At 64.1% G+C, this 57671-nt stretch carries 53 protein-coding genes and 2 pseudogenes (1 of these 55 only partly in view); 31 read left to right on the forward strand and 24 right to left on the reverse strand.

Going from position 1 to position 57671, the window contains the following annotated elements; genetic code table 11:
- Positions 1-684: the beginning of an ABC1 kinase family protein gene (locus tag ACOGXC_RS09665; RefSeq protein WP_419917989.1), read on the reverse strand. Its footprint begins 711 nt before the window's first position; 684 of the gene's 1395 nt are visible here — the first part of the coding sequence; it begins with the start codon at positions 682-684; its stop codon lies off the left edge, out of view.
- A 77-nt stretch (positions 685-761) separates the two neighbouring features.
- Between ACOGXC_RS09665 and ACOGXC_RS09670 the strand changes: the two genes are divergently transcribed.
- Both ACOGXC_RS09670 and ACOGXC_RS09675 read left to right on the forward strand, forming a co-directional pair.
- Complete coding sequence (locus ACOGXC_RS09670; protein ID WP_419920054.1) at positions 762-1979, forward strand: NAD(P)-dependent oxidoreductase; 1218 nt, start codon at positions 762-764, stop codon at positions 1977-1979.
- On the forward strand, positions 1976-3292 hold the full coding sequence (locus tag ACOGXC_RS09675; protein WP_419917990.1) for a DUF1015 family protein: 1317 nt from the start codon (positions 1976-1978) through the stop codon (positions 3290-3292). Before ACOGXC_RS09670 ends, ACOGXC_RS09675 begins: the two co-directional genes overlap by 4 nt.
- A gap of 231 nt (positions 3293-3523) precedes the next feature.
- Here the strand turns inward: ACOGXC_RS09675 and ACOGXC_RS09680 are convergent, their stop codons facing one another.
- The 3 genes from ACOGXC_RS09680 to ACOGXC_RS09690 are packed head-to-tail and all read right to left on the reverse strand — an operon-like array spanning position 3524 to position 6508.
- Positions 3524-4003 (reverse strand): globin, encoded by a 480-nt coding sequence (locus ACOGXC_RS09680; protein ID WP_419917991.1) that lies wholly within the window; start codon positions 4001-4003, stop codon positions 3524-3526.
- The gene (locus ACOGXC_RS09685) at positions 3961-4434 is read right to left on the reverse strand and encodes a DoxX family protein (RefSeq protein ID WP_419917992.1); all 474 of its coding nucleotides are present in this window, start codon (positions 4432-4434) and stop codon (positions 3961-3963) included. Before ACOGXC_RS09685 ends, ACOGXC_RS09680 begins: the two co-directional genes overlap by 43 nt.
- A gap of 58 nt (positions 4435-4492) precedes the next feature.
- Positions 4493-6508, reverse strand: coding sequence for a DUF6851 domain-containing protein (locus ACOGXC_RS09690; protein ID WP_419917993.1), 2016 nt, complete (start codon positions 6506-6508; stop codon positions 4493-4495).
- A 222-nt stretch (positions 6509-6730) separates the two neighbouring features.
- On the opposite strand from ACOGXC_RS09690, the gene ACOGXC_RS09695 reads away from it, so the two are divergent.
- Positions 6731-7279, forward strand: coding sequence for a SixA phosphatase family protein (locus tag ACOGXC_RS09695; RefSeq protein ID WP_419917994.1), 549 nt, complete (start codon positions 6731-6733; stop codon positions 7277-7279).
- A gap of 11 nt (positions 7280-7290) precedes the next feature.
- Here the strand turns inward: ACOGXC_RS09695 and rmuC are convergent, their stop codons facing one another.
- The gene (gene rmuC, locus ACOGXC_RS09700) at positions 7291-8694 is read right to left on the reverse strand and encodes a DNA recombination protein RmuC (protein ID WP_419917995.1); all 1404 of its coding nucleotides are present in this window, start codon (positions 8692-8694) and stop codon (positions 7291-7293) included.
- A gap of 274 nt (positions 8695-8968) precedes the next feature.
- Between rmuC and ACOGXC_RS09705 the strand changes: the two genes are divergently transcribed.
- Entirely contained in the window at positions 8969-9790 is an 822-nt protein-coding gene (locus tag ACOGXC_RS09705; protein WP_419917996.1) for a hypothetical protein, read from the forward strand.
- Positions 9791-9799: 9 nt separating this feature from the next.
- Here the strand turns inward: ACOGXC_RS09705 and ACOGXC_RS09710 are convergent, their stop codons facing one another.
- The 3 genes and pseudogenes from ACOGXC_RS09710 to ACOGXC_RS09720 form a co-directional block, all read right to left on the reverse strand.
- A complete protein-coding gene (locus ACOGXC_RS09710) occupies positions 9800-10924 on the reverse strand; it encodes a DNA methyltransferase (protein ID WP_419917997.1) in 1125 nt (374 codons plus the stop codon).
- A 101-nt stretch (positions 10925-11025) separates the two neighbouring features.
- Positions 11026-11718, reverse strand: coding sequence for an IS1595 family transposase (locus ACOGXC_RS09715; RefSeq protein WP_419920055.1), 693 nt, complete (start codon positions 11716-11718; stop codon positions 11026-11028).
- 42 nt (positions 11719-11760) lie between these two features.
- Positions 11761-11928, reverse strand: a pseudogene (locus tag ACOGXC_RS09720) (transposase); the annotation flags it as partial.
- Positions 11929-12135: 207 nt separating this feature from the next.
- Here ACOGXC_RS09720 and ACOGXC_RS09725 point away from each other — a divergent pair.
- The 5 genes from ACOGXC_RS09725 to ACOGXC_RS09745 all read left to right on the forward strand — a co-directional run bounded on the left by ACOGXC_RS09725 (position 12136) and on the right by ACOGXC_RS09745 (position 15265).
- Positions 12136-12288 (forward strand): hypothetical protein, encoded by a 153-nt coding sequence (locus ACOGXC_RS09725; protein ID WP_419917998.1) that lies wholly within the window; start codon positions 12136-12138, stop codon positions 12286-12288.
- 14 nt (positions 12289-12302) lie between these two features.
- Positions 12303-12509 (forward strand): hypothetical protein, encoded by a 207-nt coding sequence (locus ACOGXC_RS09730; protein WP_419917999.1) that lies wholly within the window; start codon positions 12303-12305, stop codon positions 12507-12509.
- An 18-nt stretch (positions 12510-12527) separates the two neighbouring features.
- The gene (locus tag ACOGXC_RS09735; protein ID WP_419918000.1) at positions 12528-13433 is read left to right on the forward strand and encodes an alpha/beta fold hydrolase; all 906 of its coding nucleotides are present in this window, start codon (positions 12528-12530) and stop codon (positions 13431-13433) included.
- Complete coding sequence (locus tag ACOGXC_RS09740) at positions 13433-14725, forward strand: LLM class flavin-dependent oxidoreductase (protein ID WP_419918001.1); 1293 nt, start codon at positions 13433-13435, stop codon at positions 14723-14725. Before ACOGXC_RS09735 ends, ACOGXC_RS09740 begins: the two co-directional genes overlap by 1 nt.
- A 72-nt stretch (positions 14726-14797) precedes the next feature.
- Positions 14798-15265, forward strand: coding sequence for a cupin domain-containing protein (locus ACOGXC_RS09745; RefSeq protein WP_419918002.1), 468 nt, complete (start codon positions 14798-14800; stop codon positions 15263-15265).
- A gap of 22 nt (positions 15266-15287) precedes the next feature.
- Here the strand turns inward: ACOGXC_RS09745 and ACOGXC_RS09750 are convergent, their stop codons facing one another.
- On the reverse strand, positions 15288-16445 hold the full coding sequence (locus ACOGXC_RS09750; RefSeq protein WP_419918003.1) for an amidohydrolase family protein: 1158 nt from the start codon (positions 16443-16445) through the stop codon (positions 15288-15290).
- A 67-nt stretch (positions 16446-16512) separates the two neighbouring features.
- On the opposite strand from ACOGXC_RS09750, the gene ACOGXC_RS09755 reads away from it, so the two are divergent.
- Positions 16513-16989, forward strand: coding sequence for a flavodoxin family protein (locus tag ACOGXC_RS09755; protein ID WP_419918004.1), 477 nt, complete (start codon positions 16513-16515; stop codon positions 16987-16989).
- Between the two features lie 118 nt (positions 16990-17107).
- Complete coding sequence (locus ACOGXC_RS09760) at positions 17108-18316, forward strand: amidohydrolase family protein (RefSeq protein ID WP_419920056.1); 1209 nt, start codon at positions 17108-17110, stop codon at positions 18314-18316.
- Here the strand turns inward: ACOGXC_RS09760 and ACOGXC_RS09765 are convergent.
- Positions 18313-20571, reverse strand: coding sequence for a xanthine dehydrogenase family protein molybdopterin-binding subunit (locus ACOGXC_RS09765; RefSeq protein ID WP_419918005.1), 2259 nt, complete (start codon positions 20569-20571; stop codon positions 18313-18315). The genes ACOGXC_RS09760 and ACOGXC_RS09765 overlap by 4 nt on opposite strands.
- Positions 20572-20732: 161 nt before the next feature.
- Here ACOGXC_RS09765 and ACOGXC_RS09770 point away from each other — a divergent pair, with 161 nt between their 5' ends.
- The 3 genes from ACOGXC_RS09770 to ACOGXC_RS09780 all read left to right on the forward strand — a co-directional run bounded on the left by ACOGXC_RS09770 (position 20733) and on the right by ACOGXC_RS09780 (position 26589).
- Entirely contained in the window at positions 20733-21887 is a 1155-nt protein-coding gene (locus ACOGXC_RS09770; RefSeq protein ID WP_419918006.1) for a UDP-galactopyranose mutase, read from the forward strand.
- 4 nt (positions 21888-21891) lie between these two features.
- Positions 21892-25608 carry a hydantoinase B/oxoprolinase family protein gene (locus ACOGXC_RS09775; RefSeq protein WP_419918007.1) on the forward strand — a complete coding sequence of 1239 codons (3717 nt, stop codon included), beginning with the start codon at positions 21892-21894 and terminating at the stop codon, positions 25606-25608.
- Positions 25609-25731: 123 nt separating this feature from the next.
- Positions 25732-26589 (forward strand): PAC2 family protein, encoded by an 858-nt coding sequence (locus ACOGXC_RS09780; protein WP_419918008.1) that lies wholly within the window; start codon positions 25732-25734, stop codon positions 26587-26589.
- Between the two features lie 71 nt (positions 26590-26660).
- Here ACOGXC_RS09780 and ACOGXC_RS09785 read toward each other — a convergent pair whose 3' ends face one another.
- Positions 26661-27194, reverse strand: a complete 534-nt coding sequence (locus ACOGXC_RS09785; RefSeq protein ID WP_419918009.1) for a UGSC family (seleno)protein — start codon at positions 27192-27194, stop codon at positions 26661-26663.
- Between the two features lie 57 nt (positions 27195-27251).
- Positions 27252-28307, reverse strand: coding sequence for a hypothetical protein (locus ACOGXC_RS09790; protein WP_419918010.1), 1056 nt, complete (start codon positions 28305-28307; stop codon positions 27252-27254).
- 69 nt (positions 28308-28376) lie between these two features.
- Between ACOGXC_RS09790 and ACOGXC_RS09795 the strand changes: the two genes are divergently transcribed.
- Positions 28377-29171: an SDR family NAD(P)-dependent oxidoreductase gene (locus tag ACOGXC_RS09795; RefSeq protein WP_419918011.1), complete on the forward strand. Its 795-nt coding sequence runs from the start codon at positions 28377-28379 to the stop codon at positions 29169-29171.
- A gap of 1 nt (position 29172) precedes the next feature.
- Here ACOGXC_RS09795 and ACOGXC_RS09800 read toward each other — a convergent pair whose 3' ends face one another.
- Positions 29173-29736, reverse strand: coding sequence for a nuclear transport factor 2 family protein (locus ACOGXC_RS09800; protein ID WP_419918012.1), 564 nt, complete (start codon positions 29734-29736; stop codon positions 29173-29175).
- 267 nt (positions 29737-30003) lie between these two features.
- On the opposite strand from ACOGXC_RS09800, the gene ACOGXC_RS09805 reads away from it, so the two are divergent.
- From ACOGXC_RS09805 to ACOGXC_RS09835, 7 genes are all read left to right on the forward strand, one after another.
- On the forward strand, positions 30004-30873 hold the full coding sequence (locus ACOGXC_RS09805; protein WP_419918013.1) for a branched-chain amino acid ABC transporter permease: 870 nt from the start codon (positions 30004-30006) through the stop codon (positions 30871-30873).
- On the forward strand, positions 30870-32246 hold the full coding sequence (locus ACOGXC_RS09810) for a branched-chain amino acid ABC transporter permease (RefSeq protein WP_419918014.1): 1377 nt from the start codon (positions 30870-30872) through the stop codon (positions 32244-32246). The genes ACOGXC_RS09805 and ACOGXC_RS09810 overlap by 4 nt, the downstream gene beginning before the upstream one ends.
- Positions 32243-33187 carry an ABC transporter ATP-binding protein gene (locus ACOGXC_RS09815; protein ID WP_419918015.1) on the forward strand — a complete coding sequence of 315 codons (945 nt, stop codon included), beginning with the start codon at positions 32243-32245 and terminating at the stop codon, positions 33185-33187. Before ACOGXC_RS09810 ends, ACOGXC_RS09815 begins: the two co-directional genes overlap by 4 nt.
- A complete protein-coding gene (locus ACOGXC_RS09820) occupies positions 33184-33981 on the forward strand; it encodes an ABC transporter ATP-binding protein (RefSeq protein ID WP_419918016.1) in 798 nt (265 codons plus the stop codon). The genes ACOGXC_RS09815 and ACOGXC_RS09820 overlap by 4 nt, the downstream gene beginning before the upstream one ends.
- A gap of 126 nt (positions 33982-34107) precedes the next feature.
- On the forward strand, positions 34108-35472 hold the full coding sequence (locus tag ACOGXC_RS09825) for an ABC transporter substrate-binding protein (RefSeq protein ID WP_419918017.1): 1365 nt from the start codon (positions 34108-34110) through the stop codon (positions 35470-35472).
- Positions 35473-35652: 180 nt separating this feature from the next.
- A complete protein-coding gene (locus ACOGXC_RS09830) occupies positions 35653-36885 on the forward strand; it encodes a cytochrome P450 (protein ID WP_419918018.1) in 1233 nt (410 codons plus the stop codon).
- Positions 36886-37260: 375 nt separating this feature from the next.
- On the forward strand, positions 37261-39987 hold the full coding sequence (locus ACOGXC_RS09835) for an RCC1 domain-containing protein (RefSeq protein WP_419918019.1): 2727 nt from the start codon (positions 37261-37263) through the stop codon (positions 39985-39987).
- A 201-nt stretch (positions 39988-40188) separates the two neighbouring features.
- On the opposite strand, the gene ACOGXC_RS09840 is transcribed toward ACOGXC_RS09835, so the two are convergent.
- Both ACOGXC_RS09840 and ACOGXC_RS09845 read right to left on the reverse strand, forming a co-directional pair.
- Positions 40189-40563 carry an NYN domain-containing protein gene (locus tag ACOGXC_RS09840; RefSeq protein WP_419918020.1) on the reverse strand — a complete coding sequence of 125 codons (375 nt, stop codon included), beginning with the start codon at positions 40561-40563 and terminating at the stop codon, positions 40189-40191.
- Between the two features lie 88 nt (positions 40564-40651).
- Positions 40652-41572 carry a Dyp-type peroxidase gene (locus ACOGXC_RS09845; RefSeq protein WP_419918021.1) on the reverse strand — a complete coding sequence of 307 codons (921 nt, stop codon included), beginning with the start codon at positions 41570-41572 and terminating at the stop codon, positions 40652-40654.
- A gap of 118 nt (positions 41573-41690) precedes the next feature.
- On the opposite strand from ACOGXC_RS09845, the gene ACOGXC_RS09850 reads away from it, so the two are divergent.
- From ACOGXC_RS09850 to ACOGXC_RS09875, 6 genes and pseudogenes are all read left to right on the forward strand, one after another.
- Positions 41691-42485 carry an enoyl-CoA hydratase/isomerase family protein gene (locus ACOGXC_RS09850; RefSeq protein WP_419918022.1) on the forward strand — a complete coding sequence of 265 codons (795 nt, stop codon included), beginning with the start codon at positions 41691-41693 and terminating at the stop codon, positions 42483-42485.
- A 144-nt stretch (positions 42486-42629) separates the two neighbouring features.
- Positions 42630-42779 (forward strand): annotated as a pseudogene (locus tag ACOGXC_RS09855) (acyl-CoA dehydrogenase family protein); the annotation flags it as partial.
- Between the two features lie 35 nt (positions 42780-42814).
- A complete protein-coding gene (locus tag ACOGXC_RS09860; RefSeq protein ID WP_419918023.1) occupies positions 42815-43321 on the forward strand; it encodes an acyl-CoA dehydrogenase family protein in 507 nt (168 codons plus the stop codon).
- A 6-nt stretch (positions 43322-43327) separates the two neighbouring features.
- Complete coding sequence (locus tag ACOGXC_RS09865; RefSeq protein WP_419918024.1) at positions 43328-44743, forward strand: phosphotransferase family protein; 1416 nt, start codon at positions 43328-43330, stop codon at positions 44741-44743.
- A 110-nt stretch (positions 44744-44853) separates the two neighbouring features.
- A complete protein-coding gene (locus ACOGXC_RS09870) occupies positions 44854-45180 on the forward strand; it encodes a helix-turn-helix domain-containing protein (protein WP_419918025.1) in 327 nt (108 codons plus the stop codon).
- Between the two features lie 34 nt (positions 45181-45214).
- Positions 45215-45757 (forward strand): hypothetical protein, encoded by a 543-nt coding sequence (locus ACOGXC_RS09875; protein ID WP_419918026.1) that lies wholly within the window; start codon positions 45215-45217, stop codon positions 45755-45757.
- A gap of 34 nt (positions 45758-45791) precedes the next feature.
- On the opposite strand, the gene ACOGXC_RS09880 is transcribed toward ACOGXC_RS09875, so the two are convergent.
- Positions 45792-46229 carry a PIN domain-containing protein gene (locus tag ACOGXC_RS09880; RefSeq protein ID WP_419918027.1) on the reverse strand — a complete coding sequence of 146 codons (438 nt, stop codon included), beginning with the start codon at positions 46227-46229 and terminating at the stop codon, positions 45792-45794.
- 263 nt (positions 46230-46492) lie between these two features.
- The gene (locus tag ACOGXC_RS09885; RefSeq protein WP_419918028.1) at positions 46493-47380 is read right to left on the reverse strand and encodes an ROK family protein; all 888 of its coding nucleotides are present in this window, start codon (positions 47378-47380) and stop codon (positions 46493-46495) included.
- A gap of 180 nt (positions 47381-47560) precedes the next feature.
- Between ACOGXC_RS09885 and ACOGXC_RS09890 the strand changes: the two genes are divergently transcribed.
- Positions 47561-48124 carry a transglycosylase family protein gene (locus tag ACOGXC_RS09890; RefSeq protein WP_419918029.1) on the forward strand — a complete coding sequence of 188 codons (564 nt, stop codon included), beginning with the start codon at positions 47561-47563 and terminating at the stop codon, positions 48122-48124.
- A gap of 84 nt (positions 48125-48208) precedes the next feature.
- Here the strand turns inward: ACOGXC_RS09890 and ACOGXC_RS09895 are convergent, their stop codons facing one another.
- The 4 genes from ACOGXC_RS09895 to ACOGXC_RS09910 form a co-directional block, all read right to left on the reverse strand.
- The gene (locus ACOGXC_RS09895; protein ID WP_419918030.1) at positions 48209-49498 is read right to left on the reverse strand and encodes a cytochrome P450; all 1290 of its coding nucleotides are present in this window, start codon (positions 49496-49498) and stop codon (positions 48209-48211) included.
- A 135-nt stretch (positions 49499-49633) separates the two neighbouring features.
- A complete protein-coding gene (locus ACOGXC_RS09900) occupies positions 49634-50218 on the reverse strand; it encodes a superoxide dismutase (RefSeq protein WP_419918031.1) in 585 nt (194 codons plus the stop codon).
- Between the two features lie 109 nt (positions 50219-50327).
- Entirely contained in the window at positions 50328-51548 is a 1221-nt protein-coding gene (locus ACOGXC_RS09905; protein ID WP_419918032.1) for an amidohydrolase family protein, read from the reverse strand.
- A gap of 59 nt (positions 51549-51607) precedes the next feature.
- Complete coding sequence (locus ACOGXC_RS09910) at positions 51608-52000, reverse strand: DUF3499 family protein (protein WP_419918033.1); 393 nt, start codon at positions 51998-52000, stop codon at positions 51608-51610.
- Positions 52001-52085: 85 nt separating this feature from the next.
- Here ACOGXC_RS09910 and ACOGXC_RS09915 point away from each other — a divergent pair, with 85 nt between their 5' ends.
- Positions 52086-53090 carry a hypothetical protein gene (locus ACOGXC_RS09915; RefSeq protein ID WP_419918034.1) on the forward strand — a complete coding sequence of 335 codons (1005 nt, stop codon included), beginning with the start codon at positions 52086-52088 and terminating at the stop codon, positions 53088-53090.
- Positions 53091-53211: 121 nt separating this feature from the next.
- On the forward strand, positions 53212-54144 hold the full coding sequence (locus tag ACOGXC_RS09920) for an aldo/keto reductase (RefSeq protein WP_419918035.1): 933 nt from the start codon (positions 53212-53214) through the stop codon (positions 54142-54144).
- Between the two features lie 45 nt (positions 54145-54189).
- Here ACOGXC_RS09920 and ACOGXC_RS09925 read toward each other — a convergent pair whose 3' ends face one another.
- From ACOGXC_RS09925 to ACOGXC_RS09935, 3 genes are read right to left on the reverse strand one after another with little or no spacing between them, the layout of a single operon-like run.
- Entirely contained in the window at positions 54190-55830 is a 1641-nt protein-coding gene (locus tag ACOGXC_RS09925) for a phospho-sugar mutase (protein WP_419918036.1), read from the reverse strand.
- Positions 55827-56636, reverse strand: a complete 810-nt coding sequence (locus tag ACOGXC_RS09930) for a purine-nucleoside phosphorylase (RefSeq protein ID WP_419918037.1) — start codon at positions 56634-56636, stop codon at positions 55827-55829. Before ACOGXC_RS09930 ends, ACOGXC_RS09925 begins: the two co-directional genes overlap by 4 nt.
- 17 nt (positions 56637-56653) lie before the next feature.
- Positions 56654-57658, reverse strand: a complete 1005-nt coding sequence (locus ACOGXC_RS09935) for an adenosine kinase (RefSeq protein ID WP_419918038.1) — start codon at positions 57656-57658, stop codon at positions 56654-56656.
- Positions 57659-57671: the final 13 nt, after the last annotated feature.

Genomic DNA, 57671 nt, shown 5'->3' on the forward strand with positions numbered 1-57671 from the left:
CGAGATGTAGGGGTGGTTCCGGTAGTGGTCGGCGAACAGGTGCTGGTTGGCTGCCTCGTGCCCATAGTCCAGTTCTTCGGTGAGCCGCTCGCGCAACTCCTCCACCACCGGTACCGGATCCAGGCCGGGGAACAGCACGGACAGGGCGCGAAACACCACCCGGGCCGACCCCAGGTCGGCAGCGATGGCCTCAGCCACCCCGGGATACTGCACCTTGACCGCGCAGGCCCGACCGTCGGTGGTGATGGCCCGGTGGACCTGGCCGATGGATGCCGCCGCGATGGGTGACGGATCCCACCGCTCGAAAAGCTCATCGGGGGCTGCGCCCAGCTCCTCGGTGACAACCGAGGCGGCCAGGGCTGCACTCATCGGCGGGGCGTTGGTCCGGAGCTGGGCCAGGGAGGTCCGGGTGGCCTCGGGCAAACCCACATCCAGATAGCTGGCCATCTGACCCAGCTTCATCAGCGCGCCCTTCATATTCCCCAGCACTTCCACCACGTCGGCGGCAATGCGCAACTCCCGCTCGGCATCGAGGGCCTCAACCCGCCCCGCGCCGGCGAACACCCTTTTGGCCCTGCTCATCGTCCACCGTCCCCCGCTGCGGACCCCCAACCCGGCCATGGTGGCAGTACGGCCCAGACGTCCCTTCACCGGTACCGCTCCCCGATCCCTACCGCCTGCCACCCCGCCGAAGCTACCCTGCTAGGGGACGCAAAGGCTCGCCGAGGCGACCACTTGGAAACGGAGGCCCCGTCATACGAATCCTCTTTGCCGACAGTTTGGCCCCCAGCGCGATCCAGCGGCTGCGAACCGGGGGTGACGAATGCGTGGTGGAACCCTCGCTGACCGCCGAGAGCCTGCCCGGGCACATCGGCGGGTTCGACGTGTTGGTGGTGCGCAGCACCAGGGTCACCGCCACCACCCTGGAAGCGGGCAACCGGCTCGGACTCGTGGTGCGGGCCGGCGCGGGAACCAACACCATCGATACCCACCGGGCCGCCGAACTGGGCATATTCGTATGCAAGGTGCCCGGGCGCAACGCCATAGCGGTGGCCGAACTGACCCTGGGGTTGATGTTCGCCATCGACCGCCACATCGCCCCCGCCACTGCCGATCTCCGAGCCGGTCACTGGAACAAGCAGACCTACAGCAAGGCCCGAGGCCTGTACGGATCCACCCTGGGCATCATCGGTATGGGGGCCATAGGCCTCGAGGTGGCCCGGCGGGCTGGGGCCTGCGGTCTGAGGGTGGTCACCGAACCCCGCCCCGGCCGTTCCCCCCATACGCACCGCAAGCTGGCTGATATGGGGGTGGAGGAGGTGCCCGACCGGGCCACGTTGCTCGCCGTCAGCGACATCGTGTCCCTGCACGTTCCCGGCGACAGGACAACCTCGGGCATGGTGGACGCAGCATTCCTGGCCGCCATGAAGCCCGACGCGGTGCTCATCAACACCAGCCGGGGCGAAGTGGTCGACGAGGCCGCGCTGCTGGCTGCGCTGGATGCCACCGAGCTCCGGGCCGGCCTCGATGTTTTTGCCGATGAACCGCCCGAGGCGCTGGGGCGGATCAGTTCGGAGTTGGCCCGCCACCACAAGGTAACGGCCACCCATCACATAGGAGCCTCCACCCAGCAGTCCCAGGCGGCGGTGGCCGAGGGTACCGCCGAGGTGATCGAGGCCTACCGGACCGGCGTGGCCCGGGATTGCGTCAACCTGGAGCAAGTGCCGAACCGCACCGCCACCTTGAGCATCCGCCACTACGATCGGGTGGGAGTTCTGGCTTGCGTGCTCCAGGAGCTGAGCCGGCGGCATCTGAACGTGGCCAACATGCAGAACCGGATCTTCTCCGGCTCAAAGGCAGCCGTGGCCATCATCGAGGTGTCCGGCACCCTCGACGATGAGGTCTTGAAAGTGCTCGGCGGTATCGAGCACGTGATTTGTGCCACGGTGCTCGACACCATGCCGGCGGCGGCACCGTGACCAGTGGGCCCGCAGTGGCCGGCGGTGGGGGGGGTGACGAACCGCTGGTAGCCGGCGGTGGGGGGGGTGACGAACCGCTGGTGGCCCCCTTCTCCGGGTGGCTCGTGCGCCCCGACTGGGCCGGCAGAGTCATCAGCCGAGCCTATGACAACCTCTCGCCCCAACAGCGCCGAACGCTGATCGAGGCCAATCCGTACAGCTACATGAACGTCACCCGGAGCCAGGATGATCGGCCCGGAGGTGACCATCACTCCTACGAGGATCTCGTGGCCGAGGGGGCCGCCGCCCTCACCCGGCTCCTCGAAGCTCAGGCTTTCGCTCCCACCGGCCGACCGGCCCTGTACCTGTACCGGCTGGACCACGAGCAGGGCACGCAGACCGGCGTGGTGGGAACCGTGCCGGTGCGGGGGTTCGCCGACGGTCGCATCCGGATCCACGAGAACGTCCACGACGAGCGGGCCGACCTGCTCACCACCCACCTCTTGGGGGTCGGGGCCACCTCCAGCCCGGTGGCCATGACCGTGCGGTCATCAACCGAGTTGGAGGAGGTGCTTTTCGAGGTCACCTCGACCGTAGCCGCAGACTTGGAGTTCGGATCCGAAACGGTGCGCCATCAAGTCTGGACGGTGCCCGAAAGTCACACCCGCCCGGTTGTCGAGACCCTCGACGACCGGGTCCTGTACGTCACCGATGGCCATCACCGCTCGGCCGCCGCGGTGCGAGCGTTGACCGGCCATCCCGGTAATCCGGCTCTGGCCCGGACCCTGGCCGTGGTGTTCCCCGACGAGCAGCTCCACGTGCAGGCCTTCCACCGGCTGGCTCTCGACCAGCACCCCCGCAGTACCGCCGGCCGCCTCGATGCGCTGTCGAGAGCCGCCGAGGTGACCCCGGCCTGCTCCGCCGCGGATGCCTACCCCCGGGCCCGGGGAATCGTGGGGGTGTACATCGCAGGCTCATGGCACAAGTTGGGGTTGCCACCCCCTGCGGGTCACCGGGCAGTGGACCACCTGGACGTGGAGCGCTTGCGGCAATCCATACTCGGCCCCGTGCTGGGGCTCGACGAGCTCGCTCACCGGTCGGCGGTGGAGTACCTGCCCGAATCAGCCGGCGCGCAGGAGATGGCCGCCCGGTGCGATGCCGGGGGCAAAGTGGGGTTCGCACTGCACCCGATGACGGTGCGCGAGTTGATGGCAGTGGCCGACGAGGGTGGGCTGATGCCCCCCAAATCCAGCTTTTTCGCCCCCAAGCCTCGCTCCGGTGTGTTCTTGCGGGTGATCGGCCAGGGGGCCACTGCCCACCTGCCCCGCTCCTGACCACCCCAGGGGAAAGTTTTACCTGCCCCGCTCCTGACCACCCACGGGGAAAGTTTTACCTGCCCCGCTCCTGACCACCCACGGGGAAAGTGTTACCTGCCACGCTCCTGACCACCCACGGGGAAAGTGTTACCTGCCACGCTCCTGACCACCCCCGGGGAAAGTGTTACCTGCCACGCTCCTGACCACCCCCGGGGAAAGTGTGCATCGCCGGCGGTCCTTGCCAGTCGGCTACGAGGGTTGGCGAAGTGGAAGCTTTCGGGTATCGGAAGGTGGGGCCGGGGGCTGCTTGTTGATCAGGTGGGTGGCGGCCGACTCGAAGTAGTCCAGCATGGCGGAGCGGATGTCGCCGGGCAGATCAACCTCGTCCAGCGCTGACCGCATGTGATGCATCCAGGCATCTCGTTCCGCCACACCGATCTCGAAGGGCGCGTGGCGCATCCACAAGCGGGGGTGACCCCGCTCGGCGCTGTAGTGAGGTGGTCCACCCCAGTACTGGGCCAAGAAACCAGCCAGCCTACGACGGGACGGTCCCAGGTCCTTGGGGTACAGGGAACGCAACACCGGATCCTCAGCCACCCCTTCGTAGAAGCGATCCACCAAGTGGTCGAAGAACTCCTGGCGACCCACCGCGTCATAAACCGACTGCGCGGCATCCGGTTCCGGTGTTACAACAACTCCTTCTTGAAAATCAGGCGTTCCAAGCTCCATTTCCTGCCCCCCAGAACGAGGATGACACAAGCTATGAGGAAATGCAGCATTACCACCTCACCGCCATGGTGGAGAGTGGTGAACCCCTCCTCCGGATGGTAGTGGTGGGCCCACAACCCCCTCTCGAAGTGGACAACGAAGTAGGCAACGGGCAGCAGGATCACCATCGCTCCGGCCGCAAGCCTTACCAATAAACCGGCCGCAATCATGAGTGCACTGATTGCTTCGACCCACCCGGCTACATCCACCAGCGGTGATAGTTCCTGGTCGGCAGGAAAATCCCACATCAGGAAGGCCTTCTGCGCTCCGTGCATGCCGGTCAGCAGTGCGAACGACAGACGGAGCAGCAGATAGAACTCCTCCTTGTGCTGCATGAGGAAAGCTTCCGACAGGCCGTTGCCAGGCGGCAACAATGTATGAGGCTTGCTCATGGGCGTTATTTTGTGAACAGGTTAGACCTGCTGAGTAGGGCTTTCCTGCCTGCCGAGGCTACCGGCCAGTCCAGCTAGGCCCATCCAGCATGGGATCCGGGTCCAGCGGAACTGCGGCTTTCCTCGGAGGAGCTTCGCCGTCCATGAGGGACTTGAAGTACTCATAGGCGTGCTCACCTATGCCGGTACCTACCTCGAGCGAAGCATCCACCGCGGCCCGGAAATGCACGCCCCCCCACAGGCGGCTCTCGCCACACTTGTTGACGTAGTCGGTCCAGGAATCGAACTTCAAGGTGACAGGCGCTTTCGGTGTCCCGGGCTCAAGTCTCGAGAAGCCCGGAGGCAGCATGCCCACGAAGTCACCTTCCTTTATCTCATCGCTGCCGGTATAAAGCCGAGCGGCCTCACCATAAGCAGCACAGAAGATGGTCGTGGCCGAGGGGTACTCGGGATGATCGGAAGCAGGCGCGTAGCTCTTCCAATTCAGGTCCGGATAGAGGTAATTTATCGCCGTCACCGGGCGCACCGCGTCGTAACGCGTCTTCTCCTGCCAGGCGATGATGCCGGCATCCCAAGCCGCCATGTGCACCAAGAACTCGAGCTGAATGTGCTTGACCACGTTGTGCTCGTTCTTGACCCACGGCAGGAAAATGGCATCCCGGACCTTGTTGTCGAAGTACTCCACATACATCTTCTGCTCATCGGTCAGATTCCTGGAGATCTCCAACACCTCATCGGCCTGGGCCTTGTAGGCCTCCTCGTTCATGTGATTGCTGGCGGTGGGCGATGGCACACGCACCGAGCGAGGGTCTATACCACTATAAGGCTGCACATTGGCATACTGGGGTGTCACGTAATGCTGAATCCGGTAGTTGCCCACCCGCAGGCGCTCAATCAGCGGCTGCCACCGGGAGGGATCCTTCAGCTCATAGGCCGTGTTCACCGGCATGTAACCGGTGGTATCGGCAAAGGGCATCCCCGGGGTCTCCTGGCCCACTGCGTTGAACCCGTCGTTTTGCCTACCTTCCAAGAAGCATTTGGCCGCCAAGTTGCCGATTGCGGCGGGAGTGGTGGCGTTGTTGTCGAAGCAGTCCTGGTCCATCCCGATGTTGTTATCGGGGTTTAACCCATGCACCGCCAGCATGCCCCGCCACTGCTGGGCCCGGTGAGGCGCGTACTCCAGCATCACACGGTAAACCACATACAGCAATGCTTCGTTGGGCAGCAGGTTGCTCTGCCCTTCCTCTTCCGGGCGGCGCTCGAAGCGCGAATACATCCCAACTGCCGTTTCATGGTAAGGAGCCATGGCATCAAAGGCTGCGGCCATCAGGCTCGTCACATAGAAGTGAACCAGCGAGGCATCACCGCCGGGGGTTTGGGGATGGGAAAGATCCTGCAAGATAAACGGTGCCACATTGGGTACGACCACTTCCCACAACGCACTACCGGAAATGAAATTATCGAAACTCTGGCCTGGAACCTGGCCCGGTGGCGGCGGCAGCATGGGTCGGGGAAGTGTTTGAGTGCGGTTCAGTTCTTCGAAGTCCACCGGCCCCGGCAAGGCCATGGTGCTGAACATGCTTGTCCCCAACCCCAACGGGAACGGACCGCAATCCCCGAAGGACCACACCTCAACCCGATACTTGGTATCGGAGCTCAAACCACTTACATACCAACTGGTATCGGCCAGTTGAGGAGACGTGGCGACAACTTCGGACATGTCACCATAACTCAGAACCCTGACGGCATAACCGGTCGTCGGGCACCTTCCCTCACTCCCCGACTTCCAAGTGATGGTCGCTTCCGTAAACCTAGGGGCCGCCATCACATCAGTCGGCGCACCCGGCATGGCTTCCTCGGACTTGTCGCCCATGCCCTCCTTATCTCCGGCATCCTCGGACTTATCGCCCATACCCTCCTTATCTCCGGCATCCTCGGACTTGTCGCCCATGCCCTCCTTGCCGTCCGTGTCAGCCGTGAGCTGTACCTGTAGGAGTTCGGGTTCACCCTGCGACTCGGTGTCGCCGGCACCACTTCCACAAGCCGATGCCACCAGAACGAAGGCTGTGGCCACGGCAATAGCCTGAATGCCCCGGCGCTTACCACCGCCCATCGTGGACCTGCCTGCCAGCAGTTGATGTCGGGAACCTCTAAAAATTGCCTTCACAATTTTCTCCTTTGCTTGAGTCCATCGGGACAAGAATCGGCCTAGCCGTGGGCACACCTTATAAACCACCATTTTAAAAGTCAACTATCTCCATAAGGATTACAGCTAGGGTAAGCCCATGGGACGACGTTGGTCGATACCGTTCACGCCGATGGGGGTACCCGGGGGAACGGCACGACCATCAGCCGCCGAGCATCCAACCACTCCGCCCCCTGGCCCATGCCCGCCGTCGTCTTCTTGAGGCATGCCAAGTCCGACTGGGACACGGGCGAGACACCCGACCTCAATCGGCCGCTGGCAGATCGGGGCCGCCGAGCGGCCGCCGCCGCCGGCCGATTCCTGGCCGAGACCGGCAAATTGCCCGACCTTGCGCTGTGCTCTCCCGCGGTTAGAACCCATCAAACCCTCGAATTGGCCATGAGTGCCGGCAACTGGACCTGTCCAACAGAAACCGTTGACGAACTTTATTACGGGACGGTGGATGACATGGTCTCTTTGGCCGGCCGGCGCCGGGCTCCGGTCACCATGCTGGTCGGCCACGAGCCGACCATATCGGGCACCCTCAAGCAGATCACCGGGGCCGACGTGCGGATACCCACCGCAGCTTTGGCCTGGGTGAACCTCAACACCGGCACGCTGGAGTGGCTGATCCCCCCTCGGTTGCTGACCGACCGCTAACAATCCGACCCTCACCTTTCGTCACCCCCAGGATCGGGAACATCTAGCAGCTCCTCCATGGAAGATCCGGCCTCAGCCTCGACCATCTCGGCGGCCGATGCAGTACGAGGTAGCGCCTCCAGCGGTGCGAGCATGTCGATCGGCTTTGTCCCGATCTCCACCCCCAAGTCCTCAAATTTGCGGGCCCGGGGCAACACGCGGCCCTCCAGCGAGCCGATACTGTCGTTGTAGGCATTAACCGCACTGTTGAGTCCCCTCCCAACCTTGTCCACGTGACCGGCGTAAACCCTCAAGCTGTCGTACAACAACCCAGCCCCCTCGGCAATCCTCTGGGCATTCTCCTGAAGGTCCTGCTGCTGCCAGGCCACCGCCACGGTACGCAAGAAGGCCAGCAGCAATCCGGGGGTGGCAATGAGCACCCGGTGCTTGCGCCAGGCATCCTCCCATAGCGTTGGCTTCTGGTCCATGGCCGCATCCAGGATGGGATCGGCGGGCAGGAACATCACCACGAAGTCGGGCGAACCGGCCACCGCGGCCGCATAGTCGCGATCCCCCAAGGTCTGGGCATGGCCCATGAGCGTGGTGGCGTGACTCCTCAGCAGCTCGGCTTGGCGTTGCTCATCGTCGGCGTTGTGGGCATCCAGGTAGGAACTCAGTGGGGTCTTGGCATCAATGACCACCTTCAGCCCGCCGGGAATGTGTACGACCGCGTCGGGACGGCCCTTCCTCCCGGTTTCGGGCAGAGAAACGGTGTCCTGCTCGAAGAAGTCGATGCGCTCGCTCAACCCCGAAAGCTCCAGGATGTTGTGAAGCTGCTGCTCCCCCCATTGCCCTCGCATCTGCGGTGACCGCAAAGCCTCGCTGAGACTGGTGGTGACCCCCCGGAGCTGGCCGACTTGGGTCACCAAACTCTGATAGGCCCCAACACGGTTCTTCTCGATCTCCCCGACCTGCTTCTCGAACCTCTCCAGATTCTCCCTCACCGGTTTCACAAGCTCCTGAATGGCCTGCTGGCGTTTCTCCAGATCGGAGGCGCTGAGCTTGCGCTGGTTCTCGAATTGTTCCTTGGCCTGCATCAGAAATGCCTCGCTGTTGGCCTTGGTGACTTGGTCTGCGATCCCCTTGAACTGGATGTCGAGTTGCTCGCGGGCTTTGTCCAGCTCCTCCTGCCGAGCCCGGTGATCGGCTCTGACCCGTTCCAGCTCACGGAGGGCATCCTCCCTTTCGCCCCGCACTGACGCTAGTTCGGTGCGCGCGGCATCACGCTCAGAGATGGTCGCCTCGAGTTGCTCGCCGCGCACCTTCAATTCGACCTCGAGAGCGGCCGAACTCCCTCCACCCTGCCGACCCCGCAGCACAACCACGGCCAGGACAGCCGCCAGCACGACAACAAGAACAACCAGTGCGATTTCCATGGTTGCGCATCATAGAAACCCCCGGTGACAGTTTCCCGCCCGCCCCTCCCACCCCCTCCCCCCGCACGCACTGTCACCGGGCTGTGGTAGCCTCACGGACAACCTGATGAAAGGAGCCACCCGTGGGTACCACAATAGCCGTCAGCGTGCTCGGCGATCGAAGGCAGACTCAGCACCAGAGAACCAATCCCCACATGACCACCACAAACCAAATTCCACGATGGGCATCTATATTTACTGCCGTAAGAATAGATGCCCAGGAGGGGGTGTGGTTGTGAGGCGTTTGTTGTTGGTTGGTTGGGTGGTGGCCGGGGTGGTGTTCGGGTTGGCCCCGGTGGCGGCTGGTGGCGGTGGTGCGACTGTTGGTGATGTTCGGTTGCGGGATCGTTTGGTAGCTGATCAGGAAGCGTTGCTGAACACCTACCGGTGCATGTTCGACATCGACACCCACATCGTTGACGGCGGCTGCTCCGATGGCCACCCCACCCAGCCTCCCCCACCCCCGGTGCTTTTCACCGGTACCCCCACCCCCCAAGAGATCACAACCCGTGACCTGCTGATCCGGAACCAGGAAAACCTACTCAACGTCTACCGCTGCAAATACAACATCGACACCCACCTAACCCCCAACAACTGCAACCCCACAACCACTACTCAACCACCAATTCCCACAACAACTACAACCACTACAACCACTACAATTCCACCAACCACGACCACAACCATCATTCCAGTGACCACAACAACGACGACGACCACCATTCTCGCCCCGGCTGTTAATCCCAACCAAACCTTAGCCCAAAGGATAGCTACCATTGAAAAAACCAAACCTCAATACTTGGTTGAAATAGCCAACGCGATGGGTTTAACAGACCTTGGCAAGGAAGTCTTTTATGATGTCAAGGTGGTTATAAAAGGTAAAGTACCTTGTGTTTGTTATTATCCGAACTATGGGATTATATATGTGGCTAGTTTACCTGATTGGGCTTATGGAGAATATGAATATGGTGTAATAAGTGATTTAATGCATGAATTCTTACACGCGGTCTATTATAAAAAACTAGTTGGCTCCAAAGATTTGGGAATTATCGGGTAAACTTGACGGCTAGGCGGCTAGTTGTAGTTTCTCGCGGAGGTATGCCATGCCCCGGTCGCCTTTGACCCGATTACAATGGCCGCATAGGAGTTGGAGGTTGCTGATGTGGTCGGTGCCGCCTTTGTTGCGTGCGATGATGTGGTCCACTTCTAGGTGACGGGATTGGAAATGTTCGTCGCAGGCTGCGCAGTGACCGCCTTGTTGTCCGTAGAGTTGTGTGCGGTTTTCTGGGCTGTTGTAGCGGGGTAATGGGCCTAGATCAGTACGATCTGGTATATCTCTACGGTGTATGATATTGCGGAACAAACCTTGCCGCTCTTCTATTCTTTGTACGACCAATTCCGCGGCCTTGCCAGAGATGTCTATCCCTACCCAATTTCGGCCCAAGTCATCAGCAGCAACAAGTGCCGTGGCACACCCACAAAACGGGTCCAAGACTACGTCGCCGGGGTTGGAACTGGTCTTGACTATCCTTTGAAGCAAAGCTAATGGCTTCTGTGTCGGATACCCTGTTCGTTCTGAACTCCACCCAGTTACTGTCTTAATGTCTGTCCACCAATCAGTAATGGGTGTGCCCCGTTCCAAGTCAATATCATGTCCACCGCTATAGGTGCTATGCTTACCCACCTGTTGAGTATTCTCCTTGTAGGGTTTGCGCTCAACATTGTAAGTTATTGTTGCATCTTGCTTGGCATAGCGAAAAATAATGTCATGTTTACGCGGAAAATTATTTCTTGACATTCCACCGCCAGAATAACACCACACTATTTCGTTGCGGAACTGGCTGCGTCCGAATATCGCGTCTAACACCAATTTCAGATAGTGCGACATGGTTGGATCACAGTGCAGATACAATAATCCTGTTGGCTTCAGGATGCGATGCATTTCCATAAGCCGAATTGACATATAAGCCAGATAAGATTTGTCCGAATCGGTCATCGCCGCGAGCAGCACGCGCCACAACACTGAGTGTTGATGTTCCATGAGGTCGATCCACTCCGTATCTAGATCGCTTAGTGTCCACGTGTCTTTGAACGCTGCGCCTGCGGCGGCTGACCCGATGGGGGCGGCGTAGTTGGTTTTGGAGTTGAACGGCGGGTCAAGGTAGATCAGATCAACCGATTCGCTGTTCATGCCGCGCAACACATATAAGTTGTCGCTTGTCCAGATGGTCTTGTCAGCCCAGTTACGGTCACCCCCCCCCCCCCCGATGTGCTGGTCATTGCGTGTTTCCTTTACGCGACGAGGTCGGCGTATCGGAGTTGCCTGCCGATGAGCCTGTCGTAGGTGTGGGTGAGGCTGGTGGTTTTGTTGACCCGGTTCTCCACTTCGGCGCAGTATCTGTGTAGGTGTTTCTGCGACATCCAATGATAAGTGCCAACATAGGATCGTTTCAGCAACGCCCACACACCCTCAATACGGTTCGTCGAGGCCATGCCCCGCCGGTACTCGCCTTTGGAGTGCGCCACCCGTCCGTGGCGGTATCCGAAGCGGCGCAACCGTTGGTACACCCTGGCCTCGTCGGTGAACACAACCCCACCATAACACACCCGACCCGCTATGAAGCCAACCGCAGTGCTGCCGTCCACCTTGTCCACTGCTTGCAGCGACACCGAACCCGTGTGCCGGTCCGCGGCGCCCATCACCGGCGCTTTCCCCGTAGGGCCGCGCTGGCCGCCACGCTCACCCGAAGGCCGGTTGCGGTCTTTGCCGCCCACATAGGTTTCGTCCACCTCCACCGGCCCGACCATCAACGGGTCGTCACCGTCCACCCATGCTTGGCGTATCCGGTGGCCGAGGTGCCACGCGGTCGGCTGGGTGATGCCCAGATGCTTCGCCAACGACACACTGGACACCCCCTTAGGAGACGCGCTCAGCAGGTAGATGGCTATCAACCAGGTTCTTGCCCCCAGCTTCGAGGATTGCATCACCGTTCCTTTGCGCCACGAGAAATACGACCGACATGATCCGCACCACCAGTCCATCTGCTTATGCTTCGTTTCGGTTACTCTGTCTTTCGATCCACAATCCGGGCACTCTATACCGTCGGGCCATCGTCGCTCAATAAACCAACGCTCCGCAGCCGCATCATCGGGGTATTTCATGGTAAGCTCAACTAAGTTCATGCCCCACATCATAGCAGGTCACAGGCCATTTGTCAAGTTACCCCGATAATTCCCAAAGATTTTGCCAATATTACCGAGCAATTAAGACAACTATATGCTCAAAGTAGTTATTTACAAACCAGGATTGAAAATTATATGCGGGCTGGCAAAATACCCCGAGATCATGGACCCAATCATCGGGTATTTTTAAGTGAACTCTTTGCTAATACAGGAGCGAATATGTATGACGAAGATCGTGTTAATATATTAGAACCCCAGTTCCCAGATTTAGATCGTTATTATGCTCGGTATTTTAAGGATTGGAAAGATTTACAAGAAAAAGTTGCTACTGGCCAAAACCAAGACTTCCAACACCTCACCTTCCCGGAATAAACAAATAAAACACCATGCCCCAGATCGAAGACAAACACTTACAAAGATTTAAACAACTCTTAGAAAAAGCGCAAACAACTTTACTAGCCACCCAAGAGTTACTAACCAGTTTAATTGGGGATGAAACCATACCTGCCAATTTAAAAGATTTAAATAACCAAGAAACCATTATCTATGGCAGCTTTGACGGCCAAAACATGATTTCGGCTTTCCTCAAGTGATGGTATAGCGTCAAGACAATGCGAACCGATACCACGACTGTGGCCGGGCTGGCCATGCGATCATTGGTCGGCGGTGATGGCGATCCGCTGGTGATGCTGCACCACTCCTTCGGCAACCCGGGCTGGATGCCCGTACACGACACCCTGGCCACCAGCCGCACCGTTCACGCCCTGGATCTGCCCGGCTACGGGGGACCCGAGGGATCCGAGCGACCCGACTGGGCCCGCCATCCTCGCGACCTGGCCCTACTGGTGGGCCAGTGGCTGCGAATTCGGAACCTGGGCCCGGTGGAGCTGGTGGGCTGCGGGTTCGGCGGCTGGGTGGCGGCCGAACTGGCCACCATGGCCCCGGAACTGCTCAAGCAGCTCGTTCTGGTCGGCGCGGCCGGGCTGCTGCCCCCGCAGGGGCGCATCCTCGACCAGTTCTTGATATCGCACTCGGGTTATGTAAGGGCCGCATTTTCCCGACCGGAAGCATACGAGGCCATCTACCCAGCCACCGGCACCGATGACACAGCCCGCAGCGAAGCCACCGGCACCGATGACACAGCCCGCAGCGAAGCCACCGGCACCGATGACGGCGAACCCACTGTTGGCGACAGCACCCTGGTCGCCTGGGACATGAACCGGGAGATGACCACCCGGGTGGCGTGGAAGCCCTACATGTACAACCGCCGGTTGCACCCGCTGCTGAGCGGGGTGAACGTGCCCACCGTGCTGGTGTGGGGCGACAGGGATGAGGTTGTACCGCTGGAGTGCGCTCACGCCTACCTGGAAGCCTTGCCGGAGGCCTCCCTGGAGGTTGTGCCCAACTGTGGCCACGCCGTCGACCTGGAAAATCCCGAAGCACTCGCGGCCATAATCACGGCAACGACCGCCACCACCGCAAAAACCTCGCCCGCCCTCACCGGAGGAATCCGCTGATGTTCCTGTCCTACTTCACCGAGCAGCCAATGAGCGCCTACCCCGCCGAGGAGGGCTTGAAGGAGGGCTTCACCTCGGTGCTGTTCTCCAACAAGTACTACGACCCGGTGGAGGGAAGCCGCCTGTTCAACGAACGCATCGAGGAGTACAAGCTGGCCGATCAGGTGGGTTTCGACGGGATCATGGTGAATGAGCACCACAACGCCCCGTTCTGCATGCAGGCCCGCATAACGGTGATGTCCAGCATCCTGGCCGCCATCACCGAGCGGGCGAAGATCGTTCAGCTCGGCAACCCCCTGCCCACCTACGACAGCCCGCTGATGTTCGCCGAGGAGATCGCCATGATCGACATGATCTCGAAAGGCAGGCTCATCTCCGGCATCGTGCGCGGAGCGGGCCAGGAGTCGGTGTGCCTTAACGCCAACCCGGCCTACAACCGTGAGCGGTTCAACGAGGCCCACGATCTGCTGGTCAAGACCATGACCGACGATGGCCCCTTCTCATGGGAGGGCGAGCATTTCCAGTACCGGGTGGTGAACCCCTGGGCCCGGGTGCTGCAAAAACCCCACCCCCGCATCTGGGTACCGGGGGTGTTCAGCGCCGAAACCATCCGGTGGGCGGCCCAGCATCGCTATCCCTATATATCGCTCAACACTCCGCTGCATCTCACCGGTGAACTGTGGCAGATCTACGACCAGGCGGCCCGGGCCTCGGGCTACGAGCCGGGGCCGGAGAACCGGGGTTACCTGCTGCGAGTACACGTGCAGGACGACGGGGACAGGGCCAGGGACAACGCCAAGCAATTCATGTGGATGCAGGGCGAGTTCACCGGCATCGGGCACCCCTACTGGGTGAGCCCGTCGGGTTACGGATCGCCGGCCCGGCGGCTGGACTACGCTCGCATGGCCAACACCGAGGTTCGGGGTTCACGGGCCGCTCCCTTCGAGGATCAACTCGCCAAACGGGAGATCGTGGCCGGCACCCCCGACGAGGTGATCGCCGAGCTGCGGGTGGTGCTGGAAACGTGCCGGCCGTCGATCCTCATGCTGTGGGGCAACGACGGCGGCATGAGCCATGGTGACTCGCTGAGATGCATCGAGCTGATGGGCACCAAGGTGGTGCCGGCCCTGCGGGAGATCGGTGGAGAGCTGGGACTGGCCGACCCGTTCGAGCTGAACACCCCGGTGAGCCTGGCGCTCACCCCACCCGATGAGCTGAACCCGGTCACCGCCGAAGCCGGCGACCGCCCCGAGGACACCTCCGACAGCCTGGCGCTGAAGATGTTCCGGTGATCGGCCGGCGACACCCACCAGATACACCCCACCAGATATACAAGGAATACGAGATATCCAAGGAGCCTGACCATGACCGATCCACAACCCCGGGTTTCCTACATCCACGCCGAGGACATGGACTTCGCCGAGGTGAAGAGCCAGCAACACGCCGGTGGGAAGAGGGTCTCGGTGTGGTTGAAAATGTTGGAACTGACCCCGCAGCGGGCGGTGTACCACACTCGCTACGACCCCGGGCTGGTGCTGGAACGCCACGGCCACAACAGCGACCACTTCGTATTCGTCATCGACGGCGAGGTGACCTTCGACCAGGAGGTTTGCCGGGCCGGAACCCTAATCAAGCTCCCCCACAAGGCCACGTTCGGGCCCATCATCGCCGGCCGCGAGGGGGCAGAAATCCTGGAGATCTACTTCGGCGACTCCCGTCCCGCTCCCGCCGGCAAGGAGGAGTATGCCGCCCTCCTGAAGGAGCGGGGAATCAACGAATTACCCCATCCCCCGGTGGATCTCCCCGACTGGTTCGGACCCCGAACCGACTAGAAGAACCAGCTAGGAAAACGGGCTAGGACGGAACCGGGACACCGAACTCAAAGGCCGGCTGGGACGGAACCGGAATACCGAACAGCCGGGCCGGGTTGGCGGTGAGGATCCTCTGCTTGCGCTCGGCGCTGAGGTCGTCCCGGTCCACCAGCAGCTTCACCGAGTGGGGGAAATCGCAGTCCCAGTGGCAGTAGTCCGAGGAGTAGCACAGAATGTCGTCGCCCACCTGATCCATCACGTGGGGCAAGGCCGACTCGGTGGATTCCACCCCCACGAAGCACCGCCCCGACAGGAAGTACTCCGATGGTTTGCGATCCAGGATGGGGGCCTGGTCGGGCATCAACTCGTACTCCTCGTCCAGGCGCTCCAGCCAGAACGGCAGCCAGCCGCAACCGGCTTCCATGATGCCGACCCGCAGATCGGGGAACTTGTGGAGGATTCCCCCCACGGTGAAGTTCATCACGGCCAGCATGGCCCCGAAGGGGTGGGTGAAAGCATGCTTCTCCAACCGGGTGTCGTAACGGTCCACCACGATGGGCACCTGGTCGGGAGCCTGCCCGCCGCCGTGGACACACACCGCGACCCCGTAACGGTTCACCACATCCCACACCACATCGTGAGCCGGATGGTGCAGGTTGCGGTGCAAGATGTGCTGGGCGGTCACCATGCCCACGAACACGTCGGGGTACCGGGTCAGGCACCGCTCCAGCTCGACCGCGGCCCGCTCGGGGTGGATCATGGGCAGCTTGGCAACCAGCTTCAACCGGGTGGGATCGTGGGCCGCGTACGATGCCCGAGCATCGTTGAGCAGCCGGCACAGCTCGGCGGCAAAGCCGGGATCGCCCAGCGCCCACTCCTCGCCGGAGCCGGGCGGGAACATGACGGTCACATCGATGCCCTCGAGATCCATGTCGGTGATCCGGGGACCGGGGACGGCCATGCCCTCCCGCTGAAGCGGGGTCTCGAAGTCCAACTCCCCCGGGGCGTAGCCGCCATAGTTGCGGTCCTCCTCGGTGTGAACACTCGAACCGGCCCCCGGTAGGTCGCCGTAGATCGCCTTCATCCTGGCCACGTACTCCACCATCTGCGGCCGCCACTCGGCGCTGATTCCATGCCGCCAACGGGGTGGCTCTCCCCCATGGCCGTCGGCATCGATCACGTAGTACCCGTACTTGCCCATGCCCCCATCGTGCCACCAAACCGGGTGGCCCCGCCGGAACAAGGGGCCGTGGTATCCTTTTGACGCAATGCCACTTGACGCAATGCCACTTGACGCAATGAAGGCGGTGGTGATCTTCGAAAGCCGCACCGGCAACACCCAGAGGGCCGCCGAGATGATCGGCGGAGAGCTGAAACGGGCAGGGGGCCAGGTGTCGGTACGCCCGGTACACGGTTTGAAGCTCTCCGAGATAGCCGAGGCCGACCTTTTGGCCGTGGGCACCTGGGTGGACGGGCTGGTGTTGTTCGGTCACCGCCCCGGCGGAACCGCAAAGCTGATGACGCTACCGTCGCTGCACCACAAGCCGGTGGCCGCGTTCGCCACCTACAAGTGGTATCCGGGCAACTGCATAGACCAGATCGCCGACCTGCTGGCCTACAAGGGTGCCAACGTCATTCACCGCCGGGCGTTCAACAAGAACCACCTGGATGTGCTGGTACCACGGTTCGTGGACAATATCCTGGTCGCCCACCGGGCCACCGGGATACCGGAACCATCAAAATAACCATGACCAACGAAACCCCGGTGACCACCGGGATACCTCGCATAACATAATCAGCGTGGACGATCACACCGGGATACCTCGCATAATCAGCGTGGACGATCACACCGGGATACCTCGCATAATCAGCGTGGACGATCACACCGGGATACCTCGCATAATCAGCGTGGACGATCACGTGGTGGAACCCCCGAACCTGTGGACCAGCCGGCTCCCGGCCCGGTATCGCGATATTGGCCCCCGCATCGAGTACCTGCCCCAAGGAGAGGTGGTGCTCGACGGCGGCACCTACCGGGAGCGCCCCGGCACCGGGGGTCGCAAGGTGGCCTGGTGGCTCTACGAGGATCACACCTACTCGGTGAAGCGGCTCATCGCCGCGGCCGGCTATCCCTACGACGAGCTGTCCACCGAGGGAATCACCTACGACGAGATGCGCCCCGGCTGCTGGCAGCCCCAGGCCCGCATAGCCGACATGGAGATGAACCACACCGACGCCTCGCTGTGCTTCCCCAACTATCCCCGGTTCTGCGGCCAGCTATTCGCCGAGCGCCAGGACATGGATCTGTCCCTGCTGTGCGTCCGGGCCTACAACGACTGGATGGTCGAGGAGTGGTGCGGGGACTCGGAAGGGCGACTGATCCCCCTGTGCCTGGTCCCGCTGTGGGATGCCGAGCTGGCCGCGGCCGAGGTCCGCCGCAACGCCGACCGGGGGGTTCGGGCCGTGGCGTTCAGCGAGCTTCCCACCTGGCTGGGGCTGCCCAGCATTCACTCGGGATACTGGGATCCGTTCCTGGCCGCCTGCGCCGAGACCGCAACGGTGGTGTGCATGCACATCGGTTCGGGCACCCGCACGGTGTCCACCGCCGACGACGCTCCCGACGCGGTCACCGCCTCGCTGATCTTCTGCAACAGCGCAGCCTCGATGATCGACTTCCTGTTCTCGGGGGTGCTGCACCGCTACCCCGAGCTCAAGCTCATGTACGCCGAGGCCCAGATCGGGTGGATCCCCTACGCCCTGGAACGAGCGGACGACGTATGGGTCACCCACCAGGGGTGGAGCGAGGCCCGGCGCAACATCCCCGAACCGCCGTCCTTCTACTACTACCGCCAGGTGTACGGCTGCTTCTTCAAGGACAGCGTGGGAATCGACCTGCTCGACCGGGTCGGGGTGGACAACATCACCTTCGAGACCGACTACCCCCATGCCGACGGCACCTGGCCCAACACCCGCGAGGTGGCCACCCGCCTGTTCGGCCACCTCGACCCCGGCGCGGTCTACAAGATCGCCCGGGGAAATGCCATCAAGCTGCTGGGCCTGAACTTCACCTAGGTGCTGGTGGCAGCCAGGGCCCGCCAGATGCGTTCGGGAGTGGTGGGCATATCGATGTGAACCACCCCCAGATGGGAAACGGCATCGACCACCGCGTTGTGTATGGCCGGGGTCGAGCCGATGGTGCCCGACTCGCCGATGCCCTTGGCCCCCAGCGGGTTCAGCGGGCTGGCCGTCTCGGTGTTGCTCACCTCGAAACTGGGCAGCTCGGCGGCGGAGGGCATGAGGTAGTCGGTCAGGTTGGCGGTTCGGGGGTTGGCATCGTCGTCGTACTGCACCCACTCGAACAGGGCCTGGGCCGCGCCCTGAGCCACGCCTCCGTGCTGCTGGCCGGCCACCAATAGCGGGTTCAGCACGGTGCCGCAGTCGTCCACCGCCACGTGGCGCACAAGTTCGACCCCACCGGTCTCGGTGTCCACCTCGACCACCGCCACGTGCGCGCCGAACGGGAAGCTGGAGCCCCCCTGATCGAAGTCGAGCTCGTAAGAGATCTCGGCCCCGGCCGCCAGTTCGGCCCACGACACCGACTGGGTGGGCACACCGGCCACGTGCAGACCACCATCCCCAACCACGATGTCGTCGGCGCTGGCCTCCAGTTGCTGCGCGGCCAGCTCCTTGGCCTGGGCCAGCACCTCCTCGCTGGCCCGGTAAACCGCGCTGCCCGCGGTCTGTAGCGAGCGGGATCCCATGGTGCCCTGCCCCCGGGGGATCTCGTCGGTGTCCGACTGGATCAGCTTGACGTTCTCCATGGGCACACCCAAAAGCTCATGCACGATCATCGAGAAGGCGGTCTCATGGCCCTGGCCGTGGGCGCTGGTGCCCACCCGCACCTCAACGGTACCGTCACTCACGACATCCACCCGGCCGTACTCGCTGTGCAAACCCAAAGGCGCGGTGATCTCCACATAGGACGACAACCCAATGCCCAAGAGCTTGGTGCTGCCCGACTGCCGCCGGGCGGCCTGCTCGGCGCGCAGCTCGTCATAGCCCGATGCAGCCAGCGCGGCATCCAGCGCCTTGTTGTACTCGCCGGAGTCGTACTGCGCCCCGGTGATGGTGGCGTAGGGGAACTGGTCGGAAGCTATGAAGTTGCGTCGCCGTATCTCAGCAGGATCAATGCCCAGATCGTCGGCGGCCACATCCAGTACCCGCTCCAGGATCTGGGTGGCCTCGGGGCGACCCGCTCCCCGGTAGGCGGCGATCTGAGTGGTGTTGGTCACCACCGAGTCTCCCGTGAACTTGATCTTGGGAATCCGGTACACGCCTTGCGACATGGTTTGGGTGAGCACGGTCAAGAAGCTGCCGATGGCCGGGTAGGCCCCGGAGTCGGCCAGCACATGCAGGTTCAGCCCGGTAATGAGGCCATCACCATCGAACCCCATCCGGGCGGTGAGGGTGTGGCCCCGACCATGCACCAGCGACACCATGTCCTCCGAGCGCGACTCCGTCCACTTGACGGGCCGGCCCAGGTCGAGGGCCGCTTTGGCGGCAACCAGGTACTCGGGGTAGATGCCCGTCTTGGCTCCGAATCCACCGCCCACCGCGGGGGCGAGGATTCGTACCTTGTCGCCGTCCAGGCCGAGCAGGCCGGCGAACCCCTCCTTCAGCCCGATCGGGGACTGACTGGGCAGGGTCACGGTCATGCCCCCGCCGGGGAGGCCCGGCTCCACCAGAATGCCGTTGGGCTCCATGGGCACGGCAGCCAGCCGCTGGCTCTCCATCGTCACCTCGGCCACGTGGGCTGCTCCGGCGAGGCCATCGTCGTCGCCCAACTCGGTGTGGAAGGCCAGGTTGCCCCCCTCATTCTGGGGCCAGATCACCTCGGCCCCCTCGTCCAGAGCTTTCCTGGGGTCGGCCACGGCGGGCAGGGGGTCGTAGTCAACCAGCACCATCTCGGCCGCGTCCGTACCCTGCTCGCGGGTCTCGGTCACCACCGCGGCCACGATGTCGCCCACGAACCGCACCCGGTCATGGGCGATCTGAGGGCGCTCGAATACCGGCAGCATCGGGAACCCGGGGGTGGCCGGCAGGCCGATGCTCTCACCGGTGTGAACGGCCAGCACGCCCTCCATGGCTTGGGCCTCGCTCACATCCACGCTCTCAATAACCGCGTGGGCCACTGGTGAGCGCACGAACGTGATGTAGGCAGTGCCCTCGGGGGTCAGGTCGTCGTAATAGCGCTCCGCGCCGGTCAACAGTCCCGGATCCTCGCGGCGAACAACGGAATTGCCCAGGATCGAACCAGAATTAGCCACAGCATTCCCCCTTGCTGGTCGAGATTTTGCTGGTTGAGATTTAGGGGATGTTAGAACTGCTCCATGGATTTAGCCCAGCTTTACGATCCGGCTCTGGATGAGCACTCCCCGCAGGCCCTTGATTTTCTCACCAAATTCTCGTTCGATTCGCTGCCGGACCAGTGAGAAAACCCACCGGCAGGAGAAAACGCATCGCCATTGTCGGGGCCGGGTGGACCGGAGCGGTGGCCGGACGCCTGCTGACCGAGATGGGCCTTGCGGTGGAGGTGCTGGAGAAGGCCGGCGTGGTGGGCGGGCACTCGAGGGTCGAGCTGTTGAACGGGGTGGTCTACGAGCCCAACGGTGCTCACATCTTCCACACCTCCGACCCGGTGGTGAACCGGTTCGTCACCGCCCACGGCCTCAGCCGGCCCTACGACCACAAAGTGCTCACCGAGGTATACCTGTCACCCGACGACGCCGACGACGAGGGATGCCTGCTGTCGTGGCCCCCGCAGGTGTCGGAGCTGAAGGAGCTGCCGGTGTGGCCGGCGGTGGAGCGGGAATTGGCCGGTCTCCCGTCCCGGCCCACGGGGGACAACTTCGAGGACTACGTGGTGTCGATGATGGGCCGTACCCTCTATGACTTGTTCATCCGGGACTACACCGCCAAGCAGTGGGGCCGGCCCGCAACCGAACTGTCGGCCCGTTTCGCGCCCAAGCGGGTGGAGCTGCGCACCGACGATCACCGCGGGCTGTTCCGGGACCGGTGGCAGTACTTCCCGCCCAACGGCATCAACGAGGTGATCGAGTCGGTGCTGTCGGTGGTGGCGGTCACGCTCAACACCGAGGTAACCATCGACGATGCCGACGATCTGGGGCGCGCCTACGATGCGGTGGTCATCACCGCCGCCCTGGACGACTTCGCCGGTTGCCCCGGGGAGCTGGAGTGGCGAGGCATAGAGATGCGGTCCCACTACCATCCCACGAATGACCCTGGGGGGGTGATAACGCCGGCCTACGTAACCAACCGACCCTCGGCCCGGGTGCCCCACACCCGCACGGTGGAGACCAAGCACGCCACCGGCCAGCGGATCGGGGGTACGGTGGTGAGCGAGGAGATGCCCGGGGCCCCCCAGAACCACTATCCGGTGCTGACCGCCGACGGAGTCAACGAACGCCGCAACGCCGAGCTGGCCGGCTGGATCACCGCCCGCTTCTCCATCCCGGTGTACTTCGCCGGACGGCTGGCCACCTACCGCTACATAAACCAGGACGAAGCCATAGCCGATGCCATGTCGGTGGCCGCCCGGATCCTCACCGACCTGGCCGGCTAGCAAAATGCCCAACCGGCAGACCCCCGGAGGTTGGCAGACCCCCGGAGGTTGGCGGTTTTGGATAGATCGGGGGGGCACGTTCACCGATGTGGTGGCCCAGCGGCCCGGCGGGGACATCGCCACCGTCAAGCTGCTGTCGGACAGCCCCCAGTACGAGGATGCCGCGGTGGAAGCCGTCCGGTCCCTGCTGGGGCTGCTGCCCGACCAGCCGATCCCCGCCTCCGAGATAGCCGAGGTGAGGATGGGCACCACCGTGGCCACCAACGCCCTGCTGGAACGCCGGGGCGAGCCCACCGTGCTGGTCACCACCCAGGGGTTCACCGATGCCCTGCGCATCGGCTACCAGGCTCGCCCCGATCTGTTCGCCCTCGACATCGTGCTGCCCGACATGGTGTACAGCCGGGTCATCGGCGTGGATGAGCGGGTTCGGGCCGATGGCACCGTGGAGCGCGAGCTGGACGAGGACGATGCCCGCCGCCAACTGGTCGAAGCCGGCCGGGATGGGTTGCGGTCGGTAGCCATCGTGCTCCTCCACGGCTACCGCTACCCCGACCATGAGGCCCGCCTGGCCGGAATCGCCGCCGCCGCCGGATTCGAGCACATCTCGGTCAGCCACCGGGTGAACCCGCTGATCCGCCTCGTGCCCCGGGGCGACACCACCGTGGTGGATGCCTACCTGACCCCCGTGCTGAACCGTCACATTCAAACCGTCCGGAACCGGATCCACCCATCGTTGATGTTCATGCAGTCCAACGGGGGCCTGGCCCACCCCGACCACTTCCGGGGCAAGGATGCCCTGCTGTCCGGGCCGACCGGAGGGGTGGTGGGCATGGCTCGCACCGGCGAGGCTGCCGGTCATCACCGCCTCATAGGGTTCGACATGGGCGGGACCTCCACCGATGTGTCCCACTACGACGGCCGCTTCGAGCGCACCACCGGGGCGGTGATTGCCGGGGTCAGGGTCAGGGCACCGATGATTCTGGTCCACACCGTGGCTGCCGGGGGTGGCTCGATCCTGGTCTTCGACGGCAGCCGGTTCAGGGTGGGGCCCGACTCGGCCGGGGCCGAACCCGGTCCGGCCTGCTACGGCAAGGGCGGGCCGCTCACCGTGACCGATGCCAACGTGTTGCTCGGGCGGTTGCACCCCGACCACTTCCCCGCCGTGCTGGGTCCCGGGGGCGATCAGCCCCTCGACACCGGCGCGGCCCGAGCCGGTTTCGCCGACCTGGCTGCGGTGATCTCCGAGGCCACCGGGCAGCCGTGGACCCCGGAACAGGTCGCCGAGGGGTTCCTGGACGTGGCCACCCAGAACATGACCGGTGCCATCAAGACCGTCTCGGTGCAGCGGGGGCACGATGTGAGCTCCTACACCCTGGCCTGCTTCGGCGGTGCCGGCGGCCAGCACGCCTGCCGGGTGGCCGACGAGCTGGGCATGACCACCGTGCTGGTCCACCCCCACGCCGGGGTGCTCTCGGCCCTGGGCATCGGGCTGGCCGACGTTCGTTCGGTGGCCGAGAGGGCAGTGGGCCACCCGCTTACCGAGGAGTTGCTGGTGGCCCTGGGCCCCGACATCCATGAGCTAACCGCTTCGACCCGCACCCAGGTGGCCGACGACCGGGCCCTACCCGATATCCAAACCCTCCCCCCAACCCACCGCAGTAGCCCCACCCCGACTATGGCCGACGACCGGGCCCTACCCGATATCCAAATCGAAGTGAGCTTGTTTCTGCGCTACCAGGGCTCGGACACCATGCTGGAGGTCACCGCCGGCGACTACCCGGCGGTGAAGTCGGCTTTCGAGGGGCGCCACCGGGCCCGGTTCGGATTCGCCCCCCCAGGAGCTCCAATCGTGGTGGAATCGATCCAGGTGGAGGCCGTGGGTCGCAGCCCCCTGACCGATGCCCTGGCCGGCCGGCCCACCCAGCTCACCGGCGATCCCCACCCCATTGCCCAGCACCGAGCCACGTTCGGTGGCCGAAGCCTGGCAACCGCGTTCCACGACAGAACCCACCTGCCCCCAGGCAGCAACCTGCGAGGCCCGGCGGTGATCGTTGACCCCCACTCCACCACGGTGGTGGAACCGGGCTGGACCGCAACCGTCGCTACCGGAGGCGAGCTGTTGTTGAACCGGGTGACCCCTCGGAAAGGTTTGGGGGCCGGCACCGAGTGCGATCCGGCAAAGCTGGAGATCTTCAACAACCTTTTCTCGAACGTGGCCGAGCAGATGGGGGTGATGCTGGAGAACACCGCAGCCTCGGTGAACATCAAGGAGCGGTTGGACTTCTCGTGCGCGGTGTTCGATCCCGATGGCGAGCTGGTGGCCAACGCCCCCCACATGCCGGTGCACCTGGGCTCGATGGACATGGCCGTCAGGGCGACCATAACCCGCCACCCCGCCATGACCCCCGGTGACGCCTTCGTTACCAACAACCCCTACGACGGCGGTACCCACCTGCCCGACGTGACCGTGGTCATGCCCGTTTTCGACCCGGACGGCCAGAAAATCCTGTTCCACGTTGCCGCCCGGGGCCACCACGCCGACATCGGCGGGACCACCCCCGGATCGGCACCGGCCGACTCCTCCAGCATCGCCGAGGAGGGGGTTCTGCTCAACGCCGAAGTGCTGGCCCGGCAGGGTCGGTTCCGGGAGGAGGAGCTTCGAGCCCTGCTCACCGGGGCCGAGTGGCCGGCCCGCAACCCCGAGGTCAACCTCGCCGACCTCAAGGCCCAACTGGCCGCCTGCCACAAGGGGGCGCTCACCCTGGCCGAGGTGATCGACCGCTACGGCCTGGACACCGTCCACGCCTACATGGGCCATGTCCGGACCAACGCCGCCGAATCGGTCCGCCGGTTGATCGACCACCTCGATGATGCCTCTTTTGCCGCCGATGCCGATGACGGGGCGCGGGTGGCGGTGGCCCTGCGGGTGGACCACGACCGCCGGAGGTTGACCATCGACTTCACCGGCACCAGCGGCCAGCACCCCGGCAACTTCAACGCCCCCCAGCCGGTTTGCCGGGCGGCGGTGCTGTTCGTGCTGCGGTGCCTGGTGGGCGACAACATCCCGCTCAACAGCGGGTGCCTGGATCCGGTGGAGCTGGCCATACCGTCGCCCAGCCTCATAAGCCCGGTGGAACCGGCTGCGGTGTTCGCCGGAAACGTGGAAACCTCCCAGCTCATCGTGGATGCCCTTTTCGGTGCGCTGGGCACGGTGGCCGCCTCGCAGGGCACCATGAACAACGTGGTGTGGGGCAACCAGCGGTACCAGTACTACGAGACGGTTTGCGGGGGCGCGGGAGCCACCGCCGAGCGGGATGGGTGCGATGCCGTTCACACCGGAATGACCAACTCCCGGCTAACCGACCCCGAAGTCCTGGAACAGCGCTACCCGGTGATGGTGGAGAACTTCTCGATCCGCGAGAACAGCGGCGGTGACGGCCGCCGGCAGGGAGGCAACGGGGTGGTGCGACGCATCCGCTTCGACGAGCCCATGAGCCTCAACGTTCTGTCGGGGCGGCGCGTCACGGCCCCCTACGGGATCAGGGGAGGGCGGCCCGGACGGTTGGGGATCAACCGTATCCTGCGATCCGGCGGCACCGTGGAGAACCATCCCGGTGTATTCCGTACCGAGATGGCCCCCGGCGATGCCCTTGAGATATCCACCCCCGGAGGAGGCGGGCACGGCCCCCCGCCATGGGAGTGTGAGGAAGAAGGAGAATAGGTTTGCCTCGATGCCATGGGAGTGTGAGGGAGAAGGAGAATAGGTTTGCCTCGATGCCATGGGAGTGTGAGGAAGAAGGAGAATAGGTTTGCCTCGATGCCATGGGAGTGTGAGTCTGGGGTGATGGCGGTGGAACTGGAATGGCTGGTGGACCAACCCGCCCAGTACAACCCGGTAATGGTGGTGGCGTTGGAGGGGATGTTCGACGCGGCCGAGGCAGCCACCACCGCGGTGCGGATGATGAAGGAAAGCGCCCCCACCGTGGATCCCCTGGCCCGCATCGACCCCGAGGCCTTCTTCAACTTCCAGGATCACCGCCCCGAGGTCAGCCTGGACAGCAGCGGCAACCGCGTCATCACATGGCCCATCACCCGGGTGGACGCGGTGGATCGTGCCGGGGCCAAGCATCCCCTGGTGGTGGTGGACGGTGTGGAACCCGATCTGCGGTGGCGGACCTTCGCCGGCTACCTGGTGGAGGTGGCCACCAGGTGCCAAGCCGGTCTGGTGGTCACCCTCGGAGCCATGGTCGGCCTCGCCCCCCACACCCGGCCGCTGGGGGTGGTGGGCAGTTCCACCAACGCCGAACTGGCCCAAATGTTCGGCTTGGGCCGCCCCACCTACGAGGGCCCCACCGGCTTGGTGGGTGCGCTGCACGATGCCTTGGACCAGGCCCGCATACCGGTTATCTCCCTGCGGGTTTCGGTGCCCCACTACGTGCCCGGGCCGCCCAACCCCGAGGCCACCCGGTCGCTGCTGAAGCGGTTCGAGCTGATCACCGGGATAATCACCGATCACGAGACGCTGGACGAACCCGCCGCGGAGTGGCGCGAGCGAGTGGACACCGCGGTGGCCGGCGACGACGACATCAGGAACTACGTAGCCCAGCTCGAGCAGCAGGTGGACGAGGCCGAGGATCTTTTACCCACCGGCGACGATCTCGCCGCCCAATTCGAGGCCTTCCTTCGCGACCCCTGGAAGTAAGCGCTACGGCGCAGTAAATACTACGGCGAGGTGAACGCTACGGCGCAGTAAGTACTACGGCGAGGCAAGCGCTACGGCGAGGTCAGGCGGGCGATGGCCTCGTCGACAACGGTGGTGGCCAGTTTTTGCAGAGACTCGTCGTCGAGGGTGGAAACGGGATGGGGCACGGTTACCGCGGGGTACTCGGCCATGCCCACCGTGGGGGCGAAAGCCTCGACCACCGGGCGGAACGGCTCGGTGATCACCAGCATGGACGGAATGCCCCGGGCCTCCATTTGGACGGCATCGTGCAGACTGCACGCGGTGCAAGCCCCTCAATCGCCCAGGCCCGAGATGATGAGATGGCACCGGGCGGCCAGCATCTCGGCGGCATCGGCATCAATGGGCTTGCCCGCCGCCGATTTGGAGTGAACCACGATGTCAGCCACCGGTAGGCGGTTGCTCAGCCCTTCAGCCAGGTAGGTGAGCAACTCCTTGGCGTTGTTCTTGGCGTTCTCGATCACCCCGATCACCACCGGCTCGGCCGGGCTGCTGCGAGGTGCCATCGACACCTCCACCGGCCCGGCTTCCTCGTAGACCGGCGACAAGACCCTTATCGAAGACATCAAACCTCCTCCATTAACCTAACCTCAGGGTAATCCATCTCCTGGTGGCATTGTTCCTCAGGGTAATCCATCTCCTGGTGGCATGACCCGGCGGGTTACTGCTTGGGAGTGAACCACGGGGGCCCAGTTGGGGATGTAGGCCGACCAACCGGCCCCTGCGCTTCCTGCCGTCACCAAGAATATGTCATCGGGACCCCGCACGGTGGCCAGCCGGCCATCGGCATCGGGGGTCATGTCGTTCTGGGCGGTGAACTCCAGCAGCACCCCGCCGGTGGCCAGGTGCTCGGGGGTCACCCTGGTGTGCTCGGCCAAGAACTCCCGCACCGCCGGCTTGGTCCAGCCCGCCTCGGCCAGGATCCGGCGGTGCTCGTAGCCGATCACCAGCAGCACCTGGTGCTTCTTCGCCACCCCGTATGTGGCCGGATTGGTCATAGCCGCCGCGAAGGTCAACAAGATGCCCTCCGGGTCACCGTTCAGGTGATTGGCCACCTGGTGGGGGCTTTCCGAGGGGAACATGGTCACCGTGGTGTCGGCTTCGCCATAGCCCAACTCCACTCTCAGCGGTTCCCAACCCTCGGGAGGAGGCTCCTCGGCAACGAGCATCGTGTACTTGCCAGGATGCCCGAGGGATGAACCATCGAGGGTCTCCGTTTTGGCTCCCAACACGTTCGTGGCCACCAGCCGCAACGCCCGGCCCACGGTGGCATTGGCCCGGCAGCCCGGCCCCAACGCGTTACGCCCGGTGTTGAAACCCAGCTCTTTCACCAGCGGCCCGCTCACAACCGCGCCCAACGCCGCTCCCCCCGTGCTGGTTATCACCGTGTGGCAGCCGAAGCGAGGGTCGAGCATGGCCGACAAACCAGCCAGTACCACCGGAAAGTACTCGACCCTGCAACCCGCCATCACCGCGTTGATCGCCGCCTTGTTGGCGGTGATCTCCCGAGAGCGTTCGGGCACCGTGCCCACGATCTCGGTTGCTTCCACCCCGGCATGATCGAGCATGGCCCTCACCCGCTCGGGGGTGGGGGGAACCACAGGAAGCCCGTCCGTCCACCCCCGCTCGAAGAACTCCTCTTGAACATCGGCCTGCGCCAGCAACAACTCCTGAGCCACAGGACCAAGCTAGCCCCTGGAGAAGATGCCGTCCTCCAAGCCAGTCGAGTTCTAGTAGGGTTCTGGGCCGTGGCTGGAAGACTCGAAGGCAAACGCACAATCGTCACCGGCGCGGGATCGGGCATCGGCCGGGCGGCCGCAACCTTGTTCGCCGCCGAGGGGGCCCTGGTGTTGTGCGCCGACATCAACGGTGAAGCGGCCGATGACACCGCGGCTGGGATTGGCCGGGCCGCGGTTGGCCTGCGGGTGGATGTGACCCGGCCGGAAGACTGCCAGGCCATGACCGAGCAGGCGGCCGCGACCTTCGGGGGTATCGACGCGGTGTACGCCAACGCCGGGGTGGACGGGCCGGGCCGGGCCGGCGACCTCGAAGTTGAGGAGTGGAACCGGGTGATCGGCGTGAACCTAACCGGCGTGTGGCTCACCGTGAAGTACGCCTTACCTCATCTGATCGAGGCGGGCGGCGGGTCGCTGGTGCTCCAGGCCAGCGTGGGTGGGGTGATCGGTGTGCCGGGCATCGCCTCCTACGCGGCGGCCAAGGCCGGCGTCATCGGCCTCGCCCGGCAGATGGCGGTGGACTACGGCGCCGACAACATCAGGGTGAACGCCATCTGCCCCGGCACGGTGCCCACTCCCCTGGTGCGGGCCACCTACGCCAAGCGGGGAGGTTTCTCAGCCACCGCCAGCGCACCGGCCGATGCCAGCATCGACGAGATGATCGATGCCGCCAAGGTCCGCCACCCCATCGGCCGCCTGGGCACCACCGGGGAAATCGCCCAACTCGCCCTGCACCTGGCGTCCGACGAGTCGTCGTGGACCACCGGCACCGCCATCGTGATCGACGGTGGCATGTCGGTGGCCTAGATCAGCCGGCCGCCTCGAAGAACCTCTTCCAGGTGTCCAAACCCTCGGGAAGTTCCGCCGGGCCCACCTCTCCGAAATAGCGCTTGCGGTCCTTCTCGCCCAGGCCCCCCTCGGCCAGCTCAGCCATATCCATGTAGTACAGCATGGCGATGCTGCGCTCCGAGAACCGCCACTGGCCCCCGTCCAGCCGGTAGCGGTCGTAATAGCGCAAACCGGTTATGAAGGTGCGCCCCCCGATAGCCATCTCGGCATGAGCGGCAACCGTTCCCGAAGCCAAACCGGTGTGGTGGCTGTCCAGCTCCACAAGGTGGCTGTGGGGGTAGTGGTAGGTTGCCCCGAAAGACGACAACCTGTCGGCATAAAAGTCGACGATGGCTTGGCGCCCCTCGTTCACCACCGCCCCATCACCATGGCGAAAAACGGCATCCTGGGTGAACATCTCGGCCACCGCATCCAGATCACGGTCGTCCACCGCCATCCCGTAACGCGCCACAAGGTTGCGGATTGCCTCGGTGGCCTCCAGGCGGGCAATGCGCTCCAACAATTCAGCGGTTGAACCGGACACAGTCTCTGCTCCTTGTAGATCTTTCAAACTCTTGCTCCTTCTCCCTGCCGCTTTTTGCTCTGGTAGCTCTTGGGATCGACCGGCTCGGGGTCTGACCGGCAATGGGCGAACTTGCCCCAAGCGGCCAGCCAAAACTAGCTTCACCCATCGCCGGTGCACAAAGGCAGCTCGGCACATGGGAATATGGGGGAACATGCTTCTAGCGGTTGACAATTTCACCGGGGTTCCATGCTTCTAGCTTTTGGCAATTTCACCGCTGACCCGAGCGTGAACCTGCAACTCCTGATCGGTGGACTTGCCCTGGGTGCCATTTATGCCGTGGTGGCTCTCGGATTCGTGCTGGTCTACAAGAGCACAGACGTATTGAACCTGGCCCACGGCGAGTTCTTGATGCTGGGCTCCTACTTCGCCGTGACCTTCCTGGTATCCGAAGGGCTCAACTTCTTCCTGGGCCTGGTGGCAGTGCTGGCCGTGATGCTGGTGTTCGGCCTGTTCATCCACTACGGCATCATGCGCCGGATGGTGGGGCAGGGATTTTTTGCCATCGTGCTGGCCACCATCGGTATCGCCACTGTTATTCGCGCCCTGCTTCTGATCTTCTACGGCCCCACCGAACGAGGACGCCTCACCGTTTTGCCCCAAGGCACGTTCGAGATCGGCGGGGCCACGGTGAGATACGTGGACATGATCATCCTCGGCGCGGTGGCGCTGTGCGTGTTGCTGTTCTTCGCCTTCTTCAAGTACACCAGAATGGGGCTGCACATCAGGGCGGTGGCCGACGACATCGAGGCTTCTGCGGCCATGGGCATCGACCCCGACAAGGTATACGCCATGACCTGGGCCGCAGCCCTGGCCATGGCCGGGTTGGGCGGTTTGCTGTTCGGCCACGTCACCGGAGCCATCGACCAGAACCTGGCCGCCATCGGGTTGCGGGCCTTTCCCGCGGCGGTGGTGGGCGGGCTCACCTCGCTGGGGGGTTCCATCATCGGTGGCCTGGTGGTGGGGGTGATCGAACAGTTCGCCAACGGCCACCTGGGTACGAAATGGCGGGAGCCGGTGGCCTTCTCGGTGATGTTCGTGGTGCTGCTGGTTCGCCCCACCGGCCTGTGGGGCCGAAAGGACCTGGAGCGGGTGTGACCAAAAACACTGGCAAACCCCAGCGCTCAGCAGATGGCAAAGCTGCAAGGACCCGGAGCGGGGATCAGCAGGTGACCTACCGTCCCTCGGCCCTTCAGCGGTTCCTGCCCTTCGTTGCCGCCGCGGTCGTCCCGTTCATCCTGGGGGCAACCACCGATGGCCTGGGTTTCTGGTGGAAGGCCCTAATAACCGTGGCCATCCTGGCAGTGGTGGCCCGGCTGGCCTGGATGTGGACCCCCAGGGGAGAACTCACCCACCGCGAGGACATACGACTGTGGCGCACCCCCAGCGATCGTTCCTGGGCCGCGGTGACCATCTTCGGGCTGCTGGCACTGCCCTTCGTTCTGGCGTCCGACTTCACGCCGCCCATGGGGTTCCCGTGGGCCACCTGGTTCGTGGTGGTCAACACGGTGCTCATCTTCGCCATGGGAGCAGCCGCCTTCAACCTGCTGGTGGGTTACTCGGGCCAGATCAGCCTGGCCCATGTGGCCTTTCTGGCGCTGGGCAGCATTATGGCCGGCATCGTCGGGGTGCAATGGAGCGGCGGCAACTTCTGGCTGGCCCTGCCGGCAGCAGCCGTCGCCGGCGCGGTGGTTGGTGCGGTGTCCGGGCTGCCCGCGCTGCGGCTGAAGCACCTGTACCTGCTGCTGGCCACCTTCGGCTTCCACTTCGTGATGATGCTGGTGTGGCGGGAATACCTCCAGGAGTACTTCGGCTTCGTGGGCATCCGCTTCAAGGGCGAGCACGCGCCGAGGATCGCTTCCTGGCTGCACTGGCTGCCCAACATCGACCCCGACGAGAACGGCGAGTTCATTATCACCGGGCAGTTCCGGTGGTACTGGGTGATAATGCCCATCACGGTGGTGTCGCTGCTGTTCATGGTGAACGTGATCCGCACCCGGGAGGGGCGGGCGTTCGCCGCGGTGCGCGATCGCGACGTATCCGCGTCGCTGCTGGGCATCAACGTGGCCCGCTCCAAGCTCATGGCTTTCGCGCTCTCGTCGGCGGTTGTGGCGATGTCGGGGGTGCTGGCCTCCTTCTATACCGGCTCCCGGGGCGAGGACAGCTTCAACGTGCAGAAGGTGCTGGACTATGCCGTCATCATCGTGGTGGGCGGCTTCTCCAGCATCCAGGGGGCCATCTTCGGGTCGGCCTTTTTCTGGTTCCTGCCCGAATGGTTCAAATGGGCCCGAGAAGAGCTGTGGTTCGTGCGCGACATCGACTATTTGAGCGACCACGCCAGCGAGATCGACCTGGCCATCAAGGGCCTTCTGGTGGTGATAATCCTGGTGTTCAAACCCACGGGCCTGGCCGGCATGTGGAGGGACTTCAAGACCTGGGTGGGCCGGTCGCTGTCAAGGAGCAATCCGTGAACCCAACCGAACTGGATAACCAGGACCAACCCGTGAACCCGACCGAACTGGATAACCAGAACCAACCTGTGAACCCGACCGGGCTGGACCTGCGCATCGAGGGGCTGGAGGTGGCCTACGGGGGTGTAACCGCTTTGAACAACGTGAACATCACCGTGCCCAGCGGGGGGTTCATATCGGTTCTGGGAGCCAACGGTGCGGGCAAAACCACCCTGGTACGGTCGATAACCAGCCTGCTGTACCTGCACAAGGGGAGGGTTCGCAAGGGCAGCATCACTCTGGGCGGCCAGTCGATTCTGGGCCGCAAGAGCACCGCAATCGTCAAAGCAGGGGTGGCTCAGGTTCCCGAAGGACGCAAGCTCTTCCCCAATCTGACGGTCAAGGAAAACTTGCTGTGCGGTGCGGCCAGCCGTAGCGACACCGATGGTATCGACGATTCGCTGGAGCAGAACCTGGAGCTGTTTCCCCAACTCCGCCCCCTTCTGGGCCAAACGGCTGGGCTGCTGTCGGGGGGCGAGCAGCAGATGGTGGCAGTGGGGCGGGCACTGATGTCGCAGCCGGCCCTGCTCATCTGCGACGAGCTTTCGCTGGGGCTGGCCCCCCGGATCGTCCACCGCCTGTTCGAGCTGCTCACCGAGATCAACAAGGCCAGAGGCACATCCATCCTCGTCATCGAGCAGAACGCCAGCCTGGCGTTGCAGCACGCCGCCCACGCCTACGTGCTCGAGTTGGGCCGGGTGCTCCTGGAAGGCACGGCCGCCGAACTCCGGGGCAACCCCATGGTGCAGGAGCTGTACCTGGGCGGTGGCGGGGAAGCCCACACCTCCTACGCCGCCATTGAGCGACCCGGCCGGGAACGGTCCCCGGCTCATGGGCAGAGATCACCCAGCGATAAACCACCCCCGGCCCCCGGGCAGAGATCACCGGTGCCGGAACCATGAGCGACGCCATTCTCAGCTTCGACGACGTGACCGTGCAGTTCGGGGGGGTGCGGGCGTGCGACTCGATCAGCGGCCGGGTCGAGCGGGACTCCCTGTTCGCGCTCATCGGCCCCAACGGGGCGGGCAAGACCACGCTGGTGAACGCCATCTCCGGTGTGTACACGCCGCTCGGGGGAGCGCAGGTGCAGTTCCACCCCCGCGGGGAGGCCACCAAGGATTTGCTCGCCTACCGCCCCTACCAGATCGCCCGCCTGGGAGTGGCTCGAACGTTCCAGAACCTGGGGCTGTTCATGGGTGAGAACGTGCTCACCAACCTGCTGCTGGGCCGCTACATCCACGAGCACACCCGCCTGATCGAGGGAGGGCTGTTCACCCGCAGGGCGGTGAAGCGGGAGTTGGCGGCCAGAGCAGCCATCGAGCGGGTGGTGGAGTTGCTCGACCTGGGAGCGTTCCGCCGGGAACCGGTGGGCGGCCTGCCCTACGGGGTGCAAAAGCGGGTGGAGTTCGGCCGGGTGCTGGCCATGGAACCCGAATTGCTCATGCTGGATGAACCCATGGCCGGTATGAGCGTTGACGAGAAGCAAGCCATGATCCGCTACATCTACTCCGCCCAGGATGAGCTGAACATGACGGTGTTCTTGATCGAGCACGACATGGGGGTGGTTATGTCCATAGCCGACCATGTGATGGTTCTGGACTTCGGGCGCAAGATCGCCGAAGGCACCCCGGCGCAGATGCAGCAGGACGAAAGGGTGATCGCCGCTTACCTCGGCACCGAGGTCGTAGAGCACTAGAACGTTAATTTAGAAGTTAACTAGAAGTCGCCTCGACACCCGGCTTGGGCTAGGGTGTGCGATCACTGTGCCGGCAGGAAGCTGTGTCGGCACTGGAACCCATACAAAAACCGGAGGGGAAAACTCATGAATCGACGCTGGCTCAGGCTCATCGTTGCGCTGTTCGCTTTTGCACTGCTCGCGGCAGCATGCGGCAACGATGACGACGGTGATGACCAAGCAGCCACACCGGCACCGACGGAAGCTCCAACCCAGGATTCTGGCTCCGACGGGATGGGTGACAGCTCCGACGGGACGGACGACGGCGAGATGTCGGTACCCGACAACCCGGACAACGGGGTTACGTCGAGTTCCATCAAGGTCGGCTGGATGGGCGACCTGACCGGCCCGACCGCCTCCTCGCAGTCGTTCAACAGCCACGGCAGCGAGGCCTACTTCGAATGCGTCAACGAGCGGGGCGGGGTGCTGGGGCGCACCATCGACTACCTGCCCGAGGACGACCAGTTCAGCGCCGAGACCGCGGCCATCAACTTCACCAAGCTCACCGAGGACGACAAGGTTCTCGCCCTTGTGGGGCTGGGCGGCTCGCACATAAGCACCCAGTTGCAACCCGACATCGAAGCCATGAACCTGCCGGTGATAGGCCCGCCCCAGACCATCGACATCCAGCTCGAGGGCGACCAGTACTTCAACAACCTGGCCCACTACGGCGACCAGGCCGACCTGGCGACCGGCCAGATCGCAGCCGATGTGGGTGGCATCGAGAAAGCCGTGGTAATGGGCATCAGCCTCGAGGTGCCCTCGGGTACCGAGTTCGCCGCCTACGTGGAGCAGTCCATAGAAAGGGCCGGAGGCACCTACGTCAATACCCTCTACGTTGCCCCCGGGGCCACCGAGGTCACCGCCCAGATGGTGGAGTTGCAAGCCGGTATTGATGACGAGGGCGTGAACTACGTCACCTTGCATGGCTCGCCCGCCGCCGGGTTGGTGGTGATGCAGGGCATGGCCGACGCCGGCATCACCGAAATCCCCATCATCGGCATTCACGGCATCGCCGCCAACTCGATCTGGACGGAAGGCCCAGCGTCAATCAGCGATCAAACCTTCGGGATGCACTCGTTCCTCACCGCCAACAACAACATCGAGGCTTCGGCCGAGATGGAGCGGTGCGCGGCGCTGGCCGGCCATGACGGCGAGCACCTCAACTTGAACTTCGCCCACGGTTTCCTGAACGGATACGTGTTCGAGCAAGCAGTGATGAGGGCGGCCGAAACCGGCGAGTTGAGCCGCGAGAGCCTCACCGAGGCACTCAAGGGCGCTTACGACACCATGGGCCTAACCTGCCCGATCGATTGGAGTTCGCACCCGCACCACAGTCAGTGCGGGGCTGCGTTCTCGCTGGATCCTGCCACCGGTGGAATGGTGCCGGCCAACCCCTTCGAGTTCTACAGCGACTCCTTCGACGGCGAGTACGGAATCGAGATCGGCTGACCCGGACAGCCCTGCGGACAGCCCTGCGGGGTTGAACCAGAGATCCAGGTGAGCTACGGCCGCCGGCTTTGGGGCAGGAGCCTCACGGTCGGCGGCCGGCTCCGTTCGTGGCCTCCTTCGCCCGAACCACCCTTGACCGAACGACTACCCTTCGAGAAACCGCAATAGGGGGACACGCCGATGACGGGCACCAACTCGATCTCTGAGAGCTTCACTGCCTACCTGACCGCCAACGAGGGGGCCGACCCGTTCCCCATTTTTGACCGGATGCGGGAGGAGGCCCCGGCCCTTTGGAGCGAACCGCTCCAGGCCTGGGTGCTGACCCGGTGGGATGACATCACTGCGATGCTGGAGGGCGGCGACCGCTTCGGGCCGCTGATGAACCAGCCGGGCACGTCCAGCATCTTCGGCCGGGCCATCCTGCAAATGTCGGGTGATGAGCACCGCCGCAAGGATGCCATCATCGCCAAGCGATTGCGCAGCCCCCGTCACCTGGGCTCGACCATAGAGGAGATCGTCTCGGGGTTGGTCCACGAGTACGGCGACCGGCTGCCCGTCGCCCCCGAGACCGCCGATCTGCGCCGGGGACTCACCGAGCCGGTACCGCTGGGAGCGATCGCGGAGCTGATGGACATGGGTGAGGCCGGCAACTTCCGGAGCTGGTACAACGACATTGTCGCCGCGGGAACCTCGAATGTGACCCGCGACCCGGTGGTCCACGCCCGGGGGGAGGCAGCTCGCGACGAGCTGTTCGCCTTCGTCACCCCGGGTATCGAACAGCGCCGGACCTGCCCCGGCGACGAGCTGCTGTCCGATCTGTGCTCCATGGAATACGAGGGCGAGCGCCTGTCCGACGACGAGGTCCGCAGCTTCACCGCGTTCTTGCTCTCAGCCGGGATCGAGACCACCGACCGGGCCCTGGCCAACCTGGTGAAACACCTCATCCTGGAGCCCGAGCAGTGGCAGCGCCTGAAGGACGATCCCAACCTGGTCAGCTCCGCGGTCACCGAGATTCTTCGTTACCGGCCCCCGGTGCATGTGACCATCCGCATGGCCAAGCACGACAACGAGGTGGCCGGCGTGACCATCCCCGGGGGCAGCAAGGTTGTTGCCTTCGTCTCCAGCGCCAACCACGACCCCTCCCGATTCGACAACCCCGAGGTGTTCGATGTCGGCCGCTTCGTGGGTGAGGAACGCCCCAACTACACCCCGATAGGCCCGGTGCGGGCGTTCGGCGGCGGCCCCCACACCTGCACCGGCTCCCTGCTGGCCAAGCTGGAGATGGAACGGACCCTGGAATACCTGCTCGACCGGTTCGACCACTTCGAGTTCGCCGGCGACGTTCCCCCCGACACCGGCATCGTGCTGCGCTCCCCCACCAGCCTGCACGTGATGCTCCACGCCAACAACTGACCGCTCTTGCCATACACCTGCGCCAACAACTGACCGCACTTGCCATACACCTACCGCCGGATCGGCTGCTCCGCATGGCGGTGTCAATATCTCTTCTCTCCTCCAATCGGGAACGGTTGCTGGCCTTGGGTTCGATAGGGATAGGACGAGTGCCGGTTCAAGGGCTAAAGTCTTGATGTAGCTTTTGAAGCGGCGAAAGGGATGGATACGGCGATGCAGCGTTGGTCGGCAGGGTCCGGGTTTTCAGGTTTGCTTGGCGGGGTTGGCCGTGCTTTGAGCTTGTGGGCTTGGCTGGGGGTGGCAACGGTGCTGGTTGCTGCGGTGCTGTACAGCGCTCAGGAGCCCGCGGTACACGCCGAGGCCGGGGCTGCCGAGGTGGACGCTCCGATCATCGTAACCGCGACACCCCGAAGCGAGGGAGCGTCCATCACCTGGACCAGAGGCAAGGCATCGTCTGAAGCGGCTGCCTGCCCCACCTCGCGCTACGCGGTGACAGTCCTCAACGATGCCCGCGACACCATCTTCGCAAAGACTGTGGCCCATCCCGTTAGCAGCCTGGAGGCGGAAGGCCTGACCCCGCTAACCGGCTACCTGGTGCAGATCTACGCCTACTCCAGCACCTGCAACAAGTGGTCCCGCACCAACGGCACCACCTACATAAAAACAACCCTCCCAGAAGTCAACGGCGCAGAAGCCCAAGTCCAGGCCCAAATCCAAGATGACGACATCCCTACTCCCACGGCCACACCCACACCCACACCCACGGCCACACCCACGGCCACACCCACACCCACGGCCACACCCACACCCACACCCACGGCTACACCCACGGCTACACCCACGGCCACTCCAACACCCACGGCTACCCCAACCCCAACCCCCACTGCGGTGCCGGTGGTAAAGACGGCCGTTTCGGTGGATGCTCCAATCACGCTCAGCATTGCCCCGGTCGATAAAGGTGCGACTCTGTCGTGGACACGCGGTACAGCATCCAAGAATGCGTCGAACTGTGCTACCTCGAATTACTGGGTATATGTCTACGACGATGGTGGAAAGCCGGTCGCTGTCAAAAATGTAGATTATCCCGGTGACAGTCTGGAGCTAGTCGATCTCGTCTTGGGTGCGGAATATAAGGTTGATGTGTACCCCTATTCGAATAGTTGTAGCAGTTGGTCATCCACCAGCGCATCAGCCAAGTTCACAGCATCCAAATCGCCGGACCCATCAAAAGTCAAAAACCCAGGAAAAGCCCAAGACGGCGACGATGAAAACGAAGATGATGAAGGCAACGAAAGCGAAGAGAACCCCCCTGACAAAGACAACGATGACAAATCCTCCACCGACAAAGATGGCGACAGCAAAGACGGCGAAGATGACGACGACAGCAAAGATGATGAAGATGGGGACGATGACGACAGCAACGAAGATGAAGATGACGACAACGAAGAGGTTGTGCCCACCGGCCAGTACCAAGACTTCAGCGCCAGCTACGGCCACTCCTGCGCACTACGCGTTGACGGCACGGTCACCTGCTGGGGAAGTAACAATTATGGGGAAATTACCGCACCTTCAGGAACGTTTACAGCCATCACCACCGGCGGCGAGGAAAACGCGTTTATTTACCGTCGGCACTATCAACGTTACCACGCCGCTCATTCGTGTGCTATCCGCAGCAGCGACAGCAGCATCCAGTGCTGGGGTTCTAACCGTTACGGGCAATCCACTCCACCGGCGGGCGCGTTCAAAGCAGTTTCAGCAGGCGGTCAGCATACTTGCGGAATCAACAGCCAGGACAACGTGGTCTGCTGGGGCCACAACGACTACAAGCAAGCTTACTATCCTTCCACTAACAATACTTTCAAGGCTGTAGCCGCAGGCGGTCACCACACCTGCGCAATCAAGACCGACGACACACTACTGTGCTGGGGTGGCAGTTGGAACAATCCCTGGGGCAGTTCCACGCAATCGTTAATCAGATCCCCGGCACCCGCGGGCACGTTCAAAGCAGTGTTTGCTGGGATTTACCATTCATGCGCCATCCGTATGAACGACACCCTCGCCTGCTGGGGCAACATCGGCCCCTTCGACAGGCCTGCTATATCTGTGACCGCTCCCGCAGGAACCTTCAAATATGCAGCTCCGGGACACTATGGCACCTGTGCCATCCGAACGGACGGCACGAAGGGTTGCTGGAGCGGTGACGGTACGCTGAGAGACTCATACTCATCAAACAGCAGCTTCAAAACGATCTCTGGGCATGTCGGCTATCATTGTGCAGTCAGAAGTGATAATCACTTGCAATGCTGGGGCGGGGGATCGCACCACATTGAGATGCCGCAAGCTCCGTCCCACGGGTTTAGGAAAATAACCTCGGGTTTGTCTCATGTCTGCGGTATTCGTAACAATCATAAGCTTGCCTGTTGGGGTGACGGCGCACCAGGCGAAGACAGGCTGTCTCCACCGCCAGGAAGGTTCATTGACATAGACGCTGGTGACTACCATACGTGCGCTATCCGACGCAACAATCACTCCCTTACTTGCTGGGGACCCGGTATAGCCACCCCGCCCTCCGGCAAGTACAGCGCCGTGGCAACCGGCTACGGGTTCGGATGCGCGATCCGCAAATCAGACGAAGCGATCACCTGTTGGGGAGAAAACGGCTTAGGGCAGTCGTCGCCACCCGAAGGCAAGTTCACGGCAGTTGCAGCGCAAAACTCTCAAGTGTGCGGTATCCGCACCAACGGTTCAGTCTCATGCTGGTCACGATGGCCCGACGGGAAGTCGCACTCACCCCAATCGCATCACAGATTCACAGAAATCGCTATAGGCAGCAGATCTCACTGGTGTGGTATCCTCACCGACAGCACGGTCCACTGCTGGTGGCAGGGTGCTAGTGGCCCAGCAGGGCAGTTCACGCATATTGCCGCAGGCACCTATCACGCGTGTGCTATTCGCACCGACGCTACCACCCACTGCTGGTCCCACTTATGGAACCAGGTACAGGCCCCACCCAATCACCAGTTCAAGCAACTCACAGGAGGCCTCGCCCACAACTGTGGCATCCGCAGCGACAACAACAGAGTCGAATGCTGGGCCCGCTAAACATTCCCCCCCCCCCCCCCCAGGCATCACCGGCTAACAGACTTCCCAAAGCAACACATACATCTTGATAGCCCCGGTGCGTACCTAGTCACGCGCTTGCCAGTCACCTATCGCCAAATTGGCTGCACCGCCTGACTGCGTCGTATCCGTGAAGAGCTCCTTCTACTCAAGCATACGTAAACGGTCGGGGGGGGGGGGGGGTTACCCCAGGCGGTGGTCCAGGCGGTCGCGGAAGGCTCGGGCCCCGACCACCACGCCACCGCTACGGCGGACCCGGCGGGCCAGGTCGCGGTCGGAGGTGACCACGGTGGCCGCCGACGGGTCATCCATGGAGGCCACCTCCTGGGCGATGCGATCGTCGGCCGCGTTGGGGCCGCGCCGGGAGGCGTAGGCGAGCTCAACCGGGCCGTAGCGTCCCGAGGGAAGGCCGGGCACCGGGGCACCGTCGGCAATCACCAGAGCCGGAACCCCGGCGCTGTCCAAGTCCTCGACCAACCGCGCCAGCGCGCCGTACCGGTCGCTCCACCAACCATCGGGGCGACACCCGATGACGTTCATGGCATCAACCACCAGCACGGCGGGTCATCTGCGCTTTCCCCCGCCTGGCATCAACCACCAGCACGGCGGGGCTAGACCCGGCCGTTTGGCAATGCCAGGCGTTTGGCTAAGCCAGGCTGGAGTCCAGGCACTCCACCGATGGGGCGAAGTAGTAGCTGCCCGAGGCCGGGTTGGAGAAGTCGGTGAGCATGTCGCGCACCTGGCCATTTCGACCGTACATGGCATCCATGCGCTCCCGGAACGGGGCCTGGGTCTTGCAGAAGGCCATGAAGTAGAGCCCCACGGTGCCGTCGTGGAAGGCATACGGCGTGGAGCGGCGGGCAATCTCGTCCCGCTTGGGCTTGGAGGCATCGGCGGTGTCGCCCGCGCGCAACTCCACGTGGGAAAGGTGCGAATGCGGGGCCTGCTGGTCCAGCCGGGTGGAGTCGGCCTTGGTACGACCGAAGTTCACCTCCTGGGTGGCCACATCCAGCTTCTCCCAGGCCACCAGGTCGTGGACCCAGCGCTGGGCGATGATGAAGCTGCCCCCCGCACCGGCCTCCCCGTCGGGAATGATGGCCACCGCGGGCTGATCCTCATCGGCCGGATTACCGGTACCGTCGATGAAACCGGTCATGTCCAGGCTGTCACCGTAGATGAAGGTGGGGGTTTCCCGGGCCACGTTCATACCCGCAGCGTTCAGGGCCTGGCGAGCATCCCACTGGGCCTTCCACACCAGATCCTTCTCGTCGTGGGTCATCCATAGCAGCAGCTCCTCCTGGGTGCCCTTGGCCTCACGGCCGCTGCCGTCCATGGACTCCACCGTGTGATAGGGCTGGAAATCGCCGGGAACATCATCGGTCAGGTCGGCCAGAAGGGTGGGGCCGAGCCCGATCACCAGGTTGATCCCCTGAGCATCGCAGTTGCGGCGGCAATCGGAGATCGCCGACTTGATTGCCCCCAGATCGGCGTCATCGCCGCGGCTGAGGTGTACGTACCACTGGTACTTGCCCATCTCGTTGAAAATTGCCGGCTGCCAGGTCGCCATTATTCATTCCTCCTTGAAAACGTTGACCCTGCACGAAGTCTGACACTATTACCGGGCTGATGCATCTTGAAGACGAAAAATTCGAGATGACCCCCCACCCCCGCAGCAGGAGGAGCCGATGAACCCCGACGACTACGGCGCTCTGGAAGTTTCCACCGTGGACCGCATCACCACGGTGCTGCTCAACCGGCCCGAGGCCCGAAACGCCATCGACCCGGTGCTGCACGACGATCTGACCCGGGTGTTCACCGACCTGGATCAGGACCCCGGCACCGACGTGGCCATCCTCACCGGGGCGGGCGGGGCGTTCTGTGCCGGCGGTGACATCGGGTGGCTGCGCAACCTGGCCGGGAACGTGGCCGAGGTCGAGCGGGTCATTCGCGCCGATCGTCGCATCACCGAGTCGGCGCTCACCCTGGAGAAGCCCATCCTGGCCAAGGTGGACGGTCCGGCGGTGGGACTGGGCTGCTCGCTCGCGCTGTACTGCGACTTCGTCTACGCCTCGCCGCGGTCGGTGTTCGGCGACCCCCACGTGGCGGTGGGTTTGGTGGCCGGCGACGGGGGCGCCCTGCTGTGGCCCCAGCTTGTGGGTTACGCCCGGGCCCGGCGCTACCTGCTGACCGGTGATCCGATCAAGGCCCCCCAAGCAGCCGAGATCGGCCTGATCACGGAGTGCGTGGCCGCCGACGAGTTGGACGGCACCGTGCAGGCCATGGCCGAGCGCATGCGCGACGGGGCCCGGCTGGCCATCAAGTTCACCAAGGCATCCATAAACGCCGGGCTGCGCCAGGTGGCCGGCGCGGTAACGGACCGGGCCGCTTCCACCGAGGGGATCACCATGATGACCGAGGACTTCGTGATTGCCCTGGATGCCTTCCTGGCCAAGGAAACCCCCGAGTTCATCGGCCGCTAGGGCGAGAACGAACGGAGGACCGCCATGGACCACCCCCGGGAAGCCGAACACCACGTTGCCAATCAACAAGATAGGCGTTCGGAGGCCAGGACCGCCATGGACCACCCCCGGGAAGCCGAGCACCACGGGCTCCTGCGGGAGACCATGCGGCGGTTCGTGGAGGCGAGGGTCCCCCGGGAGCGGGCCCGGCAGTGGGATCGGGACAACGGGATCGACCGGGACGTACTGGCCGAACTGTCCGATCTGGGGCTGTTCGGTATCACCATCCCCGAGCGCTACGGAGGGTCGGGGCGGGACATAACCGCCACCATGATCGTGATCGAGGAGCTGTGCCGGCCGGCTACATCATCGGCGGCGACGAGGGTTGGAACCAGGGGTGGACCAAGCTGGTCGGCCCGGGGCTGGACGTGGAGAAGATCGAGGTGGCCGCCATGGCCCTGGGGATTGCCGCCGCCGCGGTCGAGGACGCCTGGGGCTATGCCGAGGAGCGGGTCCAGTTCGGCCGGCCGATCAGCAGCCACCAATCCATCCGCCACCTGCTCGCCGAGGCCCGCACCCAACTGCTGGCCGCCCGCCTGATGACCTACCACGCCGCCGGCCTGCTGGATGCGGGCGAACCGGCACCGGTGGAGACCTCCATGGCCAAGCTGTTCGTGTGCGACACCGCCAAGGACATCGTGCTGTCCATGCAACAGGTGATGGGGGCCTACGGTTACGTTCAGGACTTCGACATGGAGCGCTACGTGCGCGACGTGCTGGCGATGCCCATCATCGGTGGCTCCTCCGCCATCCAGCGGAACAACATCTCGAACCGCCTCAAGCTGGCAAGGGAGTAGAAAAGCATGACCGACCGCGACACAACCCCAACCGAGGATCAGCCAACCCCTAACCCACCTCGGGCCGGTACCCCAACCACAACCGAGGATCCCCCAACCGGCAGGGTGCGGGCCTGGCTGGAGGAGAACCTGGGGGGCAGGGTGGTCCGGATCGCCCGCCAGGCCCGCTGGCGGCCGGTGTGGTTCGCCGACCTGGAGCGCGACGGAACCCGTCTGGAACTTTGCGTGCGGGGCGACCGCACCGACATGCCGCTGATCTTCCCCCTGGACCACGAGATGCGTCTTCAGGCCATGCTCGGCGATCACGGCATCCCGGTGGCCCGGGTGCACGGCTGGATCGACGACCCCATGGCCTACGTCATGGACCGGGTACCCGGCGAGAACCACTTCGAGCAAACCTCCGATGCCGAGCGTGACGCGGTGGTGGACGACTACCTGCAAATCCTCGCCCGGATGCACGCCCTCGATGTCGAACCCTTCGCCGCCGCCGGGATCATGCGAGCCGACCGATCCGAGGAGTCGGGCTTGCTCGGGATGGGTCGCTACGAGGCGGTGTTCCGCCGGGTGAAGAAACATCCCGACCCGTTCATCGAGTTCAGCCTGGGCTGGCTCCGGCGCAACCCCCCGTTCTCCCGGGGCCGGGAATCGGTAATCGTGTGGGACTCGGGCCAGTTCCACCATTCGAACGGTCGGGTGCTGGCGGTGCTGGATGTGGAGATCGGCCACATCGGTGACCCGATGATGGACCTGGCGGCGTGGCGCATGCGGGACACCGTGCTCGGCTTCGGCAACTTCGCCCGGCTCTACGATCGCTACAGCGAGCTTTCCGGTGAACCGGTGGACCTGGATGCCATCCAGCGCCACCACTTCATGTTCACCCTCACCAACCAGCTTCCCCTGGGGGCCGCGCTGCGGGAACCGGCACCGGATTCCGACCTGATGACCAACCTGCAATGGTGCTGCGAGACCAACCTGTTCGCCACCGAGGCCCTGGCCGAGATCCTCGACGTGGAGCTACCAGTCGTGGAGATGCCCCAGCCCCGCGAGTCCCGGGCCGAGGTGGTGCTGACCCACCTGGTGCGCAATCTGCGAACCGTGCAGGTCGACGACGAGTACTTGCGCTACCGGCTTCGCACCATGTTCCGCATGGCCCGCCATGCGGCCCGGGTGGACGAGATCGGCGATGCCGTGTCGGAGGCCGACCTGGACGACCTCCATCAACTACTCGGCCACCGGCCGGAGTCATGGTTGGAGGGCGAGACCGAGCTGGAGCGGTTCGTTTTGGCCAACGCCGACACCCACCGCTACGACGAGGCTCTGGTCAAGCTGTTCCACCGGCGCAACCTGCGGGCCCAGATGCTCCTCGGCCCCGCCGGTTCGGCCATGGCCCGCCACGCCCGCATCCAAACCTTCCGGGATTAAGGACTCCAACGGAGGACGTGCCAAACCTTCCGGGATTGAGAACCCCAACGCCGGATGTAGTAGTCCCATAACAAGCCACATAGACGAAGCGATATGTTAGGCTCCTGGCTATGGAATCAGCAGACCTTATTCGAGCGGCACGGCAGCGCCACGGTCTGACTCAGGCGGAGCTGGCCGCACGCGCCGGTACCAGCCAACCGGTCGTTTCAGCCTACGAGCGCGGGCAACGAGACCCCACGACTCGTACCCTGCGAAGGCTCCTCGCCGCCGCAGGTAGCCGCCTTGAACTCCGGCTAGCACCCGAACCTCCCGACCTTGCTCCACCTCTGAGCCCGGAGGAGCACGCTGCCCGACTCGTGGATGTGCTCCTTTTGGCCGACGCTATCGGGCATTCCAACCGCGCCACGGTCACCTACCCCCGGATCGACTCCACATGACCGGGCTACCACTAGCCGGCTACCGCTAAACATGATGACCTTGCTATCACTACCCGGCAAGATCATCGCCATGGATCGGGCACTTCGGACCATCCCTCACGCGTTCGGTGGGGCAATTGCGCTTGGCTATCACGCCGAGCCCAGAGCCACGATCGACATCGATGTCAACGTATTCGTGCCCGTGGAACGAGCAGTGGAAGTGCTCGACCTGCTGAGCCCGCTCGGAGCCGGCACCCCCGCAGCAGTCGAAGCGGTAACCCGTGACAGCCAAACCCGGATCATGTGGGACAACACCCCGATTGATCTCTTCTTTTCCTACGACCCCTTCCATTCCGCAGCCGACCGTGCGGCCATCATCGTGCCGTTCGCCGACCAGACGATCCGCGTGCTCTCCGCCACCCACCTGTGCGTGTGCAAAGCAGTGTTCGACAGACCCAAGGACTGGATCGACATAGAGGCCATGGTCGCGCACCGAACCTACATCGATGCCGCCGAGGCTCTCCGCTGGACGGGACGGATCACCAGCGATGAAGACCCCCGGTTCAACCGCCTAGCCGCTCTACTCAGTAACCCCTGACCGGTTAGCCGGTTCGGACACAGATGCTCCTCGGCTATAACAAAACGGTATCCGGGTGATGGTTGAACGGGTTCATTACCTCCAACCCGTCAAGACTCAATCCGTCCTGTAGATCTTCGGTAAGCAAAAGGGCGCAACCAGTCGACCAGGCGGCCGCGACGATAAGCGAGTCCCAGTAGGACAAGCCAAATTGGTCCTCTACCACCCAAGTAGAGTCCAACAGGGCCGCATCCAGTGGCACCGGATTCCACTCCTGAAGGTCTGCTACATCAGCGCGGGCTTGCTGCAAAGGCATTGCCGGTGTCAACTTACGAGTTACCGTTACGTAGAACTCATTCAGGACTTGAACGCTCGTGCATCCCGTCTTGGACACCCAGAGTTGCTCCATCCAAGCCTGCGCTCGATTTTGCTTACCGGGTTCAGAAGCATCCCTGGCATAAACCAGCACGTTCGTATCCACAAATACCTTCATAGAAAGGCTTTCACCTCTGGTGCACCTCGTCGCGACTTGGGTATCTCTGGCCGTGAGTGCCCAACGGGATCGGTTCTCGACTCAGGTATGACTGCCGCGCCCGTTCGTAGGAGCCGGCACCGGACATCAACTCACGCAACATCTCGCTTACGAAGCGCGACAGGCTCTTGTCGTGCCGGGCCGCTTCAACTCGAGCCCAACGGGCTGTCTCTTCATCCAGGCTGATTGTCACATTTCTCAGGCTTTTGATTTTCACGGTATCACTATATCACGAATTTAGTGATACCGTGATCAACGGCGGCAGCGGCGCCAATGATGCCGCCGTCGGGGCCGAGGGGGCTGGGAACTATCCGGGTACCCCGGGAGTGGTCCAGGCGGCAGATGCGGTCGATCTCCGCCTGGGCGGCACCGAAGAAGTCGTCGCCGTAGCCCAGCGCCACCGAGCCGCCCACCACCGCCAGGCGCAGGTCCAGCAGATTGGCCACCGAACCGACTCCCCGACCCACCAGCGTGCCCACCCGCCGGCGCACCTGCGGGGGAGCATCCGCCGGGGGGCGACCATTGAGCAGGTCGGCTATGGCCAAGCCCGAGGCCTGCCCCTCCAGCAGGCCCACCGCACCGGCAGCATCGGCCCGCCCACCCTCGGTGACGAAGACATGACCAATGTGCCCGGCGTTCCCGTCGGTGCCATCCAGCAGCCGCCCATCCAGCACGATGCCGCCCCCCACCCCGGTGGACACCACCATGGCCAGGTAGTTGTCCACCCCGGTGGCCGCCCCCACCCATCCTTCGGCCAGAGCCAGGGCCTTGGCGTCGTTTTCCACCACCACCGGCAGTTGGAGCGCATCGCACAGCCGATCCCGCAGGGGGAAATCCCGCCAGATGCCGATGTTGAGGGGCGAGACCAGCCGGTGGCCGCCCCGGGCCGGGCCGCCGCAGCCCACTCCGCAAGCCGCCACCGGCTCGCCGTGTTCCGCAAGCACCGCTCGGGCCAGGCCCTCCACCCGGGCGAACAGGGCCTCGCCATCGGGGCCGACGGTCGGCACCTGCCGGCGACACAGCACCTGCCCGGCGGGAGTGACCACACCCCCCGCCACCTTGGTACCCCCGATGTCCAGGGCCAGCACCGGACCATCCAGCGAAATCTCCATCAGCCCAAGATAGGCAACCGCGGGGATGCTAAAGGGGCTCCGAACCAACCACACTTCGCCGTTGCCAAACTCTCAGCCAAAGATAGGCAACCGCGGGGATGCTAAAGGGCTCAACCTGGTCGGGTGGCGGATCAGCAGGCTATGGATATTGTTTACCGTCCAACCAGGGAGGGTTAGACAATGACCATACGCCCACGCCGCCACGCCGCCACGCTGGTGATGGCGGTAGCGCTCATCCTCGGCATGGCTGCGTCTCCAGCAGGAAGCCAGGCCGGTAACGACCAAGCCGGTAACGACCAAGCCGGGGACGGCTGGCGGGATGATCTGATCACCCGCCAAGAGGCGCTCATCTCTCAGCAGGAGGCTTTGATCGTGGCCCAGGAGTCGTTGCTGAACAACTACCGATGCCTGTTCGACATCGACACCCAACTGGTCCCCGGCGGCTGCGCCGATTCAACCCCCGTACTGCCCGCGGGGACCACCGAAGCCCAGTGGGAACAACTCCGCCAATGCGAATCGGGCGGCAACTACCAAACCCTCAATCCCGCCGGGCCCTACCTGGGTGCCTACCAGTTTCTCCAAAGCACCTGGAACGGGGTGGCCGAGCGCCACTACCCGCACCTGGTGGGAGTGGACCCCCGCAACGCCACCCCCACCGATCAGGACCGCATGGCCTACCGCCTCCACGAAGAACGGGGATGGCAACCCTGGCCGGCCTGCGCTGCCCCCTTCCGAGCAGAGTGAACCACCCCAGCCACACCGGCGATCAACCCTCCGATTCGGGCGGCCCATCGGGGGCCACACCCCCAGGAATGCCCGCCGTGGCCGTCACCGCACCGTTATGGGAAACAGGCCCAGAGCGCCGTCGCCCTCGGGTTCGCCGGGGGTGAACTCCACGTTCAGCCCCTCCAGACCCCGGGTGAAGGCACCGGGACGGAATCGGGGCTCGTAGAAGGGCTCCAGCCGCATGTCGGGCATCCGGCGCACCAGCTCCTCGAACATCACCTTCAGCTCCAGCCGGGCCAGCGATGCCCCCAGGCAGAAATGGGTACCGAAGCCGAAGGAAAGATGGTGGCGGGCATCGCGGCGCACATCCAACTTGTCGGGGTTCTCGAACGCCTCGGGGTCGCGGTTGGCCGAGGCGTACATCAACAGCACCTGATCGCCCTCGTTGAGGGTCCTGCCGTGCAGCTCGTGGGTGGTGGTCACCGTGCGGCGCATGTTCAGGATGGGCGACACGTAGCGGATGAACTCCTCCACCGCGGTCTCGCCGATCACCTCGGGCTCGTCGATGAGGATCTGGCGCTGGTCGGGATTGTCCATCAGGGCCAGGCAGGTGGTGCCGATCACGGTACGGGTGGTCTCGGCACCGCCGTCCAGCACCAGCAACACCTCGTGCATGATGTCCTCGTCGCTCAGCGGCTTACCGTCCAGCTCCTTGTGGGCCCACATGGAGATGAGGTCGTCCTGGGGATCGGACTTGCGCTTCTGGACCAGCTCGTAGGTAATCATCCCCCACTCCTCGATGGCCCGATCCCCCTGAACGGTGTGGAAGGCGGGGCCACCACCGCCCTGCATGGTGGCCTCGGACCAGTGCATGACCCGGGGCCACAGCTCGGGTGGGTAGCCCAGCTTCTCGCCGATCATGTAGGCCGGCAAGGGGGCTGCCAGGTCGTAAACCACATCACAACATCCCCGGGGCAACACCCGGTCGATCAGCTCGGTGACCACCGCCCGGATCCGGTCCTCCATCTTTCGCACCGCCCGGGGGGTGAACTCCCGGGCCACCAGCATCCGCTGGCGCTGATGGTCGGGGTCGTCCATGTTGATCATGGAGTCGGACATGTCGATTCTGGGGCGACTGCCCGAAGCCGAGCTGTACCGATCGGTGTTCTTCTCCACCGCCAACACGTCGGCGTGACGGGACACCCCCCAGATCTCGTTGCGGGCATCCCAGTGCACCGGGTCGTTCTGCCTCAGCCAGGTGTAGACCGGCCATGGATCCCGGGCATACATGAACCCATCCAGCAGATCGACGGGCTGGTTCACCTGAACGGGCTGGTTACCCTGAACGGTCTGGTTCACCTGAACAGGCTGGTTCACCTCGACAGTTGCCATGAGCAGAGATGCTAGGCGAAGTTCCGGGCCGCGAACTTTTCGACCTCCACAGATATGGAGAGCAAAACCCTCAGCCCACGGCGAAGTTCCGGGCCGCGAACTTTTCGACCTCCACAGATATGGAGAGCAAAACCCTCAGCCCACGGCGAAGTTCCGGGCCGCGAACTCCCAGTTGACCAGATGGTCGAGGAACGCCTCCACGTAGGTGGCCCGAGCGTTCTGGTAGTCGAGGTAGTAGGCGTGCTCCCACACGTCCACCACCAGCAGGGCCCGCCGGCCATGCCTCAGGGGTAGGTCGGCGTTGGCCGTCTGCACTATCTCAAGGCCCCCCTCATCGGCCACCAGCCAGGTCCAGCCCGAGCCGAACAGCCCCACCGACGCGTCGGCGAACCGCTGGCGAAACCCGCCGATCGATCCGAAGGCCTCCACGATGGCCGCACCCAGGGGTCCCGAGGGGGTGCCGCCCCCGTCGGGGCTCATGGAATGCCAGTAGAAGGTGTGGTTCCATATCTGGGCCGCATTGTTGAAAATGGGGCCCTCAGCGCCCACCACAACCTCGTCCAACCCGGCACCCTCCCACTGGGTACCGGCCACCAGGCGGTTGAGGTTGGACACGTAGCCGGCGTGATGGCGATCGTAATGAAACCTCAGCGTGTCGGCACTCACATAGGGTTCAAGTTCGTGGTGTCCGTAGGGAAGGGGTGGGAGCGCAAACGCCATAACGGAACAACACGGTACCGGCAGGCAGACCCGGACTCGTAGCCGTAGATACTCGTAGCCGTAGACACCAGCAGCCATAGACACCAGCCACCCCCACCGGCGGCGGTAGCTACGGGAGGCGGGTGGCGGGCAGCGGGTGGCGGAACAGGCGGGCCGCGTTCTCGTGGGTGAGCTTGCGGATGACGTCGTCGCTCAGATGCCCCAGCTTCAACTCCAGGGTGTCCTGGCATTCGGGCCAGGTGGAGTCGGCGTGGGGATAGTCGGTCTCCACCATGGTGTTGTCCAGATTCAGAGCGATCACCGCGTCGATGGACGACGGGTCGTTGATGGTGCAGTAGTAGAAGTTCCGCAACAGCACCTCATGGGGGCCGATTTCGGTTCCCCCGGGCCACATGTCCCGGCCGTGGCCGGAGATTTCGATCTGGTGCTTGAGCCGGTCGTACATGATGGGCAGCCATCCGCAGCCCCCCTCCGACATGGCTATCTTGATGTCGGGATAGCGCACCGGGATGCCCGACCACACCCAGTCGGCCGCCGCGGTGTAGGCGTGCATCTGGAACATGGTGGCCCCCACCCCCAGTGCCGGGCCGCCGGGATCCTTGGGCATGACATGCCCCGATGACGCCACGTGCAGGCAGATCACCGTGCCGGTCTCCTCGCAGGCCCGCCACACCGGATCCCACCAGTCACCGTGAATGGACGGCAGCCCGATGTTGTGAGGTATCTCGGGCAGGGTGACGGCCACGAAACCCCGCGCCGCGTTGCGACGGATCTCAGCCGCGGCCAGATCGGCATCCTTGAGCCAGGTGATGCCCATGGGAATGATCCGCTCGGGGTAGGAGCCCCACCACTCCTCATAAACCCAGTCATTGAACGCCCGGGTGACCGCCAGGCCCAGATCCGGATCCGAGCAGTCGGAATAGACCCGGCCGCAGAACCCGGTTATCTGGCTGGGAAAGCAGATCGATGCCCAGATGCCGCCCAGATCCATGTCGTGGATGCGGGCCTTGATGTCCCAGGAACCCCGGCGCATGTCGGAGAAGCGGGCCGGCTCCATGGTGAAGTCATTGCGGTCGGCCCGCCCCACCAGGGCGTTCAGACCGAGCTGGGGGTAAACCTGCCCGTCGAACTCCCAGTGCTGGCCACCGTCCTCGCGCTCGATCACCTTCGGGGCCCGGTCGGCATAGCGGGCCGGCACCCGACCCTCGAACAGCCAGGGCGGCTCCACCAGGTGGTCGTCAACCGAAATGAGGGTGTAGCGAACACGCTGGGGGTCCGGATCAGGAAGCAGCAGGTCGCTGGGCTTCTCGTGGATATCGACGATGGTCATGGACGCAGCCTACGACCATCGGTACCGGCAGCGCTATGGGCCGTGGATCCGCAGCTTGCTCAGTCGAGCCCGGCGGCTCGGAACGCCCTCTTGAGCAGCGGGGGAACCTCTCCTCCCGCGGCCTCGGCCACCTCCTCCTCGGCTTCGGACCGATCCGAACGGGCATCGTCGAAAAGAATCAGCTCCTCCTCGGACCGATCCGAACGGGCATCGTCAAGAAGAACCAGCTCGGGCTCCTTTTCGGCAATCACAACCGGCGAGCGCATGTCCTGCTGGGTCCATCCCGAGGGCACGACCACCCCGTCGGCATGGCCACCGCACAGGGGTACGCCGGTGATGCTGGTCTCCTCACGGATGTCAACCACATGGGCCGACAACTCACGGGCATTTATCAGCAGGGCCGCCGATGCAGGCTCGGCACACAAAACCCGCGCACAGAACGTTTCCGACATATCGAAAAGCTACCCCCACCAGCGAGCCCGATGGCGGATCCCCACCGGTTGCGCCTGTGCGGTTGAACCCCTAGACAATGGGGGTGTGGGAACAAACGCGGCCACGCACCGGGCAGTAGCCACACTGGCCCGCCAGTTGGAGCTTTGCCGGGTATCCGCGAACAAGATCGGGGTGGTGCTGGCCGACGACTACACCGACCCCCTACTGGTAAGAGCAGCCTCCGAAGCGTTGACCCACGTGGGAGCCCACTCCCATACGGTTCTAATGAACGATCAGACCCTGAACGGCCAGGAAGCAAACCTGGGGGGCCCCGATCCGCCCGAGATGGTCGTCAACCTCTTGCGCAACCATCTCGATACCCTCCAAACAATGGTCCCCCCCTGCTCCCGAGTGCTGTCCGTGGTGGCCGATGGCATCGAGGACCTACGGGGTCTCGTCCCCCATACCGGGTTGAGCCGCCGAGCGAGCCGGGGACTGGCCCTGCTGGAAGCCGGCCAGGAGCTGAACGTCGGTGATTCCGGGGGCACGAACCTGCGAATGGGTCTGAACGGTGCTCACCGGTGGAAGCACGATGGGCTGGTCACCACCCCGGGGACGGTGGCGGAATGGCCCCGGGGGATTATCGGGGTGGCCCCGGCCCCGGGAACCGCCGAGGGCACGGTCGTGATGTCCCCCGGCGACATCTGGCTGCCGATGGGATGGTACGCCCGGTCGCCGGTAACCCTGACCTTTGAGAAAGGGATAATGGTGGATCTCGATGGCCCGAGCGGTGAAGTCGATGCCGTTCGAGCCCAACTGGCTTCGGTTGGCTCCCGATCCGCCTACCGGCTTGCAGCGGTGGAAATCGGCATGCAGTGGATCGACCGGCTCCGATCCCCTGCCCTCTTCGAGCCCGGGTTCGCCGACTCCCTCAACGTGGGCGACCGCTACGGCCACGTGGTTGTCACCACCGGTGACTTACCCACGGTCGGCATAGCCTGCTGCCTGCGAAAAGCCACCGTGGCCGTGAACGAGGTGGCCGCGGTCCGGGCCGGCCACCTCCAGGGAGAACTGGCCCCCGACATCTACGAGCAAGCCGCCCACCAGTAAGCAATCCAAAACCCCCGAATGCCCTGCATCTCTGCCCTGCCTGCCCTGCGTTTGCCCTGCATCTGCCCCCGGGCTTTCTTGAAAAGCACGGCAGTCGCCCAACCCCTATAAGGTCAACCGTATGGAAAAGCGCAACCTTGGATGCTTGCCGGTTTCGGTGGTGGGGCTGGGGTGCAACAACTTCGGCATGACCATCGATGCCGATGCCACCCAGGCGGTGGTGGATGCCGCTATCGATGCCGGGATCAACTACTTCGACACCGCCGATCTGTACGGCCGGGGAAAGTCCGAGGAGTTCCTCGGAGCGGCCCTGGGCCGGCGGCGCGACCAAGTGGTGGTGGCCACAAAGTTCGGTCACCCTGGAGCGGTGCCCGAGGGCCGGCGGGGCGGCGATCCGGCCTGGATCAGAAAAGCCGTGGACGCCAGCTTGCTTCGGCTCAACACCGACCGCATCGACCACTACCAACTCCACATGCCCGATCCCGAAACTCCCCAGGCCGAGACCTTGGGGGCGCTGGCAGAGCTGGTGGAACAAGGCAAGGTGCTGGAGATCGGCTGCTCCAACTTTTCTGCCGACCAGATCGACGAGGCCACCGGTACCGCCGCCGAAACCGGAGCCGGCAAGTACGCCAGCGTGCAGAACTACTATTCGGTGCTAACCCGCAGCGTGGAAGAAGACGGGGTTGTGGAAGCCTGCGAGCGCAACTCCATGGCGGTGGTGCCCTACTTCCCCCTGGAGTCCGGGCTGCTGACCGGCAAGTACTCCGGGTTGACCCCTCCCGAGGGAACCCGCCTGTCGATGTGGAAGGGTGAGATGCGGGACATGTTCTTGAGCGAGGGCAAGCTGGCCGCGGTGGAGAGGCTCACGGCCTACGCCGCCGATCAGGACCGCAGCATCCTGGAGCTGGCCATCGGGTGGCTGGTGTCCAACCCGGCAGTGGCTACCGTCATCTGCGGTGCCACCAAACCCTCCCAGGTGAACTCCAACGTGGCTGCGGCCAACTGGGCCATGAGCCCCGATGAACGGTCCGAGATCGCCGCGCTGGCCTCATAGATCCAAATTGTTAAAAGCCCCGGCTGCTTCGTAGGTGACCCGGCGTTACAAAAGATCGAGGATCAACTCCCGGACCGCCTCGCTCAGGCTGGGCAGGGGGTCGGGAAAGCGGACGTCGCCGACCACTTCCATGTAGCCCTTGATGAGGGGCTCGGTACCGCTGGGACGCAGCGACACCCGGCTGCCGTCGGCCAGATCGAACCGGAGCACGTCAGCGGGGTGAAGCCCGCCCACTCCATCTCGATAGTCGGTTGCCTCTACCACCTCGATTGCACCCAACCGGTCGGGTCGGGCTCGGCGAATCGTGTCCATCACCTCCGAGCCCACCCGCCCGTGCAGCTTGACCACGACCTGCTCGGTGCGGTGGAGGCCGAACTCCTCCATCAGGACTTGCAGCCGCTGGATGGGGGCCCAGCCATCCTCTGCCACCAGCGCCCGGCACAGGGCCACGAAATGCAGCGCGGCGCTGATGCCGTCCTTGTCGCGAACCTTCTCGTTGCAGGCATAACCCAGGGCCTCCTCGTAGCCGAAAACCAGCCTCCACCGGCGGCCATCGGCCCGCGGCTGGAGGTTGTCGGCCGCCCGGGCGATCCACTTGAACCCCGTCAAGGTCTCCACATGGGTGGCACCCCGAGCCTCGGCAATGCGCCCCACCAGCCGGCCCGAGACAATGCTGCTGGCCACCACCCGCTCGTCGCCCCCGCGGGTTGTGCTCAACATCCAGTCGCATAGCAGCGCCCCGATCTCGTCGCCGGTGAGAACGCGCCACTCGTTCTCGTAAGCCCACACCGCAGCCGCCATCCGGTCGGCGTCGGGATCGGTGGCCAGGGCCAAAGGGGTGTCGATCTGGACGGCCCGGCGGATGACCTTGGCCAGGGTGTCGTGGTTCTCGGGGTTGGGTGAGACCACGTTGCGGAACTGGGGATCGGGCTCGGCCTCGTCCTCCACCACGAAGGGCAGGCCGTTGCCGATGCGCTCCAGAGCACGGGTGAGAACGGGGAGGCCGACACCCTGGAGCGGGGTGTAGGCCAGGGGGTGGAATGCTCCGTAAAGGGTCACGTTGGACAAGATGGTGTTCAAGTACTCATCGACCACATCCACGCTTTGTGGCCACTGCGGATCCGGCCCCCGCGGCGGCAGGCCGGCTGGGGGCAGCGGCTGGGCGGCCATGGCCGCTTCCATCTCGTGATCGTATGGGGGGATGACTTGAGCGCCGTCGGCCAGGTACAGCTTGAGGCCGTTGTCGCCGGGAGGGTTATGGCTCGCAGTTACCATCACCCCGGCCTGCGCACCGAAGTGGGTAACGGCAAAGGCCAGCACCGGGGTGGGCGATTGGGGGGCCAGCAACAGCGGCCGGCAACCAGCCGCGGCCAGCAACAGCGCTATATCGCTGGCAAACATGTCGGAGTTCAGGCGGGCATCGTGGCCTATCACCACCCCGGCGCTTTCGGGGAGCCACCCCGCCAAAGCGGCCGCGAACTGGCGTACCACCACCCGGTTCATCCGGTTCGGGCCGGCCCCCATCGGACCCCTGATGCCGGCGGTGCCGAACCGGAGCCGATCACCGAACCGGTCGGCGATCCCCTCCCGGTCGCCGCTGGCCATCAGTTCTTGAAGCTCGGCCCGGGTCACCGGATCGGGGTCGGCTGCCAGCCACTCCTCGGGGGTGGGAGCAGGGAAGTTCACCGCGAACCGATGACGGTTCCCAGCACCGCAACCACCCGGCCCTGCGCGGCCTGACCCGCCTCCAGCACCTCTTTATGATCCAGCGTGCCCCCCATCCCCGCCGCCATGTTGGTAGCCAGCGACACTCCGGTCACCTCGGCCCCAAGGTGGCGAGCGGCTATGGCTTCGAGCACCGTGGACATCCCCACGAGGTCGGCCCCCATGCGAGCCAGCATGGTGATCTCGGCGGGAGTTTCGAAATGCGGTCCCACCAGTCCGGCGTAAACCCCCTCGGCGATTGCCGGATCGGCACGGCGTGCCGCCTCACGGATGCGGGAGGAGTAAAGATCGGTGAGGTCGGTGAACCGGATGGGATAGCCCTCGGGTGGCGCTGGGCCCGATAGAGGCGACAACCCGGTGAGGTTGATGTGGTCGCTGATCAACACCGGTTGGCCCACCCCGATACTGGGATTCAGGGATCCGGCTGCGTTGGTGAGCACCACATGGGAGCATCCGGCCATCACCGCGGCCCGCACTCCATGAACCACATCGGCTGGGGAATGCCCCTCGTACAGATGCACCCGACCAGCCATCACCAGCACGCGCCGATCCCCCCGGTCCGCTGCCCGTATCGTTCCCCCGTGGCCGGGCACCGAGGGGGAGTGGAAACCCGAAACCGCCTCCGCGGCAACCTCCCCTTTTACCGTGCCCAGCTTGCCGGCCACCTCCGCCCAGCCCGACCCCAGCACCACCGCGGTGTCGAAAGAACCCCCCAAGCGCTCAACCAACTCGATACCGGCCCGCTCGGCCCGCTCAAACGGATTCATACCCCGATGCTAGAAGGCTACGACGACACTTCCTGCACCGCTGATTTCTGGGTGAGATGGGCCAGCGAGCCCAAGGGGCGGGCTCCGAACTGGCTGATTGCCTCGGTGGCGGCCAGAGAGCCCAGCCATCCGCACCGGGCCAGGTCCATCCCCCGGGTCCAGCCGTAGAGGAACCCCGAGGCATACAGGTCTCCCGCCCCGGTGGAATCCACCACCTTTACGGGGGTCTTGGCGGGCACCTCGATTATCTGGTCGGGGGTTACCAGCACCGAGCCTTCGGCCCCCCTGGTGAGTGCCGCCACCGCGCAGCGACCCTGCACCGCGGTCACAGCGGCGTCGAAGTCGTCGCCGGTGCCGTACAACGTGCATATCTCGTGCTCGTTGCCGAACAGCAGGTCGATGGGGCCATCCACCAGGTCGAGCCACTCCTGGTGGTGGCGCTCCACGCAGAAACTGTCCGACAGCGTGAACGAAATCGTCCCTCCCGCCGCCGAGCAGATCGAGATGGCCTTGCGGATGGCTTCCTTGGTGATGTCCACGTCCCAGATGTAACCCTCGCAATAAAGCACCTGGGCTGAGCCCACCAGGTCGGGGTCGATGTCGTCGGGGTGAAGCTCGGTGCTGGCCCCCAGATAGGTGTTCATGGTGCGGGCAGCGTCGGGGGTCACGATGATCAGGCACCGGGCCGTGGGCGGACCGGCTGCCGCCGGAAGCACGTCGAACCGCACCCCCAGCGCCCGTATGTCGTGGGCGAACACATGGCCAAGCTGGTCATCACGCACCTTGCCGATGTACCCCACCTGCCCTCCCAACGAGGCCACCCCGGCCACGGTGTTGGCAGCCGAACCTCCCGATGTCTCGATGGCCGGTGCCATAGCGGCGTAGAGATGCTCGGCCCGCTCAGCGTCGATCAGCGTCATCGCCCGCTTGACCAGGCCGTGGCTCTCGATAAAACCGTGCTCCTCGGCACTGATCACATCCACGATGGCGTTGCCTATCCCCACCACATCCAAATCGCCCACCAAGCCTCCCCTG

Source organism: Candidatus Poriferisocius sp., assembly GCF_965202595.1.
In the GTDB taxonomy this organism is placed as follows: Bacteria; Actinomycetota; Acidimicrobiia; order Acidimicrobiales; family Bin134; genus Poriferisocius.

What these genes read in the sequence shown, in the direction of transcription:
- ACOGXC_RS09725 (WP_419917998.1), top strand. Translation starts at nt 12,136, where the DNA reads ATGTATGACGAAGATCGTGTTAATATATTAGAACCCCAGTTCCCAGAT.
- ACOGXC_RS09730 (WP_419917999.1), top strand. Translation starts at nt 12,303, where the DNA reads ATGCCCCAGATCGAAGACAAACACTTACAAAGATTTAAACAACTCTTA.
- ACOGXC_RS09735 (WP_419918000.1), top strand. Translation starts at nt 12,528, where the DNA reads ATGCGAACCGATACCACGACTGTGGCCGGGCTGGCCATGCGATCATTG.
- ACOGXC_RS09830 (WP_419918018.1), top strand. Translation starts at nt 35,653, where the DNA reads ATGACGGGCACCAACTCGATCTCTGAGAGCTTCACTGCCTACCTGACC.
- ACOGXC_RS09715 (WP_419920055.1), bottom strand. Translation starts at nt 11,718, where the DNA reads ATGCAATCCTCGAAGCTGGGGGCAAGAACCTGGTTGATAGCCATCTAC.
- ACOGXC_RS09850 (WP_419918022.1), top strand. Translation starts at nt 41,691, where the DNA reads ATGAACCCCGACGACTACGGCGCTCTGGAAGTTTCCACCGTGGACCGC.
- ACOGXC_RS09930 (WP_419918037.1), bottom strand. Translation starts at nt 56,636, where the DNA reads ATGAATCCGTTTGAGCGGGCCGAGCGGGCCGGTATCGAGTTGGTTGAG.
- ACOGXC_RS09910 (WP_419918033.1), bottom strand. Translation starts at nt 52,000, where the DNA reads ATGTCGGAAACGTTCTGTGCGCGGGTTTTGTGTGCCGAGCCTGCATCG.
- rmuC (WP_419917995.1), bottom strand. Translation starts at nt 8,694, where the DNA reads ATGGAAATCGCACTGGTTGTTCTTGTTGTCGTGCTGGCGGCTGTCCTG.
- ACOGXC_RS09820 (WP_419918016.1), top strand. Translation starts at nt 33,184, where the DNA reads ATGAGCGACGCCATTCTCAGCTTCGACGACGTGACCGTGCAGTTCGGG.
- ACOGXC_RS09710 (WP_419917997.1), bottom strand. Translation starts at nt 10,924, where the DNA reads ATGAACAGCGAATCGGTTGATCTGATCTACCTTGACCCGCCGTTCAAC.
- ACOGXC_RS09845 (WP_419918021.1), bottom strand. Translation starts at nt 41,572, where the DNA reads ATGGCGACCTGGCAGCCGGCAATTTTCAACGAGATGGGCAAGTACCAG.
- ACOGXC_RS09745 (WP_419918002.1), top strand. Translation starts at nt 14,798, where the DNA reads ATGACCGATCCACAACCCCGGGTTTCCTACATCCACGCCGAGGACATG.
- ACOGXC_RS09865 (WP_419918024.1), top strand. Translation starts at nt 43,328, where the DNA reads ATGACCGACCGCGACACAACCCCAACCGAGGATCAGCCAACCCCTAAC.
- ACOGXC_RS09680 (WP_419917991.1), bottom strand. Translation starts at nt 4,003, where the DNA reads ATGGAGCTTGGAACGCCTGATTTTCAAGAAGGAGTTGTTGTAACACCG.
- ACOGXC_RS09780 (WP_419918008.1), top strand. Translation starts at nt 25,732, where the DNA reads ATGGCGGTGGAACTGGAATGGCTGGTGGACCAACCCGCCCAGTACAAC.
- ACOGXC_RS09875 (WP_419918026.1), top strand. Translation starts at nt 45,215, where the DNA reads ATGACCTTGCTATCACTACCCGGCAAGATCATCGCCATGGATCGGGCA.
- ACOGXC_RS09900 (WP_419918031.1), bottom strand. Translation starts at nt 50,218, where the DNA reads ATGGCGTTTGCGCTCCCACCCCTTCCCTACGGACACCACGAACTTGAA.
- ACOGXC_RS09750 (WP_419918003.1), bottom strand. Translation starts at nt 16,445, where the DNA reads ATGGGCAAGTACGGGTACTACGTGATCGATGCCGACGGCCATGGGGGA.
- ACOGXC_RS09905 (WP_419918032.1), bottom strand. Translation starts at nt 51,548, where the DNA reads ATGACCATCGTCGATATCCACGAGAAGCCCAGCGACCTGCTGCTTCCT.
- ACOGXC_RS09825 (WP_419918017.1), top strand. Translation starts at nt 34,108, where the DNA reads ATGAATCGACGCTGGCTCAGGCTCATCGTTGCGCTGTTCGCTTTTGCA.
- ACOGXC_RS09755 (WP_419918004.1), top strand. Translation starts at nt 16,513, where the DNA reads ATGCCACTTGACGCAATGCCACTTGACGCAATGAAGGCGGTGGTGATC.
- ACOGXC_RS09870 (WP_419918025.1), top strand. Translation starts at nt 44,854, where the DNA reads ATGGAATCAGCAGACCTTATTCGAGCGGCACGGCAGCGCCACGGTCTG.
- ACOGXC_RS09740 (WP_419918001.1), top strand. Translation starts at nt 13,433, where the DNA reads ATGTTCCTGTCCTACTTCACCGAGCAGCCAATGAGCGCCTACCCCGCC.
- ACOGXC_RS09685 (WP_419917992.1), bottom strand. Translation starts at nt 4,434, where the DNA reads ATGAGCAAGCCTCATACATTGTTGCCGCCTGGCAACGGCCTGTCGGAA.
- ACOGXC_RS09890 (WP_419918029.1), top strand. Translation starts at nt 47,561, where the DNA reads ATGACCATACGCCCACGCCGCCACGCCGCCACGCTGGTGATGGCGGTA.
- ACOGXC_RS09920 (WP_419918035.1), top strand. Translation starts at nt 53,212, where the DNA reads ATGGAAAAGCGCAACCTTGGATGCTTGCCGGTTTCGGTGGTGGGGCTG.
- ACOGXC_RS09775 (WP_419918007.1), top strand. Translation starts at nt 21,892, where the DNA reads ATGCCCAACCGGCAGACCCCCGGAGGTTGGCAGACCCCCGGAGGTTGG.
- ACOGXC_RS09885 (WP_419918028.1), bottom strand. Translation starts at nt 47,380, where the DNA reads ATGGAGATTTCGCTGGATGGTCCGGTGCTGGCCCTGGACATCGGGGGT.
- ACOGXC_RS09895 (WP_419918030.1), bottom strand. Translation starts at nt 49,498, where the DNA reads ATGGCAACTGTCGAGGTGAACCAGCCTGTTCAGGTGAACCAGACCGTT.
- ACOGXC_RS09880 (WP_419918027.1), bottom strand. Translation starts at nt 46,229, where the DNA reads ATGAAGGTATTTGTGGATACGAACGTGCTGGTTTATGCCAGGGATGCT.